Annotated in this window: 61 protein-coding genes and 2 tRNA genes (2 of these 63 running past the window's edge); 35 read left to right on the top strand and 28 right to left on the bottom strand. The window is 69.6% G+C overall.

Features of this window, described 5'->3' with window-relative positions; genetic code table 11:
* Positions 1 to 1074: the 3' portion of a sensor histidine kinase gene (locus ASC61_RS08970; RefSeq protein WP_056211106.1), read on the top strand. Its footprint begins 192 nt before the window's first position; 1074 of the gene's 1266 nt are visible here — the last part of the coding sequence; its start codon lies off the left edge, out of view; it ends in the stop codon at positions 1072 to 1074.
* Positions 1056 to 1712 carry a response regulator transcription factor gene (locus tag ASC61_RS08975; protein ID WP_056211108.1) on the top strand — a complete coding sequence of 219 codons (657 nt, stop codon included), beginning with the start codon at positions 1056 to 1058 and terminating at the stop codon, positions 1710 to 1712. Before ASC61_RS08970 ends, ASC61_RS08975 begins: the two co-directional genes overlap by 19 nt.
* A gap of 75 nt (positions 1713 to 1787) precedes the next feature.
* Here ASC61_RS08975 and ASC61_RS08980 read toward each other — a convergent pair whose 3' ends face one another.
* Positions 1788 to 3068: an MFS transporter gene (locus ASC61_RS08980; RefSeq protein WP_056211109.1), complete on the bottom strand. Its 1281-nt coding sequence runs from the start codon at positions 3066 to 3068 to the stop codon at positions 1788 to 1790.
* 95 nt (positions 3069 to 3163) lie between these two features.
* Here ASC61_RS08980 and ASC61_RS08985 point away from each other — a divergent pair, with 95 nt between their 5' ends.
* Positions 3164 to 3658: a winged helix-turn-helix transcriptional regulator gene (locus tag ASC61_RS08985; RefSeq protein ID WP_056211111.1), complete on the top strand. Its 495-nt coding sequence runs from the start codon at positions 3164 to 3166 to the stop codon at positions 3656 to 3658.
* On the opposite strand, the gene ASC61_RS08990 is transcribed toward ASC61_RS08985, so the two are convergent.
* Complete coding sequence (locus tag ASC61_RS08990; RefSeq protein WP_056211113.1) at positions 3646 to 4107, bottom strand: group II truncated hemoglobin; 462 nt, start codon at positions 4105 to 4107, stop codon at positions 3646 to 3648. The two genes, ASC61_RS08985 and ASC61_RS08990, sit on opposite strands and share 13 nt — an antisense overlap.
* Positions 4108 to 4174: 67 nt before the next feature.
* Between ASC61_RS08990 and ASC61_RS08995 the strand changes: the two genes are divergently transcribed.
* The 8 genes from ASC61_RS08995 (at position 4175) to ASC61_RS09030 (ending at position 10557) form a co-directional block, all read left to right on the top strand.
* Positions 4175 to 4798: a TOPRIM nucleotidyl transferase/hydrolase domain-containing protein gene (locus ASC61_RS08995; protein WP_056211115.1), complete on the top strand. Its 624-nt coding sequence runs from the start codon at positions 4175 to 4177 to the stop codon at positions 4796 to 4798.
* A 12-nt stretch (positions 4799 to 4810) separates the two neighbouring features.
* Positions 4811 to 5029 (top strand): SCO4848 family membrane protein, encoded by a 219-nt coding sequence (locus ASC61_RS09000; protein ID WP_056211117.1) that lies wholly within the window; start codon positions 4811 to 4813, stop codon positions 5027 to 5029.
* Between the two features lie 14 nt (positions 5030 to 5043).
* Positions 5044 to 5322, top strand: coding sequence for a GNAT family N-acetyltransferase (locus ASC61_RS09005; RefSeq protein ID WP_056211119.1), 279 nt, complete (start codon positions 5044 to 5046; stop codon positions 5320 to 5322).
* Between the two features lie 179 nt (positions 5323 to 5501).
* Positions 5502 to 6872: a DEAD/DEAH box helicase gene (locus ASC61_RS09010; protein ID WP_157439434.1), complete on the top strand. Its 1371-nt coding sequence runs from the start codon at positions 5502 to 5504 to the stop codon at positions 6870 to 6872.
* A gap of 209 nt (positions 6873 to 7081) precedes the next feature.
* The gene (locus ASC61_RS09015; RefSeq protein WP_200935415.1) at positions 7082 to 7903 is read left to right on the top strand and encodes a sulfurtransferase; all 822 of its coding nucleotides are present in this window, start codon (positions 7082 to 7084) and stop codon (positions 7901 to 7903) included.
* 79 nt (positions 7904 to 7982) lie between these two features.
* Entirely contained in the window at positions 7983 to 9164 is a 1182-nt protein-coding gene (locus ASC61_RS09020; RefSeq protein WP_442854217.1) for an Nramp family divalent metal transporter, read from the top strand.
* Between the two features lie 46 nt (positions 9165 to 9210).
* Positions 9211 to 9672 (top strand): VOC family protein, encoded by a 462-nt coding sequence (locus tag ASC61_RS09025; RefSeq protein ID WP_056211123.1) that lies wholly within the window; start codon positions 9211 to 9213, stop codon positions 9670 to 9672.
* A 24-nt stretch (positions 9673 to 9696) separates the two neighbouring features.
* A complete protein-coding gene (locus ASC61_RS09030) occupies positions 9697 to 10557 on the top strand; it encodes an Fpg/Nei family DNA glycosylase (protein WP_056211125.1) in 861 nt (286 codons plus the stop codon).
* 128 nt (positions 10558 to 10685) lie between these two features.
* Here the strand turns inward: ASC61_RS09030 and ASC61_RS09035 are convergent, their stop codons facing one another.
* Positions 10686 to 11519: a DMT family transporter gene (locus ASC61_RS09035; protein WP_056211127.1), complete on the bottom strand. Its 834-nt coding sequence runs from the start codon at positions 11517 to 11519 to the stop codon at positions 10686 to 10688.
* A gap of 65 nt (positions 11520 to 11584) precedes the next feature.
* Here ASC61_RS09035 and ASC61_RS09040 point away from each other — a divergent pair, with 65 nt between their 5' ends.
* Both ASC61_RS09040 and ASC61_RS09045 read left to right on the top strand, forming a co-directional pair.
* Positions 11585 to 12211 carry a hypothetical protein gene (locus ASC61_RS09040; protein WP_056211129.1) on the top strand — a complete coding sequence of 209 codons (627 nt, stop codon included), beginning with the start codon at positions 11585 to 11587 and terminating at the stop codon, positions 12209 to 12211.
* Between the two features lie 6 nt (positions 12212 to 12217).
* The gene (locus ASC61_RS09045; protein ID WP_056211131.1) at positions 12218 to 13069 is read left to right on the top strand and encodes a DUF72 domain-containing protein; all 852 of its coding nucleotides are present in this window, start codon (positions 12218 to 12220) and stop codon (positions 13067 to 13069) included.
* Here the strand turns inward: ASC61_RS09045 and ASC61_RS09050 are convergent.
* The 5 genes from ASC61_RS09050 to ASC61_RS09070 all read right to left on the bottom strand — a co-directional run bounded on the left by ASC61_RS09050 (position 13056) and on the right by ASC61_RS09070 (position 18309).
* Positions 13056 to 14738: an Ig-like domain repeat protein gene (locus tag ASC61_RS09050; protein WP_056211133.1), complete on the bottom strand. Its 1683-nt coding sequence runs from the start codon at positions 14736 to 14738 to the stop codon at positions 13056 to 13058. The two genes, ASC61_RS09045 and ASC61_RS09050, sit on opposite strands and share 14 nt — an antisense overlap.
* A 167-nt stretch (positions 14739 to 14905) precedes the next feature.
* The gene (locus ASC61_RS19940; protein ID WP_056211134.1) at positions 14906 to 15505 is read right to left on the bottom strand and encodes a TetR/AcrR family transcriptional regulator; all 600 of its coding nucleotides are present in this window, start codon (positions 15503 to 15505) and stop codon (positions 14906 to 14908) included.
* Complete coding sequence (locus tag ASC61_RS09060) at positions 15502 to 16230, bottom strand: ABC transporter permease (RefSeq protein ID WP_056211137.1); 729 nt, start codon at positions 16228 to 16230, stop codon at positions 15502 to 15504. Before ASC61_RS09060 ends, ASC61_RS19940 begins: the two co-directional genes overlap by 4 nt.
* Positions 16227 to 16943 (bottom strand): ABC transporter ATP-binding protein, encoded by a 717-nt coding sequence (locus tag ASC61_RS09065; RefSeq protein ID WP_056211139.1) that lies wholly within the window; start codon positions 16941 to 16943, stop codon positions 16227 to 16229. The genes ASC61_RS09060 and ASC61_RS09065 overlap by 4 nt, the downstream gene beginning before the upstream one ends.
* Before the next feature lie 49 nt (positions 16944 to 16992).
* On the bottom strand, positions 16993 to 18309 hold the full coding sequence (locus ASC61_RS09070) for a hypothetical protein (protein ID WP_162243660.1): 1317 nt from the start codon (positions 18307 to 18309) through the stop codon (positions 16993 to 16995).
* 119 nt (positions 18310 to 18428) lie between these two features.
* Between ASC61_RS09070 and ASC61_RS09075 the strand changes: the two genes are divergently transcribed.
* The 7 genes from ASC61_RS09075 (at position 18429) to ASC61_RS09100 (ending at position 25057) form a co-directional block, all read left to right on the top strand.
* A complete protein-coding gene (locus tag ASC61_RS09075) occupies positions 18429 to 19145 on the top strand; it encodes a hypothetical protein (protein ID WP_056211144.1) in 717 nt (238 codons plus the stop codon).
* A 61-nt stretch (positions 19146 to 19206) separates the two neighbouring features.
* On the top strand, positions 19207 to 20427 hold the full coding sequence (locus ASC61_RS09080; protein ID WP_056211146.1) for an NAD(P)/FAD-dependent oxidoreductase: 1221 nt from the start codon (positions 19207 to 19209) through the stop codon (positions 20425 to 20427).
* Positions 20424 to 20579 carry a hypothetical protein gene (locus ASC61_RS20070; RefSeq protein WP_200935416.1) on the top strand — a complete coding sequence of 52 codons (156 nt, stop codon included), beginning with the start codon at positions 20424 to 20426 and terminating at the stop codon, positions 20577 to 20579. Before ASC61_RS09080 ends, ASC61_RS20070 begins: the two co-directional genes overlap by 4 nt.
* 34 nt (positions 20580 to 20613) lie before the next feature.
* Entirely contained in the window at positions 20614 to 21690 is a 1077-nt protein-coding gene (locus ASC61_RS09085; RefSeq protein WP_056211148.1) for an NADH:flavin oxidoreductase/NADH oxidase, read from the top strand.
* 183 nt (positions 21691 to 21873) lie between these two features.
* On the top strand, positions 21874 to 24144 hold the full coding sequence (gene purL / locus ASC61_RS09090; protein WP_082530551.1) for a phosphoribosylformylglycinamidine synthase subunit PurL: 2271 nt from the start codon (positions 21874 to 21876) through the stop codon (positions 24142 to 24144).
* Positions 24144 to 24497: a sterol carrier family protein gene (locus ASC61_RS09095; protein WP_056211150.1), complete on the top strand. Its 354-nt coding sequence runs from the start codon at positions 24144 to 24146 to the stop codon at positions 24495 to 24497. The genes purL and ASC61_RS09095 overlap by 1 nt, the downstream gene beginning before the upstream one ends.
* A 101-nt stretch (positions 24498 to 24598) precedes the next feature.
* On the top strand, positions 24599 to 25057 hold the full coding sequence (locus ASC61_RS09100; protein ID WP_056211153.1) for an antitoxin VbhA family protein: 459 nt from the start codon (positions 24599 to 24601) through the stop codon (positions 25055 to 25057).
* Here ASC61_RS09100 and ASC61_RS09105 read toward each other — a convergent pair.
* The 3 genes from ASC61_RS09105 to ASC61_RS09115 form a co-directional block, all read right to left on the bottom strand.
* Complete coding sequence (locus tag ASC61_RS09105) at positions 25054 to 25779, bottom strand: glycerophosphodiester phosphodiesterase (RefSeq protein ID WP_056211154.1); 726 nt, start codon at positions 25777 to 25779, stop codon at positions 25054 to 25056. The two genes, ASC61_RS09100 and ASC61_RS09105, sit on opposite strands and share 4 nt — an antisense overlap.
* An 8-nt stretch (positions 25780 to 25787) precedes the next feature.
* Complete coding sequence (locus tag ASC61_RS09110) at positions 25788 to 27098, bottom strand: glycoside hydrolase domain-containing protein (protein ID WP_162243661.1); 1311 nt, start codon at positions 27096 to 27098, stop codon at positions 25788 to 25790.
* A 190-nt stretch (positions 27099 to 27288) separates the two neighbouring features.
* Positions 27289 to 28854: a long-chain-fatty-acid--CoA ligase gene (locus tag ASC61_RS09115; protein WP_056211158.1), complete on the bottom strand. Its 1566-nt coding sequence runs from the start codon at positions 28852 to 28854 to the stop codon at positions 27289 to 27291.
* 94 nt (positions 28855 to 28948) lie between these two features.
* Here ASC61_RS09115 and purF point away from each other — a divergent pair, with 94 nt between their 5' ends.
* From purF to ASC61_RS09130, 4 genes are all read left to right on the top strand, one after another.
* Positions 28949 to 30439 carry an amidophosphoribosyltransferase gene (purF, locus tag ASC61_RS09120; RefSeq protein WP_056211159.1) on the top strand — a complete coding sequence of 497 codons (1491 nt, stop codon included), beginning with the start codon at positions 28949 to 28951 and terminating at the stop codon, positions 30437 to 30439.
* A complete protein-coding gene (gene purM / locus ASC61_RS09125) occupies positions 30439 to 31503 on the top strand; it encodes a phosphoribosylformylglycinamidine cyclo-ligase (RefSeq protein ID WP_056211161.1) in 1065 nt (354 codons plus the stop codon). The genes purF and purM overlap by 1 nt, the downstream gene beginning before the upstream one ends.
* A 99-nt stretch (positions 31504 to 31602) precedes the next feature.
* Positions 31603 to 31773, top strand: a complete 171-nt coding sequence (locus tag ASC61_RS19375) for a DUF3073 domain-containing protein (protein WP_082530552.1) — start codon at positions 31603 to 31605, stop codon at positions 31771 to 31773.
* A gap of 71 nt (positions 31774 to 31844) precedes the next feature.
* Positions 31845 to 32723 (top strand): hypothetical protein, encoded by an 879-nt coding sequence (locus ASC61_RS09130; RefSeq protein WP_056211163.1) that lies wholly within the window; start codon positions 31845 to 31847, stop codon positions 32721 to 32723.
* Here the strand turns inward: ASC61_RS09130 and ASC61_RS09135 are convergent, their stop codons facing one another.
* From ASC61_RS09135 to ASC61_RS09170, 8 genes are all read right to left on the bottom strand, one after another.
* Positions 32724 to 33815 (bottom strand): Glu/Leu/Phe/Val dehydrogenase dimerization domain-containing protein, encoded by a 1092-nt coding sequence (locus ASC61_RS09135; RefSeq protein ID WP_056211165.1) that lies wholly within the window; start codon positions 33813 to 33815, stop codon positions 32724 to 32726.
* Positions 33816 to 33910: 95 nt separating this feature from the next.
* A complete protein-coding gene (locus ASC61_RS09140) occupies positions 33911 to 34717 on the bottom strand; it encodes an FAD:protein FMN transferase (RefSeq protein ID WP_235503521.1) in 807 nt (268 codons plus the stop codon).
* Positions 34714 to 35157 (bottom strand): FMN-binding protein, encoded by a 444-nt coding sequence (locus ASC61_RS09145; RefSeq protein WP_056211168.1) that lies wholly within the window; start codon positions 35155 to 35157, stop codon positions 34714 to 34716. The genes ASC61_RS09140 and ASC61_RS09145 overlap by 4 nt, the downstream gene beginning before the upstream one ends.
* Positions 35158 to 35161: 4 nt before the next feature.
* A complete protein-coding gene (locus ASC61_RS09150; RefSeq protein WP_056211170.1) occupies positions 35162 to 36568 on the bottom strand; it encodes a ferredoxin reductase family protein in 1407 nt (468 codons plus the stop codon).
* Entirely contained in the window at positions 36565 to 36978 is a 414-nt protein-coding gene (locus ASC61_RS09155; RefSeq protein WP_056211172.1) for a hypothetical protein, read from the bottom strand. The genes ASC61_RS09150 and ASC61_RS09155 overlap by 4 nt, the downstream gene beginning before the upstream one ends.
* 81 nt (positions 36979 to 37059) lie before the next feature.
* A complete protein-coding gene (locus tag ASC61_RS09160) occupies positions 37060 to 37554 on the bottom strand; it encodes a PGPGW domain-containing protein (RefSeq protein WP_056211175.1) in 495 nt (164 codons plus the stop codon).
* Positions 37555 to 37607: 53 nt separating this feature from the next.
* The gene (locus ASC61_RS09165) at positions 37608 to 38408 is read right to left on the bottom strand and encodes an SDR family NAD(P)-dependent oxidoreductase (RefSeq protein WP_056211177.1); all 801 of its coding nucleotides are present in this window, start codon (positions 38406 to 38408) and stop codon (positions 37608 to 37610) included.
* Entirely contained in the window at positions 38405 to 39019 is a 615-nt protein-coding gene (locus ASC61_RS09170; protein WP_056211180.1) for a TetR/AcrR family transcriptional regulator, read from the bottom strand. Before ASC61_RS09170 ends, ASC61_RS09165 begins: the two co-directional genes overlap by 4 nt.
* Positions 39020 to 39089: 70 nt before the next feature.
* On the opposite strand from ASC61_RS09170, the gene ASC61_RS09175 reads away from it, so the two are divergent.
* The gene (locus ASC61_RS09175) at positions 39090 to 39986 is read left to right on the top strand and encodes a sterol desaturase family protein (RefSeq protein WP_056211182.1); all 897 of its coding nucleotides are present in this window, start codon (positions 39090 to 39092) and stop codon (positions 39984 to 39986) included.
* Positions 39983 to 40552 (top strand): DUF2878 family protein, encoded by a 570-nt coding sequence (locus ASC61_RS09180; protein WP_056211184.1) that lies wholly within the window; start codon positions 39983 to 39985, stop codon positions 40550 to 40552. The genes ASC61_RS09175 and ASC61_RS09180 overlap by 4 nt, the downstream gene beginning before the upstream one ends.
* Here the strand turns inward: ASC61_RS09180 and ASC61_RS09185 are convergent.
* The 6 genes from ASC61_RS09185 to ASC61_RS09210 form a co-directional block, all read right to left on the bottom strand.
* Positions 40521 to 40739 carry a hypothetical protein gene (locus ASC61_RS09185; RefSeq protein ID WP_056211185.1) on the bottom strand — a complete coding sequence of 73 codons (219 nt, stop codon included), beginning with the start codon at positions 40737 to 40739 and terminating at the stop codon, positions 40521 to 40523. The two genes, ASC61_RS09180 and ASC61_RS09185, sit on opposite strands and share 32 nt — an antisense overlap.
* The gene (locus ASC61_RS09190) at positions 40736 to 41518 is read right to left on the bottom strand and encodes a COG4280 domain-containing protein (RefSeq protein ID WP_056211187.1); all 783 of its coding nucleotides are present in this window, start codon (positions 41516 to 41518) and stop codon (positions 40736 to 40738) included. Before ASC61_RS09190 ends, ASC61_RS09185 begins: the two co-directional genes overlap by 4 nt.
* A 2-nt stretch (positions 41519 to 41520) precedes the next feature.
* Positions 41521 to 42276 carry an SDR family oxidoreductase gene (locus tag ASC61_RS09195; protein WP_056211189.1) on the bottom strand — a complete coding sequence of 252 codons (756 nt, stop codon included), beginning with the start codon at positions 42274 to 42276 and terminating at the stop codon, positions 41521 to 41523.
* Positions 42277 to 42474: 198 nt separating this feature from the next.
* Positions 42475 to 42548 (bottom strand) — tRNA-Phe (locus ASC61_RS09200).
* 110 nt (positions 42549 to 42658) lie between these two features.
* Positions 42659 to 42735: transfer RNA gene (locus ASC61_RS09205), tRNA-Asp, on the bottom strand.
* A gap of 65 nt (positions 42736 to 42800) precedes the next feature.
* Entirely contained in the window at positions 42801 to 43109 is a 309-nt protein-coding gene (locus ASC61_RS09210) for a hypothetical protein (protein ID WP_056211190.1), read from the bottom strand.
* A 164-nt stretch (positions 43110 to 43273) separates the two neighbouring features.
* On the opposite strand from ASC61_RS09210, the gene ASC61_RS09215 reads away from it, so the two are divergent.
* From ASC61_RS09215 to ASC61_RS09240, 6 genes are all read left to right on the top strand, one after another.
* Positions 43274 to 43786: a cysteine dioxygenase gene (locus ASC61_RS09215; protein WP_056215503.1), complete on the top strand. Its 513-nt coding sequence runs from the start codon at positions 43274 to 43276 to the stop codon at positions 43784 to 43786.
* Positions 43783 to 44208 carry a rhodanese-like domain-containing protein gene (locus ASC61_RS09220; RefSeq protein WP_056211191.1) on the top strand — a complete coding sequence of 142 codons (426 nt, stop codon included), beginning with the start codon at positions 43783 to 43785 and terminating at the stop codon, positions 44206 to 44208. The genes ASC61_RS09215 and ASC61_RS09220 overlap by 4 nt, the downstream gene beginning before the upstream one ends.
* A gap of 105 nt (positions 44209 to 44313) precedes the next feature.
* Positions 44314 to 45126, top strand: coding sequence for an ABC transporter ATP-binding protein (locus tag ASC61_RS09225; protein ID WP_056211192.1), 813 nt, complete (start codon positions 44314 to 44316; stop codon positions 45124 to 45126).
* Positions 45127 to 45151: 25 nt separating this feature from the next.
* On the top strand, positions 45152 to 45847 hold the full coding sequence (locus ASC61_RS09230) for an ABC transporter permease (RefSeq protein WP_056211193.1): 696 nt from the start codon (positions 45152 to 45154) through the stop codon (positions 45845 to 45847).
* Positions 45847 to 46527, top strand: coding sequence for an ABC transporter permease (locus ASC61_RS09235; RefSeq protein WP_056211194.1), 681 nt, complete (start codon positions 45847 to 45849; stop codon positions 46525 to 46527). The genes ASC61_RS09230 and ASC61_RS09235 overlap by 1 nt, the downstream gene beginning before the upstream one ends.
* A gap of 20 nt (positions 46528 to 46547) precedes the next feature.
* Positions 46548 to 47462 carry an ABC transporter substrate-binding protein gene (locus tag ASC61_RS09240; RefSeq protein WP_056211195.1) on the top strand — a complete coding sequence of 305 codons (915 nt, stop codon included), beginning with the start codon at positions 46548 to 46550 and terminating at the stop codon, positions 47460 to 47462.
* A 94-nt stretch (positions 47463 to 47556) separates the two neighbouring features.
* Here the strand turns inward: ASC61_RS09240 and ASC61_RS09245 are convergent, their stop codons facing one another.
* On the bottom strand, positions 47557 to 49716 hold the full coding sequence (locus ASC61_RS09245; protein WP_056211197.1) for an MMPL family transporter: 2160 nt from the start codon (positions 49714 to 49716) through the stop codon (positions 47557 to 47559).
* 166 nt (positions 49717 to 49882) lie between these two features.
* On the opposite strand from ASC61_RS09245, the gene ASC61_RS09250 reads away from it, so the two are divergent.
* Both ASC61_RS09250 and ASC61_RS09255 read left to right on the top strand, forming a co-directional pair.
* The gene (locus ASC61_RS09250; RefSeq protein ID WP_082530555.1) at positions 49883 to 51199 is read left to right on the top strand and encodes a sensor histidine kinase; all 1317 of its coding nucleotides are present in this window, start codon (positions 49883 to 49885) and stop codon (positions 51197 to 51199) included.
* On the top strand, positions 51151 to 51798 hold the full coding sequence (locus ASC61_RS09255) for a LuxR C-terminal-related transcriptional regulator (RefSeq protein WP_056211199.1): 648 nt from the start codon (positions 51151 to 51153) through the stop codon (positions 51796 to 51798). The genes ASC61_RS09250 and ASC61_RS09255 overlap by 49 nt, the downstream gene beginning before the upstream one ends.
* A gap of 188 nt (positions 51799 to 51986) precedes the next feature.
* Here the strand turns inward: ASC61_RS09255 and ASC61_RS09260 are convergent, their stop codons facing one another.
* Complete coding sequence (locus tag ASC61_RS09260) at positions 51987 to 54113, bottom strand: MMPL family transporter (protein ID WP_056211201.1); 2127 nt, start codon at positions 54111 to 54113, stop codon at positions 51987 to 51989.
* Positions 54113 to 54652: a TetR/AcrR family transcriptional regulator gene (locus ASC61_RS09265; protein WP_056211203.1), complete on the bottom strand. Its 540-nt coding sequence runs from the start codon at positions 54650 to 54652 to the stop codon at positions 54113 to 54115. The genes ASC61_RS09260 and ASC61_RS09265 overlap by 1 nt, the downstream gene beginning before the upstream one ends.
* Before the next feature lie 118 nt (positions 54653 to 54770).
* Between ASC61_RS09265 and ASC61_RS09270 the strand changes: the two genes are divergently transcribed.
* Positions 54771 to 54932 carry the 5' portion of a carboxypeptidase-like regulatory domain-containing protein gene (locus ASC61_RS09270; protein ID WP_157439435.1) on the top strand. Its footprint extends 789 nt past the window's final position, so the window shows 162 of its 951 coding nt (coding positions 1-162); the start codon lies at positions 54771 to 54773; its stop codon lies off the right edge, out of view.

A 54932-nucleotide genomic window follows, 5' to 3' on the forward strand; every position in this document is an offset into this window, starting at 1 on the left:
TTGTTCATCCTCGGCGCGCTGCCGAAGCTCGGGGCGATGATCGCCGTGGTGGAGCGCCGCCGGTTGCCCCTGATGCTGGGGGAGCCCGCGGCGCCGGAGCTTTCGGGGACACCGTGGTGGCGGACCCCGCGCGATGCTGCGTCGTGGCGCGCGCTGGGCTACGCCGTGCTCCTCGCACTCGCCCTGTGGATCGTCGACCTGCTCGTCGCGGTGCTGGTCGTCACCGTCGTCGTGGTGTCGCTGCTGTCGCCGTTGCTGGCCCACTTCGACACCGTCGGCATGCTGTGGTGGCAGCTCGACTCGACCCGTGAAGCGGTGCCGTTCGCGATCATCGCGACCCCGGTCGGACTGCTCCTGGGCGCGTACGTGGTGACGGTCCTGGCCGCGGCGCAGTCGTCGCTGGCGCGGATCCTCCTGAGTCCTCGCGAGGAGGAGCTCGAGGCCCGCGTCACGGAGCTGCGCCGATCGCGGATCGAGCTCGTCGACGCGTTCGAGACCGAGCGCAAGCGCATCGAGCGCGACCTGCACGACGGGGTGCAGCAGCGCATGGTCGCGCTGACCATGTTGCTCGGTCGTGCCGAGCTCGACGTGCCCGAGGGCGAAGGACTCGCGCTCGTGCGCCAGGCGCACAGCGAGGCCGAGGCGGCCCTCGCGGACCTGCGCGAGGTCGTCCGCGGCGTGCATCCCCGCGTCCTCACCGACCTCGGGCTCGGCGCCGCGATCCGTGAGGTCGCCGACCGCATGCCCATCCCCGTACGCGTCGACGTCTCCCTCGACGAGCGCCCGCCGGCGCAGGTCGAGGCCGCGGCCTATTTCGTCGTCAGCGAGGGGCTCGCCAACGTCGCCAAGCACGCGCAGGCGCGGAGCGCCGCGATCCATGCCAGACGAGCCGGTGACGCGTTGGTGCTCGTCGTCAGTGACGACGGTCGCGGTGGCGCGGTCGTCGGCGAGGGGTCCGGCCTGTCCGGTCTGGTCACCCGCCTCGACGCGCTGGGTGGCACGCTGAGCGTCACGAGCCCCGACGGGGGACCGACCGATCTGCGGATGGAGAGCCCATGGCACGTCGACCGCTGAGGATCGTCCTCGCCGAGGACTCGGCGCTGCTCCGGGAAGGGCTGGTCGGCATCCTCGAGCGCGCGGGTCACGAGGTCGTGGCGAGTGCGACCGACGCCGACGAGCTGGTCGCCGCCGTCCGGGCTGATCCGCCCGACGTGGTGATCACGGACGTACGCATGCCGCCGGGGCACTCCGACGAGGGGCTCCGTGCCGCCGCTGCGATCCGCGAGGAGCAGCCGGCGCTGCCGATCCTGGTGCTGTCGCAGTACGTCGCCGACGCCTATCTCCCCGCGCTGATGGACTCCGCGGGGACCGCGGGCATCGGCTATCTGCTCAAGGACCGGGTCGGCCGGGTCGCGGACTTCCTGGCGAGCCTCGACCAGGTCGTCGACGGGCAGACCGTCGTCGACCCCGAGGTCGTCCGTCAGCTGCTGGCTCGCCGGAGCGACGACGGGCCGCTCGCCGCGCTGACCGCCCGCGAGCGGGAGGTGCTGGCGTTGATGGCCGAAGGGCGTACCAACGGGTCGATCGCCGAGGCGCTGTTCGTCAGCGACGCGGCCGTGCGCAAGCACGTCGGCAGCATCTTCGCCAAGCTCGAGCTCGGCGACGACCACGATCGCCGCGTCTCCGCCGTCCTCACCTACCTGCGGGGCTGAGCCCCCGCTGGGACTGACGTTTCTGCTGGGCCAGCACGGCGTGTCGCAACAGAGACGTCAGTCCCAGCGAGGACGTCACATGGGAACGGGCGTGAGGGACTCTCGTACGGCGGCGCGCTTGCGGGACGAGCCGAGGATCCACGACAGCACGGCGGCGACGGCACACAGCCCGGCACCGCCGAACCACGCCAGCGAGTAGCTCCCGGTCTGGTCCCGGATGACTCCGGCGACCAGGGCGGCAGCAGCGGCGCCGAACTGGTGCGCCGCGAACACCCAGCCGAACACGATCGTGCCCTGCTCGCCGAAGATCTCCCGGCACAGCGCCACGGTCGGCGGCACCGTCGCGACCCAGTCGAGTCCGTAGATCACGACGAACGCGACGATGCTCGGCCGTACGCTCGACGACAGCAGCGTCGGCAGCAGGACGAGCCCGACCCCGCGGAACGCGTAGTAGCCGACGAGCAGCATCCGGGGGTCGTAGCGGTCGGTGAACCAGCCCGACGCCACCGTGCCGGCGATGTCGAAGATGCCGACGACCGCCAGCAGGCCCGCCGCCGTGGTCTGGTCCATCCCGTGGTCGTGCGCCGACGGGATGAAGTGGATGCCGACCAGGCCGTTGGTCGTCGCACCGCAGATCGCGAACGCGGCGGCGAGGGCCCAGAACGCCGGCACGCGGGCGGCGGCGCGCAGCGCATCGGTCGCCCGCTTGGCCGCTCCACCGGTCTCCCGTACGGGCGGCAGCCAGTCGGCCGGCGCGCCGTACGGTGCGAGGTGGCGGTCCTCCGGGAAGTCACCGATGAACCGGATGACCAGGGGTACGACCAGCAGTGCGGCGCAGGCGATCGTCAGCGACGCCGTGCGCCAACCGACGTTCTCGGCGAGGGCGGCGACGATCGGCAGGAACACCAGCTGGCCCGTCGCTCCGCCGGCCGTGAGGATGCCCATGACGAGGCCGCGCCGCTCGATGAACCAGCGGTTGGCGATCGTCGCGGCGAACACCATCGCCATCGAGCCCGTGCCGAGCCCGATCAGCACGCCCCACGTGATGAGCAGCTGGAACGACTCGGTCATGAACACCGTGAGGCCGCTGCCCAGCGACACCATCAACAGCGCCACCGTGGTGACCTTGCGGATCCCGAACTTGTCCATCAGTGCCGCGGCGAACGGCGCAGTGAGCCCGTAGAGCAGCAGGTTGATGCTGACCGCGAGCGACATGATGCTCGTCGACCAGCCGAACTCGTCGTGCAGCGGCACGAACAGCGCACCCGGTGCGGCGCGGAAGCCGGCGGCACCGACCAGCGCGACGAACGCCGTCACGGCGACGAGCCAGGCCGGGTGGATGCGCGTACGGGTCATGGTTCCTGACTTTCTTGAGGAAAGTTGCCTGGTCGACCATACTGGTGCTGGCTTTCCTCAAGCAAGCCGAAATCCAGCCAAAACCGAGGTGCATCATGCCACTGCGATCCGACTGGTCCGAGGACCTGTGTCCCGTACGCCGGGGACTCGACGTGCTCGGCGATCCGTGGATCATGCTGATCATGCGCGAGGTCCTGCACGGGCGCTGCCGGTTCGACGAGATCCGCGACAGCATCGGCATCTCCGACGCGGTCCTGAGCCGCCGGCTTCGGCTGCTCGTCGACGAGGAGCTGCTGCGCAAGGTCGAGTACCGCGCCGACCGGCGAACGCACTTCGAGTACGTCGCGACCGACGCCGGCGCCGACCTCCTGCCGATCATGCACGCCGTGTCGATCTGGGCTGAGAAGCACACGCGGATGCCCGAAGGCGGCGCACACATGGCGGTCATCCACGAGACGTGCGGCGCCGAGACGACGACAGCCGACGTCTGCAGCGAGTGCGGCGACGTGCTCCGCCCCGGCGACGTCAGCTGGGACAAGCCTTGGAAGGCGACCCGCGAGCGCCTGGTCGGCGCAGCTCAGCCCTCGTAGGGCGGTGCCTCGCCCCAGCCCCACCGCGGCGTGGGCAGCTCGGGCGGGGGTGTCGCGCCTGCAGCCGAGTTGGCCTTGGCGATCCGGGTGCCCCACTCGACGTAGGCGACGAACGCCGAGCGGAACTCAGGGTCGTCGGGCAGGCCGGCCTCGTCGGCGCTCGCCGCGATGAGTCCGGCCCACCGCGCGCGTTGCTCCTCGGTGATGGCCAGCCCGATGTGGTGGCGCAGCATGCTGGGATAGTCGCCCAGCTGGTCGGTGTAGGTCGTCGGCCCGCCGAACACCTCGCCGAGCCACAGCGCGACGTGCTCGCGATGCTGTGCGCCCATGTGGCGGAACACCGGCTCGAGCACCGGATCGGCGAGCACCCGGTCGTAGAACACCTCGGTCAGGCGCAGCAGGCCGTCGTAGCCGCCGCACCAGTCGTACAGCGTCGGGGTCGCGGTCATCGGCTCTCCTTGCTCCAGTGTCGCGATCGTAGCCCGACAGACTGACTCCACCGGGCAGACTGATCCTGTGCCTGACCTGACCCGCCTTCGCGACGCGCTCGTCGCGTGGGCCTCGGGCGGCGACGGGGCTGCCGTGCCGGAGCTCGCCGCGGGGCTGCGCGTGGTCGCGCTCGTCGAGGGCGTGAGCGACCAGGCGGCGGTCGAGCGCCTGGCCGTACGCCGTGGCCGTGACCTCGGGGCCGAGGGGGTGTGCGTCGTGCCGATGGGCGGGGCGACCAACATCCGCCGGTTCGTCGACGTCCTCGGTCCACACGGCCTCGGCACCTCGATCGCGGGGCTGTGCGATCGCGCGGAGCTGGGATTCTTCGAACGGGCCCTCGCCCGGGCCGGACTCGGGCTCGACGGCTTCTTCGTGTGCGAGCCCGACCTCGAGGGTGAGCTCATCCGTGCCCTCGGGGCGGCGGCGGTCGAGCAGGTCATCGCACTCGAGGGCGAGACCCGGGCGTACGACGTCTTCCGTCAGCAGCCCGCACAGCGGGAACGCAGCGACGAGCAGCGCCTGCACCGGTTCATGGGGACGCACAGCGGGCGCAAGGAGCAGTACGGCCGGGCGCTCGTCGATGCGCTGGACCTCGACCGTGTGCCGAGGCCTCTCGACGACCTGCTCGTCAGGCTCACGGAGCGCGGCTGAGACACTGGGCGCATGGATCTTCCCGTCGCCTGGTCGCTCGTGCTCATCGTCACCGCGGTCTGGAACTTCGTCATCTGGCCGCCGTTCCTCAAGCGCGTACGCAAGGACGAGCGGTCGCGCGACGCCGCCGGCAACGCCACGACGTTCCTGCGCGTCCACACGATCCTCATCGGGATCTCACTGGCGCTCGCCGTCGCTGTCGGCGTGCTCGGAATCGTCACGCTGTTCTGAGCGTTGACGCACGTATGAGCAACCAGGTCACCCACAACGCCGACAAGGACCGCTACGAGATCCACGTCGACGGCATCCTCGCCGGCTTCACCCAGGCATTCGAGGACGGCGACGTCGTCACGTTCCCGCACACCGTCGTGTTCGACCAGTTCGAAGGCCAGGGCCTCGCGTCGCAGCTGGTCACCGGTGCCCTCGACGACATCCGCGTGCGCGGCAAGAAGATCATCGCGACCTGCCCGTACGTCGCACGGTTCGTCGAGAAGCACCCGGACTACCAAGACCTGTTGGCGTGACCACGCGCACACCGCGCGATTCGTTGGGCGAGGCAACGAACTGCTAGAATGTGAATACGTGAACGCGCCAGTCCGGTGCTGTTCCGGCCCGACGAAGTAGCGCATCGTGCGTGAAATGGATATCGGGCATTCATCCCGAATCGTCTGTGAGTTCCTTGAATCAGCCTGAAGGCAGCTCTGTGCTGCCCACCTTTTCCTCCCTCGACCTCCCCGCCTCGCTGGTATCCGCGTTGGCTCGCCAGGAGATCGTCAACCCCAGTCCCGTCCAGCAGGCGGTGATCCCCGATGCGCTCGCGGGACGCCACGTGCTGGGCCGCGCGCGCACCGGCTCCGGCAAGACCCTGGCCTTCGGCCTTCCGGTCCTCGTCCGGCTCGCCGGTCGCACGAGCCGCCCCAAGGCCCCCCGTGGCCTGATCCTGCTCCCGACCCGTGAGCTCGCGACCCAGGTGCGTACGGCCATGGAGCCGCTCGCGCAGAAGATGGGCCTCCGCCTGACCACGGTCTACGGCGGCGTGCCGATCAACAAGCAGATCAGCACGCTCCGCAACGGCGTCGACATCGTCATCGCCACTCCCGGCCGTCTGACCGACCTGCTCGACCGTCGCTGCATGACGCTCGACGACATCGAGATCACGGTCCTCGACGAGGCCGACCACCTGTGCGACCTCGGCTTCTACAAGCCGATCGACGCGCTGCTGACCAAGACGCCTGAGTCGAGCCAGCGGCTGCTGCTGTCGGCGACGCTCGACGGCGACGTCAACAAGCTCGTCAAGCGCCACCTGCCCAAGCACGTCCTCCACGAGGTCGACTCGGGCGAGAGCGCGGTCGACACGATGGAGCACCACGTGCTCGTCAGCGCCGCGACCGAGAAGTCCAAGACGGCGTTCGACCTGCTGCGCGCCAACCCGCGCAGCATCGTCTTCACGCGCACGCGTCGCGGGGCCATGCGCCTCGCCCGCCAGCTGACCCAGAACGGCATCGAGGCCGTCGACATGCACGGTGACCTCTCGCAGCGTCACCGTGAGCGCAACCTCGAGGCGTTCAGCAGCGGCCGGGCCAGCGTCATCGTCGCCACGGATGTCGCCGCGCGCGGCATCCACGTCGACCGCATCGGTCTCGTCGTGCACTACGACGCACCGGCCGAGCACAAGGCCTACCAGCACCGCTCGGGCCGCACGGCTCGTGCCGGGGAGTCCGGATCCGTCGTCACCATGACGACGCCCGAGGCCCTGCGCGACGTCATGCAGCTGCAGAACAAGGCCGGCGTCACGGCGCGTCACCACGACGCCCGCACGGCGCCGTCACCGATGACGGCCGAGGCCCTCTCGGGTGCCGGCACCGAGGCCCCGCACATGTCGTCCGTACGCCAGGGTGCTCGCACCTCGGGCAACGGCGGCGGCCAGAACCGCGGCGGAGGGCGTCCCCAGGGCGGCTTCCGTGGCAACGGTGGCGGACGTCCGCAAGGTGGCGGAGGCAACCGTGGCGGTGGCGGCGGACGTCGTCGCAGCGGTGGGTCCGGCGGATCCACGCGCGTCTACTCGTCCTCCTAGACCGCCCGTACGACTGACAGCGGCGTCATCCCCGGTACGCCCGGGGGTGGCGCCGCCAGTCATTTCAGCCCCGCTCAGGCCTCGGCGGTGGATTCTCCACCGAATGACCCTCAAAGGCTTCGGCGGTGGATTCTCCACCGAATGACCCCGCACAAGGTGGCAGATCCACCGCCGCGGGTCGCGCGGGATGAGGTGCCTAGGCTGAAGCCGTGAGCATCCTGATCCAGGCGCCGGAGCTGATGTCCTCGACCGAGCGGGTCGTCCTGCTCGACGTCCGCTGGAAGCTGGGCGGCCCTCCGGGTCATGACGACTACCTCGCCGGCCACCTGCCCGGTGCCGTGTTCGTCGGTCTCGACACCGAGCTGGCGGCACATGGCGAGCCCCAGGACGGCCGGCACCCGCTGCCGTCGGTCGAGTCGCTGCAGGCTGCAGCCCGGCGATGGGGCATCCGCGAGGGCGACACCGTCGTGGCGTACGACGACAACGGCAACCTCGCGGCCGCCCGCGCGTGGTGGCTGCTCCGGTGGGCCGGCTTCGACGACGTACGCCTGCTCGATGGCGGCCTGAGCGCCTGGGTCGCCGCCGGCGGGTCGCTGGAGACCCACGACGTCGTGCCGGAGCCGGGCGACGTGTCCCTCGACGGTGGGCACGCCCAGACGATCGACATCGACGGTGCAGCGTCCTATCCCGGGGTGCTGCTCGACGCGCGAGCCGCCGAGCGATTTGCCGGTGAGACCGAGCCGATCGACCCCAAGGCGGGCCACATCCCGGGCGCCATCAGTGCTCCGACGACCGACAACCTCGACGCCACCGGCCGCTTCCGTCCGGCCGAGGAGCTGCGCCGCCGTTTCGAAGCGCTGGGCGTACGCGATGGGGTCGACGTCGCGGCCTACTGCGGGTCCGGGGTCACCGCGGCCCACGAGGTCGCAGCGCTCGCGATCGCCGGGTTCGACGCTGCGCTCTATCCGGGATCGTGGTCGCAGTGGAGCAACCACGACGACCGCCCGGTCGACACAGGGACGGCGCCCTAGCCGGGAGCGGAGCACCCGCCCGCTGCCGGTAATCTCGGGCCTCATGTTGGTCAAGGGCAGGCTGCCGCGGATCGGCTTGCTGGGCCCTGCGTTCATCGCCGCCGTGGCGTACGTCGATCCGGGCAACGTCGCGACCAACGTGACGGCGGGCTCCAAGTTCGGCTACACCCTGGTCTGGGTCGTCGTGATGGCCAACGTCATGGCGGTGCTCGTGCAGTACCTCTCGGCCAAGCTCGGCATGGTGACGGGGATGTCGCTCGCCGGCCACATGGGTCAGCGGCTGCCGACCGGGCCACGCATCGCCTACTGGCTCCAGGCCGAGGCGATCGCGATCGCGACCGATCTCGCCGAGGTCGTGGGCGGCGCGATCGCCCTCAACCTGCTGTTCGACCTGCCGCTCGAGCTGGGCGCCGTCGTCACCGCCGCGGTCGCCATGGTCGTCCTGCGCATCGGCGACCTGCGCGGCCAGCACACGCTCGAACGGGTCATCGTCGGGTTCCTGGCGTTGATCGCGGTCGGGTTCATGGCGGGCCTGTTCGTCGACCCGCCGGAGGCCGGGCCCCTGGCGACGGGGTTGCTGCCGACGTTCGACGGCACCGACAGCGTCCTGCTCGCGTCGGGCATCATCGGCGCGACCGTCATGCCGCACGTCATCTATCTGCACTCGAGCCTCACGATCACCCGCCTCGACCGCCGGGGCGAAGGGCTCAGCGTGCGCGAGCTCCTGTCGGCGACCCGCACCGATGTCGTGCTCGCGTTGATCCTCGCCGGCATCCTCAACCTGTCGCTGCTCGTCGTCGCCGCCTCGAGCCTCGACGGGCTGCCCGGCACCGACACCCTGCAGGGAGTCCACGCGGTGGTGACGTCGGAGCTCGGCGCCGGCGTCGCCCTGCTGTTCGCGGTCGCCTTGCTCGGGTCCGGGCTGGCCTCGACCTCGGTCGGCAGCGCGGCCGGCGCGGAGGTCATGAAGGGTCTGCTGGGCGTACGGCTGCCGATCCTCGTCCGCCGCGTCGTCACCCTGATCCCGGCGCTCGTCGTGCTCGCCCTCGGCGCCGAGCCCAGCAGGGCGCTCGTGATCTCCCAGGTCGTGCTCTCGATCGGCATCCCGTTCGCGCTGGTCCCGCTCGTGGTGCTGACCGCACGCACCGACGTGATGGGCGAGTACGTCAACGCACGTCGCACCACGGCCGCGGCGTGCGTGGTGGCCGCGATCGTCATCGCCCTCAACGTCTCGTTGCTCTGGCTGACGTTCACCGGCTGACCCGCGTCGACGTGCGACGGCCGATCGCCGGTGGCACGCTGACGCCATGAGTCCCGGCCCGCTCACCGTCCGATCCATCGTGCTCGACAGCACCGACATCCGCCCGCTGGCCGAGTTCTATCGCCAGCTCCTCGGCCTGGTCTATCGCGCCGGCGACGAGCCACCACAGCCCGGCGGCCAGGATCCACAGGGCACCGACTGGCTCGTCCTGAGGGGCGGCGATGGTGGCGTGCAGCTCGCGTTCCAGCAGGTCGAGTCGCTGCCCGAGGCGACCTGGCCCGAGGGCCCCGTGCCGCAGCAGCTGCACCTCGACCTCACGGTCGCCACGATCGCGGACCTCGACGCCCACCACGCACGTGCCCTCGCGCTCGGCGCCCGGCTGCTCCTCGACCGCCATGACGATCCCGACGAACCCTTGTACGTCTACGCCGACCCCGCCGGCCACCCGTTCTGCATCTTCGTGGCCGATCCGCTCACGGCCTTGACCCCTCCGGCGCTGGAGAACTGACCCGCCAACCCCGATCATGGACTCATGCCTGAGCTTCCCGAGGTCAATGCGCTGGTCGAGTTCCTCGACAAGGAGACCGCCGGCGCCGTCGTGGCCGGCATCGAGCTGGCGTCGTTCGCGGTGCTGAAGACGTTCGACCCACCGGTCTCCGCGCTGTCGGGGCTCGCGGTCACGGGTGCCAGCCGGCACGGCAAGTTCATCGACATCGACGTCGACGGCATCCACATCATCGTGCACCTGGCCAAGGCGGGCTGGCTGCGCTGGTCCGAGCAGCTGCCGGACACCAAGCTCAAGCTCGGTGCCAGCAACATCGCCGCCCGCGTACGCCTCGACCGTGGCGACGGCCCGCACATCGGCTTCGACGTCACCGAGGCCGGCACCCGCAAGGGCCTGGCGATGTACGTCGTCCGCGACCCCTCCGAGGTGCCCGGTATCGCCGCCCTCGGTCCTGAGCCGCTCGAGCCGGGCTTCGAGCTGCGCCCCCTGTTGGCCCGACGCATGCAGGTCAAGCGGCTGCTGCGCGACCAGAAGATCATCGCCGGTGTCGGCAACGCCTACAGCGACGAGATCCTGCATGCGGCGAAGCTGTCGCCGTTCGCGATCGCCGAGAACCTCAAGGAGGACGAGATCGTACGTCTGGAGGCCGCCGTGCAGGACATCCTCCGCGAGGCCGTCGAGGAGGCGCGCGGCAAGCCGGCCGAGGAGCTCAAGGACGACAAGCGCACGCGGATGCGGGTCCATGGCCGCGCGGGTGAGAAGTGCCCCGTGTGCGGCGACACCGTGCTCGAGGTGACCTACTCGCAGTCGGCGCTGCAGTACTGCCCGACGTGCCAGACCGGCGGCAAGCCCTTGAAGGACCGGACGACGAGCAAGTTCCTCAAGTGAGGGCGACGCCCGCCGGGTTTTGAAGCGTTGCGCAGGTTGAGGTCGCGTTTTTCCTGCGCAAGGCTTCAAAAGTTGGCGGTTAGCCCTGCGGGTAGCCCTGGCGGGCAGCCCGGCGGTCAGCCCGGCGGTCAGCCTGCGGCGACCAGTCCCACGGCCAGGGCGGCGAAGACCAGGCCCACGGCCTGCCAGCGCAGGATCCTCTCGCGCAGCAGCACCGATGCCAGCAGCACCGTGCTCGCCGGGTAGAGCGACGAGATGACCGACACGATCGACAGCAGGCCGTGGTGCGTCGCATAGAGGAACGCCCCTTGGGCGGTCGCGCCGAGCGGTCCCATGACCACCGCGCCCCAGACGCGTCGACCCCGTGGCACCCACGCATGTCCGAGGACCGTGGCGGTGACGACGACCCCGAGCACCGACGTGAGCTGGGAGAGCGCGAGGGGGTAGAGCCCGGCGTCGTCGCCGACCTGGCCGAGGAACGTGAACAGCAGGCCGAACCCGACGCCGGCGAGGATGCCGTCGACCACGCCCCCGCGATGAGCCTCGTCACCGCCACCGTCGTCGACCCGCGAGATGAGCGCGATCGCCGGGAACGCGAACACCACGCCCAGCATCGCGGTCCAGGACGGTCGGTCGCCCGTCGCGAGCCCGACGGCGACGGGGATCAACGCCGTGCCGATCGCGGACAGCGGGGCGACGACCCCCATTCGTGCCGTCGCCAGCCCGCGGTAGAGGAACGCGACACCGAACCCACCGCCGAGGCCGGCCAGCGCGCCGTACGTCAGGTCGGTGCTGCTCGGCGACCCGGCGATGATGACCGCGGCGAGCAGGCTGAGCACGCCGGACGAGGTCTGGCCCACGATCGCGACCTGCCACGGCGACGACCGCTTGGCGAAGATCCCACCGAGGAAGTCCGAGACGCCATAGGACAGCGCCGACAGGAGGGACAGAGCGATGGCCACCTGCGCAGCCTAAGCGCGGTCGCCGACAACGGGCGACCGCTGGCATCGCTACGTACGATTGAGGCATGAGGTTCGCCAAGTCGTTCGGGTCGCAGGCCAACACCGCCGTCGGCGGGTTCGCCTCGCGCGTCGACGACCGGACCGGCGAGGTGGCGCACCGTGTCGCCGGGGTCATCGCCGTCGCAGTACGCGTGCTACGACTGCCCACTGCGGTCCTGCAGGTCGTCCCCGTGCCGTTCATCGCCGCCACGCTGGCGCTCGGCCTGGTCGCCGACGGTGGCGTACGCGTCGTCGTGCTCGTGGCGGGGGTGCTGATGGCTGTCGTCAGCGGCGCGTTCTGGGGCCGCCGCCGGGCGATCCTGCGGGCCGTGGAGGAGCCGGACAAGCTGGCCACCGAGCTCGGCATCGCGATCAGCCTCAGCGACAAGGTCGACGAGACCCGAGGGGCGCTGGAGCGGGTCGCCGGCGGTGGTGGCTGGCGGCTCTTCGACCGGCTCAAGGGTGCCTGGGGCGGCATGTCGATGACCGGCCGGTGGATCGACGGCGTCGGCGACCTGCCCCGCGCGCGCTACTTCGTGCCGCCGAGGATCGGCACGACCGTCACGATCACGATCGCCGCACTCTGGCTGGTGCCGATCTCGATCGTCGTGGCGTTGTTCGCCCTGATCGGGACCATCGCCGGATCCCTCTGACCCGTCGTGTCCGGCACCATCAGGATCGGGATCTCGGGGTGGACCTACGCGCCATGGCGCAAGGTGTTCTATCCCGAAGGCCTGCGGCAGAAGGACGAGCTCGAGTACGCCGCGAGCAAGATGACGAGCATCGAGATCAACGGCTCGTTCTACTCGCTGCAACGACCCGAGAGCTATCAGGCCTGGCGGGAACGTACGCCCGAGGGTTTCGTGTTCGCCGTCAAGGGCGGCCGGTTCATCACCCACATGAAGAAGCTCGCCGACGTCGACGCACCGCTGGCCAACTTCTTCGCCTCCGGCCCCCTGGCCCTCGCCGACAAGCTCGGTCCGGTGCTCTGGCAGCTGCCGCCGACGCTGGGCTTCGACGCCGAACGACTCGTGAGCTTCTTCGAGCGACTGCCCCGCACGACGACCGCGGCAGCGGCGCTCGGTGCGCGGCATGACGAGCGCGTGGCGGGCCGCTCCTACCTCGACACCCCTGTGGAGCAGCCGATCCGCCACGCCGTCGAGGTCCGGCACGACTCGTTCCTCGCCCCGGAGTTCCTCGACCTGCTCCGCGAGCACGACATCGGGCTGGTCGTCGCCGACACCGCCGGCAAGTGGCCGTTGATCCGCGAGGTGACGGCCGACTTCGCGTACGTACGCCTGCACGGCGACACCGAGCTCTACGCGAGCGGCTATTCCGACGCGGCGCTCGACGAGTGGGCGGCGCTGATGCGCGGCTGGGCCGAGGCCGGCGCCGACGTGTACGCCTACTTCGACAACGACATGAAGGTGCGCGCGCCCTTCGACGCCATGAGCCTGATCGAGCGGCTCGCCGATCTCGGCCCATGGCGCCCGGGGACTAGCGGACCTTGATCGTCAACGAGGTCGAGTACGACGTACGGGCCCGGACGCTGCCGAGGTAGTACGCCCGCACATGGTGACTGCCCTTGCCCAGCTTCTTGGTGATGCGGACGCTGGCGTTGCCGCTGGACAAGGTCCCGGTCCCGACGATCGTCGATCCCTGCTTGAGGACGACCTTGCCGGTGGGGGTGGTCCCCGTCGCACGAACCTTGATCGCGACCCGGATGCGGTGGCCGCTGTCCGCCGATCGCGAGTACGAGGAGCTCGGGTAGCCCTTGGTCGTCGACGCCCTGGTCGTGTACGCCCACAGCTCGCGGCCGGCCGCCGCGTCCGCGCCGGCCAGGAAGAGCGTGTTCGCGACGCGGCCGAGGATCGTCGGGCTCCACGGCACGCCACCGGTGCTCGACATGCTGACGCGGGAGACGCCGCCGATCAGGCCGTTGGCACGCCACAGGCTCGCACCGTGCGTGGCATCGGCTGCCGTGAACCAGAGCTTGCCGGCCACTACGCGCAGGTCGCGCGGTGAGCTGTTGCTCGTGCCGGTGTTGATGCTCTTGACGAGGGTCACGTCTCCCGCGACTCCGCGGGTGCGATAGAGCTCCGAACCGAGCGCGGCGGTCGATCCGCTGAAGTAGACCCAGCCGCCGTAGACCGTCCAGCCGATCGGGTTGGCGTCCGAGCCGCCGCCCTGGACGTTGCCCAGGACGGTCGTGCCCGCGTCGGACCCGTCGGTGCTCCACAGCTGCGGACCGGACGTCGACGTGGCGCCGAACAGCACCTTGCCGTTGTACGCGAAGAGGTTGCGCGGGACGCTCGAGGTGGAGCCGGGGTAGATGTTCTTCACGAGGCCCGCGTTGTCCGGCGTGCCGTTCGACTTCCACAGCTCGAGGCCGTACGTCGGGTTGGTGGCGGTGAACAGGATGTTGCTGCCGAGCACCGTGAACTGGTCAGGGCTCGAGCTGCCGCTCCCCGAGTACAGGTCGCCCAGCGAGAACGTCGTCGGCCCGGTGCCGCTGCTGATCCAGGGCTCGAACCCGTCCCCGTTGGCACTGCTGCCGAACGCGACCTTGGTGCCCACTGCCGTGAGGTTGTCGATGCCTGTCGAGCCGCTGAAGTTCGACACCTGCGCCGGGGGCGCCGCAGGTCCGATGGCAGGCTTGGCCGCCAGCTTCCAGAGCTGGTCGGTGCTGCCGGTCGGGTTGGCGACGAAGTACAGCTTCGATCCGGCGACGGCCATCTCGAGGGGCTCGGTGTTGAAGTTCGGCTTGATGTCCATGATCCGGGTGGTGCCGGCCGCGGTGCCGTTCGTCGCCCAGAGGCTGATGCCGTGCACGCCGTCGTTGGCCTGGAAGTACACCTTGCCGTCGAAGGCCGTGAACCCGCTCGGGTCGGACGAGGTGTTGAGGTCGGGGCTGATGTCCTTGAGCAGCTTGGTGCCGGCCGTGCTGCCGTCGCTGATCCACGGCTCGGCTCCGATCGCGTCGGTGCTGTACGCCCCGAAGACGAACCGTGATCCGAGCGCCGCACCTTCGGTGATGTCGGCCTTGGCGGTGCCGGGCGCGATGTTCCGCACCCGGTGGACTGCGCCGTCGTAGTTGGCCGCCGGAGCGGGCGCGGCGAGGAAGCCGACGGTGAGTGCTCCGATGGCGGTCGCTGCGAGAAGGGGCACGGTGCGGCGCATGGATGAGCCTTTGATCGATGGGGGTCGGCCGACGCTCAGAGGTGCACCAAGCAAAGGTCTAGATGATTGGCAACGCTAGCAGGCGGGCAGCCTGCGCGGACGACATTGCGACAATCTGTGGCGAACCGGTACGGATGTACCGGTTCGACCGGGCTGCGCCGCGGCTCCTACGGGCGTGCCCCGGAGCCGATGAGCACCTGCATCGCGGGAGCGTGGAGGCGTACGACCTCCTCGATCGGCGCCTCCGTGAGGGGCGGCATCTGCACGACGTAGCGCAGTGTCGCCATGCCGATCAGCTGGCTCGCGATGAGTGCCGCACGCAGCTCGCGGTCGTCGCCCTCGAGCACCTTGAGGAGCGACGCGATGAGCACCTCGCGGGCCAGCTGCAGCATCGGCGCCTGGGAGTCCTGCGTGCTCAGTGTCGTGCGGTACATCGAGCTGAAGACGTCGCGGTGGGGATCCCAGGCGGTGAGGAACGTGCGCAGGAGGCGTTCTGCCATGCCGTCGGGGCCGTCCTCGATAACCGAGGCGATCTTCTCGACCGGGTTGACGGGCAGCTCCATCGTCGCGACGAGGAGGCCCGCCTTGTCGCCGAAGTAGTGGCTGATCAGGCTCACGTCGACGCCGGCGTCGCGGGCGATCGCGCGCATCGAGGTGCCGCTGAATCCTTGCGCAGCGAAGTTGGCCCGGGCGGCGTCGAGGATCGCGGTGCGTCGGTCCGCCGCGTCCCCGGCCGGCGGGCGCCCGCGCGTACGTCTGGCCGTCACGGCGTACGACGCCGAAGTGTCAGCGAGGCGCCCGTCAGGGCCAGCGCGCAGCAGCCGACAAGGATCACGAGGTCCGTGACCAGGGTCGAGGTGAAGTCGCTCGTCGACCCCAGCTCGCTGAACGCATCGGCTGCATAGCTCATCGGCAGTGCGTCGGACAGCCGGTGCAGGACGTCGGGCATCGAGTCGCGGGGGGCGAGGAGCCCGCAGAGCAGCAGCTGCGGCACGACGACGAGCGGCATGAACTGGACGGCCTGGAACTCGGTGACCGCGAACGCCGACATCAGCAGGCCGAGGGCCGTGCCCAGCACCGCGTCGACGACCGCGAACAGCACGACGGCCCACGGTGTGTTGACCTCCATGTCGAGAAGCCAGATCGCGACCGCAGAGGTGACGAGCGCCTGGCCGAGCGCCGCTGCGCCGAACGCGACGCCGTAGCCGCCGATCAGCTCACCACGCCGCAACGGCGTCGTCAGCAGCCGCTCGAGCGTGCCGGACGTCCGTTCACGCACCATGGTCACCGACGTCACGAGGAACATCACGACGAACGGGAAGATGCCGAGCATCTGCGGGCCGACGCGGTTGAAGATCGCCGGGTTGCCGTCGTAGACGTACTTGAACAGGAGCAGCAGCACCGACGGCAGGACGACGATCATGCCGATGCTGCGCGGGTCGTGGCCGAGCTGCTGCAGCACCCGACGTGCCGTGGCGAACGTCCTCGTCATGCTGCCGCCTCGGCGAGGGTCAGGAAGGCCTGTTCGAGGTCGTCCTGGCCGGTGTCCGCGCGCAGCTCGTCGGGTGTCGAGTCGGCGATGATGCGGCCCTCGCGCATCAGGAGCACGCGGTCGCAGCGGCCGGCCTCGTCCATGACGTGACTCGAGACGAGCAGCGTCCTGCCCTGGTCGGCGAGGCGCTTGAAGAGCTGCCACAGGTCGCGGCGCAGCACGGGGTCGAGGCCCACGGTCGGCTCGTCGAGGAGGTAGAGCTCCGGGTCGGCCAGGAGCGCTGCGGCCAGCGAGACCCTCGTGCGCTGCCCGCCGGACAGGTCGGCCACGAGGGCGTCGGCCTTGTCGGCGAGGCCGACGTTGTCGACGGCTTCGCGTGCCGCCGCCTCGTCGCTGCCGATGAGGGCGGCGAAGTAGAGGAGGTTCTGCATGACGGTCAGGTCGGGATAGACCGAGCTGGCCTGGGTGACGTAGCCGACGCGTCGCCTGGCATCGGGGCGGCCGGCCGGCCCGTCGAGCACCGTGACGGTGCCGGCCTTGACGACCTGGATGCCGGCGATGGCGCGGATCAGCGTCGACTTGCCGCAGCCGCTGGGACCGAGCAGTCCCGTGACGGAGCCGCGCGGGACCGACACGGTGAGGTCGGGCAGCACGGTGGTCCTGCCGCGGATGACCGTGAGTCCCTCGATCTGGACTGCTGGACTATTCAACATACGTTGAATATAAGATCTGGCCCAGGCTCGGTCAAGCCGGGGCCCGGCCCTACTTCTTGACGGTGAACGTCTTGCTGACCGACGAAGAGGCGCCGATCCTGTTGAAGGCGTACACGTAGACCCGGTTGGTGCCGGCCTTGAGCTTGCTGCGGAGCAGCGTGTACGACCGGGTGGTGACGACCTTGTTGTAGAGCGTCGTCGTGCCCTTCTTGACCACGACCTTGTACTTCGTGATCGGTGTTCCACCGTTGTTGATCGGGGAGTTCCAAGTGACCCGGCGGCTCGACGACGTCGACGAACCGGAGATCTTGATGTTGCGCGCCGCCGTCGGCTTCGTGAGCGGGATCAGGGGAGCGAACGTGAAGACTGACGGCGCGTTCGCGACGTCGGTCGAGTACTCGTTGACGACGTGGACGTTGCGGTTCGTGTCGACTGCGACACCGGTGGGGTACGAGATCCCAGCCCCGCTGAGTCGCTTGATCGGGAAGGCGTCGCCTTGGGTGCCCGGAGCGAAGACCGTGACGGAGCCGTTGCTGCCGTCGGTCGCATTGGTCACGTAGAGGTTGTCGGAGGAGTCGAGCGCCAGCGAGGAGGCGCCGTGCAGGTGCGTGTTGGGGCCGGTGATGGTGCGAATCGGCGGCGTGGCTGACTCGGTGTTGGCGGCGTAGATCGCGATGTTCTCGTTGCCGTTCCCGCCGTTGAGGTTGGCGACGTAGATCAGGCCCTTGCTGTCGATCACGATGCTCGTCGGGTTGTTGATCCCGTCGGTGATCGTCCTGATGGGCTCGATGTCGCCGCCACGGCCTGCGCCGTAGACGCGGATCGTGCTCGTGCTGTTGATGTTGGCGACGTAGACGTCGCCGTTGGCGGCCACGGCCACGTCGCTGGGTGACGAGAGGCCGGTGTTCTTCATGCCGCCGATCGTCGTGTACGGCGAGCTGCTCGAGGTGTCCTTGGGGAACACGCTGACGGTTGCCGTCGAGGAGTCGGCGACCCAGATCCGCCCCTTCGCGTCGTAGCTGACGCCCTGCGGTCCTGACAGGCCCGACCGGCTGGTGTCGAGGATCGAGCCGTCGGCGAGGCCGTATCCGGTCGAGTTGAACTCATTGTCCTTGAGGACCTTGACCCGCGAGAACGTGTTGTTGGACTCCGCGATCGCGAACTTCGACGGGTCATCCGCCGCCGTGGGGTTCGGATCGACGGCGATGTCGGTGGGGTGGGTGAGACCGGCGCCGTTGAACGTCGTGGATCGCGTCGGCGCGTACGAGACGTCGTAGGTGTCGGCGTGGGCCGGGGTCATGGTCAGGCACGAGACGGCCAGGCCGGCGGCGGTCAGGGCCGCGAAGTTGCGCATGGGAGTGGGCATGACGAAGGAACCTAGCGGGATCGCAGGGTGCTGGTGAGGGTTTTCGACGAGATGTCTTGAAGTGTTCACGCGGCCGGCACTACGTGACATCGCCGATGTCATGGTCCTACTGTTCACGCATGGACATCCGAGGACTGGCCCTGCTCCCCGTACGCGTGACGGTCGCCGCGACGCAGGCGACGCTCGGCCTCGGCCAGCTCGCGTCGCCCCAGGGGCCGATCCTGCGTGAGGGGGGCTACGGCACCCGGCTGGCGCAGATCTTCGGCGAGGGTGGCCTGCTCGAGCAGCTCAACCGGATCCTTGCCGACGAGCGCGGGCCCATCGGGCTCGCCAACACCCTCGCCGACCTGACCGCCGACGACAGGCCGGTCGGCAAGGCGCTGGCTCGTGACGGCCTGCTCGACCGGATGGCCGATGAGGAAGGCCCGTTCGTACGCCTGTTGGAGGCCGGGGGGCCTCTGGACCGGGCGCTGGGCGAGGACGGCCCGCTCTATCGCCTGCTCGCTCCCGGTGGCCCGCTCGACCGGCTGCTCGCCGAGGAGGGCGCGATCGACCGCATCCTCGCGGAGGGCGGCCTGATCGACCAGCTGCTCGCCGAGCAGGGAATCCTCGAGAAGCTGCTGGCGCCCGGCGGCACGCTCGACCAGCTCATCGAGCTGGGCGCCACGTTCGACGCGATCGTCCCGCGGCTCGAGGCCTTGGGCAACGCGATCCCCAACCTCAACTCCGCCGTCAACATCCTGAGCGGCGCCGTCGAGCCCTTGGGCGCGCTCGCGGGCCGGTTGCCCGGCGGTCGCCGGCGGCCGGCGGTGCTCGACCCCGCCGTCAGCGACTAGAGGCGCCCACCTTGAGTCCCGGAGGATGATCGATGGCAGGACCACTCCGGAGGAGGCTCACATGAGCAGCACGCCAGGGATCGTCGTCGTCGGAGCCGGGTTGGCCGCGGCCAAGGCCGTCGAGTCCATGCGAGAGGCCGGGCACACCGGCGCCATCACGTTGATCGGCGAGGAGCCGGATCGCCCGTACGAGCGACCGGCGCTGTCCAAGGACTATCTGCAGGGCAGCGGGTCCCGGGACGACCTGTTCGTCCACCGGGAGGAGTGGTACGCCGAGCACGACGTCGCGACTCGGTTCGGTGAGGCCGTGGCATCGATCGACCGCGAGGCGCGCACGGTGGCACTCGCCTCGGGTGACAGCGTGCCGTACGAGCGCCTGCTGATCGCCACGGGTTCACGGCCGCGCACGCTCGAGGTCCCGGGCGCGGACCTCGACGGCGTGGTGTCGTTGCGACGCATCGGCGACAGCGACCGCATCCGTGAGGCATACCAACGTGCCTCGAGCGTCGTGATCATCGGCGCCGGATGGATCGGCCTCGAGACGGCCGCCGCCGCACGTGCCGCCGGCCTGCAGGTCACGGTCCTGGAGTACGCCCCGCTGCCGCTCGGCCGGGTGCTGGGTGAGGAGCTGGCGACCTACTTCGCCGACCTCCACCGGCGCAACGGCGTCGACCTCCGCACGTCGGTCGAGGTCACCGCGATCACTGGCACCGACGGACGGGTCACTGGCGTCCAGGCGGGCGGCGAGGAGCTCGCGGCAGACCTCGTGATCGTCGGCGTCGGCATCAGCCCCAACGCCGAGCTCGCCGCCGAGGCCGGGCTCGAGGTCGACAACGGCATCGTCGTCGACGAGCACCTGCGCACGTCCGACCCGGCGATCTACGCCGCCGGCGACGTGGCCAACGCCTACAACTCCACCGTCGGCGACCGGTTGCGGGTCGAGCACTGGGACAACGCGATCCGCCAGGGGCAGCTCGCCGGGCGCACCGTGCTGGGCCGCGACGACGCATACGACTGGCAGCCCTACTTCTACACCGACCAGTTCGACCTCGGGATGGAGTACGTCGGCCGTGGCAGCGCGAGCGACGACGTCGTGATCCGGGGAGACAAGGCCAGCGGTGAGTTCATCGCGTTCTGGCTCGACGGCGACCGCGTCACCGCCGGCATGAACGTCAACGTCTGGGACGTCAACGACGACCTGCGGGCCCTCGTCGGGAGTAGCGTGGATCGCGCGAGGCTCGCCGATCCCGACGTGCCGCTCACCGAGGTGGTGCCGAGATGACGCCCGACCAGGACCGTTTCAAGCACCTGCCCAAGCGCGTACGCCTCGAAGACACCATCACGACAGCCGAGACCGAACCGGTGCCCGACCCTGACGGTGATCGTGACCCCGACCGTGACTTCCTGATCCGCTACGGGCTCGGTGGCGTCTGACTGACGGTGGGAGTGGCTCCCTACTGTTGTCGGTGTGCCTGAACTCTTCGAGCCCCTGACGCTGCGCGGCGTCACCGCCCGCAACCGCATCTGGCTCGCGCCGATGTGCCAGTACTCGTGCTTCGATCGCGACGGGATGCCCAACGACTGGCACCTCGTCAACCTCGGCCAGCACGCGACCGGAGGCTTCGGACTCGTGATGACCGAGGCGACCGCCGTGGTGCCCGAAGGGCGGATCAGCCCCGAGGACACCGGCATCTGGTCCGACGCGCACATCGAGCCGTGGCGTCGGATCGCCGAGTTCGTACGTGGTCAGGGTGCGGTCGCGGGGATCCAGCTGGCGCACGCTGGCCGCAAGGGCTCGACGTGGGCACCGTTCGCCGAAGGTGACGGCACGGTGCCGGAGGCCGACGGGGGCTGGACCGCGGTGGGCCCGTCGGCGCTGGCGTTCGAGGGCTATGAGGTGCCGCGGGCCATGACGACCGAGGAGGTCGCCGGGCTGCCGCAGGCGTTCGCGGACGCTGCGGTGCGAGCCGACCGGGCGGGGTTCGACGTCGTCGAGGTCCACGGTGCTCACGGCTATCTCCTCCATGAGTTCCTCTCGCCGCTCGCCAACCAGCGCACGGACCGCTACGGCGGTACGTTCGACAACCGCACGCGGCTGGTCGTCGAGATCGTCGACGCCGTCCGTCAGGTCTGGGACAAGCCGTTGTTCGTACGCCTCTCGGCGTCGGACTGGGCTGACGGCGGGTGGAACGTCGAGGAGACCGCGCGGCTCGGTGCCGTGCTCAAGCAGCACGACGTCGACCTGCTCGACGTGTCGTCCGGCGGCGCCGTGGCGCACCAGAAGATCGACATCGGCCCGGGCTACCAGGTGCCGTTCGCCCGTGAGGTGCGCGAGGTCAGCGGCCTCCCGGTCTCGGCCGTGGGTCTGATCACCGAACCGCTGCAGGCGGAGCAGGTGCTCCACGACGGCTCGGCCGACGTCGTCATGCTCGGCCGGGTCGCAATCCGCGAACCCGCCTGGCCGCTGCGGGCCGCCCACGAGCTCGGCGTCGCACCCAAGGACGCGCCCTATCCGCCCCAGCACGCCCGCGGCGCCTGGCGGTGACCTAGGTCGTACGCGCGGCCTCGCGGTTCGACCCAGCTCACCGCCGCCACGGTCGCGGTTCGACCAGGCTCACCGCCGCCACGGTCGCGGTGACCCAGGTCGTACGCGCGGCCTCGCGGTTCGAGCTGTTCCACCGCTCAACGGGCGGTACGGCGGCGCCGGTACGACCGATAGGATCGGGGTGTGAGCGAAGCCCCCCGCCTGGACACCGTCGCCGTCGCCGAAGCCACCCCGGACAAGCCGCAGCCGTGGTCCGAGCTGGGCCTCCGTGAGGAGGAGTACGACAGCATCCGCGAGATCCTCGGCCGCCGCCCGACCGGGGCCGAGCTGGCGATGTACTCGGTGATGTGGAGCGAGCACTGCTCCTACAAGTCGTCCAAGGTGCACCTCAAGAAGTTCGGCGACCTGCCGCAGGAGACACCCCTCGGCAAGACCCTCGCCGGCATCGGCGAGAACGCCGGCGTCATCGACATCGGCCAGGGCTACGCCGTAACGTTCAAGGTCGAGTCGCACAACCACCCGTCCTACGTCGAGCCCTACCAGGGTGCGGCGACCGGCGTCGGCGGCATCGTCCGCGACATCCTCGCGATGGGCGCGCGTCCGGTCGCGGTCATGGACCCGCTGCGCTTCGGCCCGCTCGACGCGCTCGACACCCGCCGCGTCATGCCCGGCATCGTCGCCGGCGTCGGCGGTTACGGCAACTGCCTCGGCCTGCCCAACATCGGCGGCGAGGTCGTGTTCGACGACACCTACGTCGGCAACCCGTTGGTCAACGCGTTGTGCGTCGGCGTGCTCCGCCACGAGGACCTGCACCTCGCCTTCGCCAGTGGCGTCGGCAACAAGGTCGTCCTCTATGGCGCCCGCACCGGCGGCGACGGCATCGGCGGCGTCTCGGTCCTCGCGTCCGAGACGTTCGACGCCGACGGACCGGCCAAGCGACCCAGCGTCCAGGTCGGCGACCCGTTCATGGAGAAGCTCCTGATCGAGTGCACCCTCGAGCTGTTCCGCGCCCAGGTCGTCAACGGCATCCAGGACCTCGGCGGCGCCGGTCTCTCCTGCGCGACCAGCGAGCTGGCCTCGGCCGGCGACGGCGGCATGCATGTCGAGCTCGACACTGTCCCGTTGCGCGACTCGACGCTCTCGCCCGAGGAGATCCTCATGAGCGAGTCGCAGGAACGCATGATGGCCGTCGTCGAGCCGCACCACCTCGACGCGTTCATGGCGATCTGCGAGAAGTGGGACGTCGAGGCGGTCGTCGTCGGCGAGGTCACCGACGGCGACAACCTCGTCATCGACTGGCACGGCCAGACCGTCGTCGACGTGCCGCCCCGCTCGGTCGCGCACGACGGCCCGACCTACCACCGCCCCTATGCACGCCCCGAGTGGCAGGACGCCCTGCAGGTCGACGGTGCCGAGCAGCTCGCCCGCCCGGCCACGGGTGACGAGCTCCGGGACCAGGTCGTCGCGGTGATCACCTCGCCCAACCTGGCCGACAAGTCCTGGGTCACCGACCAGTACGACCGCTACGTCCAGGGCAACACGGTCCTGGCCCAGCCCGAGGACGCCGGCGTCATCCGCATCGACGACGAGACCCACCTCGGCGTCGCGGTGTCGACCGACTGCAACGGCCGCTTCGCCAAGCTCGATCCCTACGTCGGCGCGCAGCTGGCGCTCGCGGAGTCCTACCGCAACGTCGGCGTGACGGGTGCCCTGCCCCTCGCCGTCACCGACTGCCTCAACTTCGGCTCACCCGAGAACCCCGACGTCATGTGGCAGTTCGAGCAGGCGACGCACGGCCTCAAGGACGCCTGCGAGGTGCTCGGCATCCCGGTCACCGGCGGCAACGTGTCGTTCTACAACCAGACCGGTGAGACGCCGATCCTGCCCACGCCGGTCGTCGGCATCCTGGGCGTCATCGACGACGTACGCACGCGCATCACGCAGGGCTTCGTCGCCGCGGGCAGCCACGTGCTGGTGCTCGGCGAGACGCGCGACGAGCTCTCCGGGTCTTCGTGGGCCGACGTGGTCCACGGCCACCTCGGCGGCCGGCCTCCGGTCGTGGACCTCGAGGCCGAGCGCGCCCTGGCCAACCTCATGGTCGAGGCGGCCAAGACCGGCGTGGTCGAGGCGGCACACGATCTCTCCGACGGCGGCCTGGCGGTCGCCCTCGCCGAGGCGTCGTTCCGCAACGGCGTCGGCGTCACGGTCGAGCTCGACGACCCGTTCCTCGATCTCTTCAGCGAGTCGGCCGCCCGCGCGATGGTCGTCGTCGCCGAGGACCGGCACGACGAGTTCGTGTCGCTGGCCGAGCAGCACGGCGTCGAGCTGGCCTCGGTCGGACGTACGGGCGGCGACGTCATCGAGGTCGCCGGCCAGTTCAGCGTGCCGGTCGCCGAGCTCAAGGCGGCCTGGCAGGCGACGATCCCCGCGGTCCTGGGCGCGCACGTCGCCTGATGGCTCGCAGGCCGACGCCGCTGTCGCACGAGGAGTTCGCGGCGATCTGCCGCCGGCTCGACGAGGGCGAGCCGACGCGGGCTGACCTCAAGGCGGCGACGATGCACCTCGTCGCGCTGCTCGTGGCCCGGGCGCCGGGCGCCAGCGTCGAGGTCCGCATCCCGCCGTTCGCGGCGGTCCAGTGCATCGCAGGCGCCCGGCACACGCGCGGCACTCCGCCCGCGGTGGTCGAGATGGACGCCCCGACCTGGATCGCCCTGGGCCGCGGCCGCCTGCAGTGGGCCGATGCCACGGTGCGCGCCTCGGGTGAGCGATCCGACCTCTCGCCGCTGCTGCCGCTCGATGAAGCCTGAGATTTCACCCAGTTCCGGCAAAACCGTCACAAGAAGACAAACCGTCCCGTTATGCTTCTCCGGTCAGGGAGGGAAACCGACATTCACCATCAGGCGCACTCATGACGACTGGCAACACCGATCCTGCCGAGCAGTGGTCCGACCTGCTCTCGAGCCTCACGGGACCCCGACGGGAAGCCGTCGTCGCGGCGCTGCGGTCCTCTGCTCAGCAGGGCTGGCCGGCAGACCGCGAGGCCGTACGCCTCCTGGTCGCCTACGCCAACGGTGAGATCGACGCGCAGGACTACGCCGTCGGGATCGTGGTGTCGCTCGGCGGTCACGAGAACGTCGTGCAGCCGCAGAGCCCGCCGATCGACCGCCCTTGGGCGCAGCAGCTCGCCGAGCAGGCGTGGGCCGCGCCGCAACAGGCCGCGCCATCACCGGCCCCGCCTGCGCCGGCGCCGGTGGCCTCGTTGACGCCCGAGTCCCGCATGACCCGCGAAGAGGCCGTCGCCGCCTACGTCTCGGGACGCATCCCCGTCGAGGAGTTCCTCCGCGTCACCCGCGGCGTCTCCGCCTAGCGCCGGGCAGCCATCGCGCGAGCCGGGTAGTTCGTCGTCACCATCCAGACGTCCGGGTCGTTCATCCAACGTTCGAGCTCGTCCTGACGGTCGACCGTCCACACCAGCAGTGGCAGGCCCCGCTTGCGGGCGTACGTCTTGAGGGTCAGCCGCGCCACGACCTTGTGCGACACCACGAGATTGGCCCCGCTCAGCAGGACCCGAAGCCGCGGGAACGCCGACTCGATCTTCACGAGCTTCCTGACGAACCAGTTGCTCGTGCCCGCCCTGGCGCTCGACGACAGGCCGACCAACAGGTCGGGCGCATGCACCTTCGACCACCGGCGTATGCGCCTGACGGACGAGTCCTCGGCGGTCGTGATGATCGCCTGGTCCGTGCCGAGAGCATCGATGATCTGCTCGACCAGCGCGATCTCGTCGCCGCGCACCTTGAGGTCGACATGCGCCCTGATCCGGCCGCGGATCAGGGCGAGCACCGCGTCGAGGTCGACGAGCCGCGACGCCGAGAACTCGTCGTGCCGGTGCCTGGCGATCGAGCGGCGCACCGAGTCGTCGTCGATCTCGTCGTCGTGGAAGATGACCGGCCGGCCGTCGGCGGTCAGGCGTACGTCGAACTCCACGAAGTCGCAGCCGAGGGCGATCGCGGCCTCGAACGCCGCCAGGGTGTTCTGCGCCGTGCGGTCGTCTGCGGCACCCCCGCGGTGCGCCGACACGAGAGCCATGCGGAGGGCTAGCCGAGCTTGCCGCGCTGGAGCAGCGACCACACGGACTTCTCGGCCGTCGAGTACTGCGTCAGCCCGTTGGCCTTGCGATACGCCTTGACCGCCGTGATCGTGCTGGAGTCGAAGATGCCGGTCAGCCGCGGGTGCAGGCCGGCGGCGATCAGCGCCCTCTGGAGGCGCCACACCGACAGCCCGACGGTGCCCTGCTTGAGCACGTGGGGGATCGGTCCGGCCGAGAGCAGCGCGGTCCACGTCGGCCGTGTGGTGTGGCCGACCGGCGCCCAGCCCTTGGTCTTGCGGAACGCGTCGATCGCCTTGGCCGTCGCGGAGCCGAACGTCTCGTTGACCGTGGTCAGGAAGCCCTGCTCATGCAGCAGGCACTCGAGGGCGGCGACCTCGGGGCCCTTGCTGCCGACCGAGAGCTGCGGATAGGACGTGAACGACATGGCCACGCCGCACGGCCTGGCGTCCTTGACCGCGACCGAGCCCCTGCCGACGTCGAGGAAGTCCTTGTCGATGTTGATCGACTTGCCGCCGTACGTCATGGTCACGCCGTTGTGGTACTGGTGGATGCGCTGGTGGTCGGCCCAGCCGTCGTCGGCGAGATAGGGCCCGCCGTCGGTGTCGGCGACCTTGTTGGTCCACGCGATCCAGAGCTGGTCAGGCTTGGTGAAGCTCGGGCGCTCGGACGTGCGGGCCGCATCGATCGCTGCGATCGCCGCCGAGCCGCTGGAATAGACCCCGGACTTGTAGCCATGGTCGTGCAGGTACTCGGTCCACGCGTCGACGAACTCCAGCACGACGTTGTCGCACTTGGCTGTCCGGGCGTACCACTCGAGGTCGAGGTAGGAGTAGCTCCCGGCCCCGAAGCCGTACTTGACCAAGGCCGCGATGGTCTCGGCGGCGTCCTCGCGGGCCTGGGAGCGCGCCAGTGAGACGGTGTAGGACATCCGCTTCTTCTGGACCCGGCTGTCGGGGTTGTTGACGAAGCACGGCGCCTGCCGGCCCACGTGGATCGGCATGAAGCGCCAGCCGTTGGCGGCGTTCGTGGCGACCCACGCCTTGCTGAGGTTGGGCTGGTAGGCGTCGCCGCAGTAGCGAGAGCTGCCCGAGACGTAGATGCCGATCGCGGTGAACGGCGAGCGGAGGTTCCAGGCGTCCATCGTCGACTGGTTGGGGGCGACGCACGCGTCGAAGCCGTGGCCGGTGAAGTCACCGGGGGCTCGGGGCGCCGCAGAGGCGGGCGAGGACAGCAGGAAGGTCGCGGCCAGGCCGGTCAGGATGCCGGTGATCGTGAGCCGCGAGGTGGGGGAAGGCACCAGGCGCATCCTTAGAGGGTACGGCCAAGGGCCCGCCACGTCAGGGATATCCGGCTCAGGGGTTGCGGTCGTGCGCGCGACCGGGGATAGGCTTGGGCCGGGCGTGGTCCCGGTCCCTCCCCTGGATGATCGGGGCCACGTTCACCGTCGCCGGTTGAGCTGTCCTTTCGCCGGTTGAGCCTGTCGAAGCTCACACCTGCCGCGCGCGATCGCCCCAGTACGGCTTGCGCAGGTCCCGTTTGAGGATCTTGCCCGACGGATTCCTCGGGAGCGCGTCGACGATGTCGATCGAGCTCGGGGTCTTGTAGCCGGCGAGCCGCTCGCGGGCGAACGCGATGAGCTCCTCGGCCGGCACGGCCCGGTCGGGCTTGAACGCCACGACCGCCTTGACGGTCTCGCCCCACCTGTCGTCCGGGACACCGATGACCGCAAGCTCCTGGATCGCCGGGTGCTCGGCGAGGACCCGCTCGACCTCGGGGGAGTACACGTTCTCCCCTCCCGTGATGATCATGTCCTTGATGCGGTCCTCGATGAACAGGAAGCCGTCCTCGTCGGTCCGGCCGAGGTCGCCCGTGCGGACCCAGCCGTCGGGCGTGATGAGCTCGGCGGTGGCCTCGGGCTTGCCGAGGTAGCCGATGGTGGCCTGCGGCGTACGGAACCAGACCTCTCCGGACTCGCCCTGCGGCACGTCCTCGAGCGAGACGGGGTCGACGATCCGCATCTCGGTGTGCGGCACCGGTCGCCCGGCCGACACCAGTCGCTCGGGGTGGGCGGCATCGCGGTGCGCGGCGTCGTTGAGCACCGTGACGACACCGCCGAACTCGGTCATGCCGTACACCTGCTGGAACTCGGTGTCGGGCCAGGCCTCCATGGCTGCGCGGAGCACCGGCAGTGGCATCGGCGCGGCGCCGTAGCCGAGTGACTTCAGCCTGCTGAACAGGCCCATCACCTGCGGACCGGCGGCGATCAGGGCGGTCACGACGGCGGGCACGAGGAAGGCATGGGTGCAGCCGGCCATGACGCCGGCGGCCAGCAGTGCGCCGTCGACCTCCGGCACGATGTAGGCCGTCGCGCCGATGACGGGGGCCTGCAAGGCGTACGAGGTGCCGCCGACGTGGAACATCGGCATCGCGACCAGCAGCATGTCGCCCTCGCCGTACGACGCGTCGCCCAGCCCGTTGACGCTGTGCTCGACCATGGCGTGCTGGCTGAGCTGGACGCCCTTGGGCCGGCCGGTCGTGCCGGAGCTGTACATCACGACGCAGACGTCGTCGGGCTGGACCGCCGGATCCCGGTCGTTCGGGGTCGCCGCCGACTGCCAGGCCTCGAGCTCGTCATGGTCACCGCCGATCACGATGACCTTCCTGACGTGCTCGAGGCGGTCGCGCACGACGTCGAACTGCTCCAGCAGCTGGTGCCCGACGAACACCACCTCGGCCGCGCAGTCGTTCAGCACGTAGTCGAGCTCGTCCCCGGCCAGCCGCCAGTTGACGACCGTCGTCGCGGCGCCCAGCTGGCAACCGCCCAGGATGACCTGGAGGACGGCGGGATCGTTCTTGGCGAGGATCGCGACCCGGTCGCCGCGGCCCACGCCATCGGCCCGGAGCGCTCCGGCGGTCCGGCGTACGGACTCCCACGCCTCGGCCCACGTCCAGGTGTGTTCGCCGAAGATCCAGCACGGCTTGTCGGGCCGCTCGTCGGCACGATGCGCGAGGAAGTCCGGCAGGTAGGTGGCGGGCGGGATGGCGATCGACATGGCGCTCCTCGACGACGTGACGTGGATCACGACAGCGTAGGGGACACCGCAAACGCATTGGGTCCGAAAGGGTTGCGGCCCCTACACTTGGAGCGTGCCCCGCGGAGATGGACGCCTGACCCACGACCTCGATCCCCAGGACGCCGGACCCCAGGACGCGTGTGGCGTCTTCGGAGTCTGGGCGCCCGGCGAAGAGGTCGCCAAGCTGACCTACTTCGGCCTCTACGCGCTGCAGCACCGTGGGCAGGAATCTGCCGGCATCGCGGTCAGCAATGGCCGACAGATCCTCGTCTACAAGGACATGGGGCTCGTCTCCCAGGTGTTCGACGAGGCCACGCTCGAGTCGCTCAAGGGCGAGATCGCGATCGGGCACGCCCGCTACTCCACGACCGGTTCCAGCGTGTGGCACAACGCCCAGCCGACGTTCCGCCCCACGGCGGCCGGCTCGGTCGCCCTCGGCCACAACGGCAACCTGACCAACACCGCCGAGCTCATCGAGCTGCTGCGCGAGCGCGACCTCGAGCTGGGCCGGGCAGCCGGCAAGGGCGAGACGGCCACGTCCGACACCTCGGTCATGGCCACCCTGTTGTCGTCCTACCCCGACCGCTCGGTCGAGGAGGCCGCCCTCGAGGTGCTGCCCAAGCTGCGCGGCGCGTTCTCGCTGGTCTTCATGGACGAGAACACGCTCTACGCCGCGCGTGATGCGCAAGGCATCCGCCCCCTCGTGCTCGGCCGGCTCGAGCGCGGCTGGGTCGTCGCGAGCGAGACCGCAGCCCTCGACATCGTCGGCGCCTCGTTCATCCGCGAGGTGCAGCCCGGCGAGTTCATCGCGATCGACGAGAAGGGCCTGCGCACCGAGCACTTCGCCAAGCCCGAGCCCAAGGGCTGTGTGTTCGAGTACGTCTACCTCGCCCGTCCCGACACCACGATCTCCGACCAGCGGGTCTTCTCCGTGCGTGCCGAGATCGGCCGTCGCCTGGCGCGCGAGTTCCCGGTCGACGCCGACCTCGTCATCCCGGTGCCGGAGTCCGGCACCCCCGCGGCGATCGGCTACGCCGAGGAGAGCGGCATCCCGTTCGGTCACGGGCTGGTCAAGAACTCCTACGTCGGCCGCACCTTCATCCAGCCCTCGCAGACGCTGCGCCAGCTGGGCATCCGGCTCAAGCTCAACCCGCTCCGCGACGTCATCGCCGGCAAGCGGCTCGTGGTCGTCGACGACTCCATCGTCCGCGGCAACACGCAGCGGGCCCTCGTCCGCATGCTGCGCGAGTTCGGGGCCGCCGAGGTGCATGTCCGCATCTCGTCGCCGCCGGTCAAGTGGCCCTGCTTCTACGGCATCGACTTCGCCTCGCGTGCCGAGCTGATCGCCAACGGCATCTCGGTCGACGAGATCTGCCGGTCGATCGGCGCCGACTCCCTGGCCTACGTCACGCTCGACCAGCTCGTCGAGGCGACCAACGTGCCCAAGGACAACCTCTGCCGGGCCTGCTTCGACGGCATCTATCCCGTGGCGCTGCCCGAGGACGACCTCATCGGCAAGCATCTGCTCGAGGTCCAGGACACCCTGCCCCTCGAGGTCCTCTGATGGGCGAGCCCACGTCCTACGCCAGCGCGGGGGTCTCGATCGAGGAGGGCGACCGCGCGGTCGAGCTCATGAAGGAGTGGGTCGAGAAGGCCCGTCGTCCTGAGGTCGTCGGTGGCATCGGTGGCTTCGCCGGACTGTTCGACGCGACAGCCCTCAAGTCGTACACGCGCCCCCTGCTCGCCACCTCCGCGGACGGGGTCGGCACCAAGGTGCAGATCGCGCAGCGCATGGACAAGCACGACACGATCGGCTTCGACCTCGTCGGCATGCTGGTCGACGACCTGGTGGTGTGCGGCGCGGAGCCGCTGTTCATGACCGACTACATCGCCTGCGGCAAGGTCGTCCCCGAGCGCATCGCCGACATCGTCAAGGGCGTCGCCCAGGCGTGCGCCGAGAGCGGCACCGCCCTGCTCGGCGGCGAGACCGCTGAGCACCCGGGCCTGCTGGCGCCCGACGAGTACGACATCGCCGGTTCTACGACTGGCGTCGTCGAGGCCGACAAGCTGCTGGGTGCCGAGCTCGTACGCCCTGGGGACGTCGTCATCGCGATGGCCTCGAGCGGCCTGCACTCCAACGGCTACTCCTTGGTGCGTCACGTGTTCTTCGAGCGAGCCGGCTGGGAGCTTGACCGCCATGTCCCCGACTTCGGCCGTACGCTCGGCGAGGAGCTGCTGACGCCGACGCGCCTCTACACGCTGCCGTGCCTCGCCCTTGCGGACGCTGTCGAGGTGCACGCGATGTCGCACATCACCGGCGGCGGACTTGCCGCCAACCTCGCGCGCGTGGTCCCCGACACCGTCTCCGTGCGCGTCGACCGTTCGACCTGGTCGCCGCAGCCCGTGTTCGGCCTCGTCGGCTCGCTCGGTGGCGTCGCGCAGGCCGACCTCGACCAGGCGCTCAACATGGGGGTCGGCATGGTCGCCCTCGTCGCCCCCGACGCGGCTGATGCCGCCATCCGCCTGCTCGCCGAGCGCGGCATCGACGCCTGGATCGCCGGTGACATCGCCGCTGCGGGTGTGCACGGTGAGGGTGGCAGCGTCACCCTGAGCGGGACGCACGACTGAGACACGCCGTCTCTGGGGGGTCGATGACGGATTTGTTGTCACCTTTGGGTACGCTTGTCGCACGACATACTGACTACTTTTCTGCGAGGGGGTCGACCCATGGGGCGCGGCCGTGCGAAAGCCAAACAGACCAAAGTCGCTCGCGACTTGAAGTACCGGACACCTGACACGGACTTCAACACTCTGCAGCGTGAGCTCCACGGTGAGTCGGGCGAACCGATTCCCCCTCAGTATCGCGACCTGGACCGAGAAGACCCGGCCGCCTCCTAGGCGCCCGGACCCTCATTCTCGCTTCGTCCGGCCCACAGGCCGGTGATCCGACAGGCGGATAGCCTGTCTGGATGTTTCGTCGGTCCCGCACGCGCTTCGAGCTGCGTCACCGCGGCTCGCTGACCCCACCGGTCGCCGGCGAGAGGTTGGACGCGTTCAGCGTCGACCACCTCGGGCGGCCCGTGATGCTGTGGGGCGGAGACGGGATCGCGGCGGTCCAGGTGGCAGATCGCGATGCCGTCGTGCTGCAGGAGTGGCCGCCGAGTGACTGGACGCTCCAGCCCCTGCCCGACGGACGGTTCGTCGTCGTGGGCTCGCGTGCCGAGTGGCGGGACGGGTTGGCTGAGGACAACGCGTACGTCTACGCCTCTGACGGCTCGTTGGAATTGGCGGGCTGCCTCGGCGACGGGATCGAGCACGTGCAGACGTCGGCTGACGGCGGCATCTGGGTCGGCTACTTCGACGAGGGCATCTTCGGCAACGACGGTTGGGGCAGCCCGGGCCCGGAGCCCATCGGCTCGGCAGGGATCGTCCGGTTCTCGTCGGACCTCCAGGTGAGGTGGGAGTATCCGGCTCAGCAGCAGGAGTCCATCGACGACTGCTATGCCCTCAACGTCACGGGCGGCGACGTCTGGGCTTGCCCCTACTCCAGCTTCGATGTCGTGCGCATTCGTGACGGAGCAGTGCGAAGGTGGGTCAACGACGTGACGGGCGCGACGGCGATCGTCGTGAGCGGCGACTCCGTGGCGCTCTTCGGCGGCTACCAGGACCGCGATCGGCTCGTCGTCGGGTCGCTCGGCGACGACGAGCTCGACGTGCAGGCGACCGGGCGGCTGACCATGCCGGACGGCCGACGACTCCCGGAGGACACGTTCGTCGTCGGCCGCGGCGCGGAGCTCCATGCCTTGGTGGGCTCCGACTGGTTCAGCTGGTCGTTGGACCAGGCCTGATCAGCTGGTCGGCAGCCAGACCGAGCGGAGCCGGCCGACCTCGCGCATGCGCTGCTCGGCCATGCGGTCGGCGGCGATCGACGGCGGCACGCCTTCGGACTTGGCGCGCTCGAGCACACCCAGCGTCGTGTCGAAGATCGTCGTGGCGCGCATCTTGGCCCGATCGAAGACGAAGCCCTCGAGCTCGTCGGCGACCTGGATGACACCGCCGGAGTTGACGCAGTAGTCGGGCGCATACGTGATGCCGCGCTCGTCGAGGCGCTTCTCGATGCCCTCGTGGGCCAGCTGGTTGTTGGCCGCGCCACACACGATCGTCGCGGTCAATGCCTCGATCGACTCGTCGTTGAGGGCGCCGCCGAGGGCGCAGGGAGCGTAGATGTCGAGCGGTTCGCGGATCAGCGCGTCCGTGTCGACGACCGACGTGATCGAGGGGTAGGTCTGCTTGAGGGCGGCGACCGCATCGGCGTTGACGTCGGTGACGACGACCTGGGCGTCCTCCTCGACCAGACGACCGACGAGGTGCTTGCCGACCTTGCCGACGCCGGCCACGCCGACGCGCTTGCCAGCCAGGGAGGTGTCGCCCCAGAGGTGCTGCGCCGAGGCGCGCATGCCCTGGTAGACACCGAAGGCGGTGAGCACCGAGGAGTCGCCGGCGCCGCCGTGCTCGACCGTGCGGCCGGTCACGAAGTCGGACTCACGGGCGATGATGTCCATGTCGGGGCTGAACGTGCCGACGTCGCACGCCGTGTAGTAGCGACCGCCGAGGGTCTGCACGAAGCGGCCGTACGCACGCAGCAGCGCCTCGGTCTTGATCTTCGTCGGGTCGCCGATGATGACGGCCTTGCCGCCGCCGAGGTCGAGACCCGCGAGCGCGTTCTTGTAGGCCATGCCCTGTGACAGGTTGAGGACGTCGGTCAGCGCGTCCTGCTCGGAGGCGTACGGGTAGAAGCGGGTGCCGCCCAGGGCAGGGCCGAGGGCGGTGGAGTAGATCGCGATGATGGCCTTGAGGCCCGAGGCCTCGTCGTGGCAGAAGACGACTTGTTCATGTCGGCTGCCGAAGGCGGAGGGCGCGCTGCTGCTGGAGTCGGTCACGGTAGTGCTCTCTGTCGTGGATGGCGGAGGTGCGTTGGTGGGCACTTCCATCGGCGAAGCCGCGGGGTGGTGCGGCTTGGCAGAGACTCTACCGCTCAGCGAGGCCTCGGGAGGACGTACTTCGGCGGCCGTGCGGCACGGTCCTCCGGCGGAGTGCGCACCGCCGTGGTCGTCCCGTCCTGCCACACGACGAGCGCGGTGCGGTCCGGGCGACCCTCGAGCCACGACCCGGCGCCCATGCCGTGCGCGTATGCCGCGGTCGCATCGATGTCGGCCCAGGTGAGGGACGACGTGACGACCGTGACCGAGGCGATGCCGGATGGAGGCCGGCCGGTGCGCGCGTCGACGAGGTGTTGACCGCGATGCAGCGTGCCCGACGTGGCCACGGCACCGTCCGCAATCGGCACGAGGCCGAGCAGCTGCGTCGAGTCGTGGGGGTTCTCGAGGCCGATGCGCCACGGGCCCGCGCCGGGCACGACGGTGCGACAGACCATGTCGCCGCCCGCCGAGAGGCAGAAGTCCGTGTCGTCGAGCTCGCGCAGCCTCGTGGCGGCGCGATCGACCGCCCAGCCCTTCACGACGCCGCTGGGGTCGAGCGAGGTGACGCCCTCGGCATCGATCCGCCAGACGTCGAACGCCCCGCCCGATGCCACGGCAGCCTCGGCGCCCAGGGCCAGCACCTCGCGGACGACCGGCGATGCGTCATCGAGCGAGAGCGTCCCGCGGTTGATGCGGGAGACGTCGGAGTCGTCCCGGTAGGTGCTGAAGATGCGGTCCGCCTGGCGCAGCGAGTCGACGACGGTCACCCACGCCTGGTCCGCCACGGCATCAGTCGTGTGACGACCGCGCAGAGCGAGCGTCACCGGCATTCCCATGACGTGCTCGACCCGTCGCGTCGTCACAGCCCGGCCTTGTCGAGCGCTCCCTGAAGGGAGGTGGCATAGCCCTGGCTCGTCACGGTCGCGCCGCTGATCATGTCGACCGTGCCGTCCTGGGACTCCAGCGTGGCCTTCGTGAGGATCGGGAGGGCGTACGCATTGATCTCGGCGTCGCGTCCGTTGCCGTTCGGGTAGACCGGCACCGTCACGTCGGTGATCTTGCCGTTCGTCACGGTGATGGCGACCTGGACCGGTCCCCACTGCGTGTCGGTCGACGGCCCCGTGTACGTCGTGCCGCTCGTGGTGGAGCCGGTGTCGGAGCTGGTGCTCGAGCTGGACGAGGACCCGGCAACCGGGGGAGCGAGGACGCTCGTCGCAGCCGGTCCGGCGGTGGACGTGTGATAGCCGAACAGCAGCACGACGGTGGTCACGGTGCTGAGCAACCAGAGGACGATGCGCTTCATGCGGTCACCAGCTGAACGTCTCGAGGTGGATCTGCTCCGGCGGGACGCCGGCCGCAGTGAGGGTGCGCACGACCTCGTCGGTCCACGCGGTCGGACCGCAGACGTACACGTCGCGCTCGTCGATGTCGGGCACCCAGAACGTCAGCGACGTACGGTCGTCAGCGTCGCCGGCGTGCGCTCCGAGCCATGAGTCGCTGGAGCGGCGGTGTCCCGGCAGCCACAGCAGCTCCAGGCCGCGGGTGCGGGCCAGGTCCTGCAGCTCGGCCGACATGAGCGGCTCGTCGCGGTAGCGCTGCAGCAGGACCGCCTCGCCCGGCTGGTAGTCGAGCGCTTCGCCGAGGGCGCGCAACGGTGTGATGCCGACGCCCGCTCCGATGAACGCGAGCTTGTCGCGGGTGCGGGCGCGGTCGCCGAGGCGTCCGTACGGCCCCTCGAACATCACGCGAGTGCCCGGCGCAAGGGTCCGCAGCCGGCGACTCTCGTCACCGAGGTCCTTCACCGTGATGCGGAGGGTGTCGTCGGTCGGGGCGGCGGAGAGCGAGTACGGATTGCCGCGCGTACGTCCGGCGCCGTCGAGGAACCGCCAGACGAAGAACTGGCCGGCCTCGGCGTGCAGCCTGTCGAGGCCGCGGCCGGTCAGGTGGACCGACACGACGTCAGGGCTCTCGGCCACGACGGACGACACGCGCACGCGATGGGCGAGTGAGCGCTGGACCGGCAGTGCCACCCGGAACACGACGATCGCCAGCGCAGCCGTCGCCCACGCGCTCCACCAGAACACCGTGGACGCTTTCGAGGCGAGGAGCTCCTGCCCGGTCCAGAGCTGATGGGGCAGCGCGAGACCCACGCCGAGGTACGCGTACAGGTGCAGCAGGTGCCACGACTCGTAACGAAGGCGCGCCCGCGCTGCGCGGATGCTGGTCACCGCGACCATGACGAGGCACCAGGCCCCGGCGACGGCCAGCAGCATCCCCGGGTCATCGATCGTCATCCGCCACGTCTCGGCTGGCACCCGCGGAATCGTGCCTCCGGCGTACCCCCAGATGATCAGCACGACGTGCGTGAGCATCAGGGTGAACGACGTGAAGCCCACCAGCCGGTGGAGGTGGGCCAGTCGGTCCTGGCCGAACGCGTGCTCAAGGACCGGGAGGCGAGCCATCAGCAGCACTTGAGCGAGAAGCAGCACGGACGCCATCAACCCGGTGAGGCGCCCGGTCGACAGGAGCGCGGAGTCCCAGCTGCCGAGGTCCCGGATGCCGCCGCCGGCCACCCACCAGTAGGCCACCAGCAGCAGGCCGAGCCACAGCGTCGCCATGGCAGCGAGCCGGGCGGCGGCGTCACGACGTGCCCGCCGGCCCCGCGCGGCGTAGGTCGAGGCGTTCCGACGAGCGCCCGCAGTCAGGGTCGTCATGCCGGGTCGTTGTCGCCGTTCGGCTGGTCGCCCGACCGGTTGTCGGGCTGGTTGCCGGATGCGGGGCCCTGGCCCGGTCCGCCACCGCGCTGGCCGTACTCGTGGTTCCGGTCGCGGAAGTCCGGCCGGCCGTCGCCCGGGGCGAACCGGCTCATCCGGTCGTCGCGGCCGTCGTCGCCGCCCGCGGTCGCGTGCCCGATGCCGAAGCCGAGGACGCCGCCGGCCAGCGCCAGTCCGGCGCCACTGGTCAACAGGATGTTGCGCGTACGCGGGCTGGAGAACACCGGGGTCTTGGTGTCCTGCCTCGTGCTGGCCTCGGGAGCCGCAGCGGGTGCGGGGGTCGGCTGCTCGACCGTTGCCTGCTCGGTGGTGGACTGCTCGTCCTCAGGGGTCTTCTGCTCGTCGTTCATGGGTGCTCCTCCGTGCCTTGGGAGTGCCCAGCATGTGCAGCGGACCTGAGGTGCGCCGCAGGACGACCTGTGAGCGGGCTGTCAGTCGTCGTCGCGGGCCGCTCGCTCGGCGGCCGCCTCGGGATCCGGGACTCCGCGGAACGTACGGAAGCTGTAGACGATGAACGCGAGGGCGATGAGCGCCGACAGGATCAGCGTGGCGCCTGTGCCCCAGCCACCGATGAGCCACCAGCTCTCACGCAGCGGCCACCAGCCCGGGGCGTCGGGGCGGATCCCCCAGTAGATGCCGACCGCCGCGATCGCGAGAGCTCCGGAGCAGCTGGCGATGATGCGCGGCCAGGTCTGCACACCGTCGGCGGCGGCCTTGTAGGCCACGACCTTGACCGGCTCGAGCCGTCGCTCGGCCCATTCGTACTGCTCGGACAGGATCGCCAGCCCGCCCACGACCATCAGCAGCCCGGGTCCCGGGAGCACCAGTGCGGCGATGCCGCCGACCACCAGGATCCACCCGACGATCTCGAGGACCAGTCGGCGGACGGCCTTGGCGGGCTTGCGGCTCGCAGGCTTGTCGGTCACAGGGCGTCGATCTGCGTGATGGCCATGCTCCATCCTTGCAGCCGCGTGGTGGGCTAGTCCCTGACCCGTTTGGCCAGCGACTTGTCCATGCGGCGAAACAGCGGCTGCGAGACCTTGGTGACCACGCCGGGCAGCGCGGCCATGCCGAGCTCACCCATCGCCCCCGGCAGGCTCGTAACTCGTGTCGGTTTGTCGACAATTGCCTTGACGAGCCAGTTGGCCGCCTTGTCGGCACTGAGCATCGGCATCGCCTGGTAGATCGGCGTTGCGCCCGACATCTCGGTGCGGACCATGGGGAAGTAGACGGTCGTCGACGTGATGCCGTCGTGCCCGAGCTCGGCCGTGAGCGACCGGGTGAACGACTCGAGCGCCGCCTTGCTGGCGAGATAGGCCGAGAACAGCGGGATCGGCACCTGGGTCGACATGCTCGACGAGACCACGACGTGCCCGTGGCCCTGCTCGAGGAATCGCGGGACCAGCGCCAGCGTCAGGCGTACGGCGCCGAAGTAGTTGATGGCCATCGTGCGCTCGTAGTCGTGGACCCGGTCAAGCGACTCCTTGACGGGCCTGCGGATGGATCGTCCGGCGTTGTTGACCAGGACGTCGATCCGCGCGTGCTCGGCCAGCAGCTGCGCCGCGACCGCGTCGGTCGCCGCGGCGTCGGAGAGGTCGACGGCATAGGCGTACGCGCTCCCGCCCGCGGTCTCGATGCAGGCGCGGACGTCCTCGAGCTCGTCTGCGCGCCGGGCCAGCAGGCACACGGTGGCCCCGAGGCGAGCGACCTTGCGGGCGGCCTCGGCGCCGATGCCGCTGGAGGCGCCCGTGATGACGACGGTCTGGCCGCTGAGCTTCACTCCGAGTCGCCGCCGAACAGCGCGGTGAGCAGGCGCATGCAGCGTTGCATCATCTGCTCGGCGCTCTCCTCGGGGTGCTCCATCCACCAGTTCATCAGCGAGTCGACGATCCCGAGCCAGACCGCGGTCATGGCGGAGATGTCGAGCGGGTCGTCGTTGCCGGCGAGCCGCATGAGCTCGGTGACACCTTCGTCGGCGAGCTTGCCGATGCGCTCGGCGTAGCCGTTGATCGAGTCGGCGATCGCGCCGGTCGAGGGCGCGGTGGGATCGAAGAAGAGGCGCCAGAGGTAGGGCTGGGGCTCAAGCAGAGTGAACATCCCGGCCAGCGTCGCCATGCCCCGCTCGATGCCGACGGCCTCGCCGCGGGCGATGCGTTCGATCTCGTCGGCGAGCAACGCGCCCCCGCGGTCGAGGCAGGCTTCGTAGAGCCCTTCCTTGGAGCCGAAGTAGTTGTAGATCAGCGGCTTGGAGATGCCGGCCTTGTCGGCGACCGTCGCGACCGATGTCGCGGCGAACCCGTGCGTGCCGAACTGCTCCGACGCGATGTCGAGGATCTGCGTCTCCCGGTCCAGGCGGGGGACGCCCTTGGTGCCTGCGTTGGGTCTGACCACGGCAGCAGTCTAGCGGCGCGATGTGATCTCATGGTAACTTACCCAAAGGTCATATCAGTCTGGAGGAGCCATGCAGGAGTTTTTCGACCCGCTGAAGAACCCGACCCTCGTTGCGGCACCGTTCTTCGTCCTGTCGTTGCTGATCGAGCTCGCCGCGTTCAGGTTCCTCGAGACCGACGAGGAGATGCGCGGCTACGAGCGCAAGGACGCACGCACCAGCCTGATCATGGGGATCGGCTCGATCGTGTCGAGTGCGGTCTTCAAGCTCGGCACGCTCGTGGCGTTCGTCGCGATCAGCGTGCACCTCGCGCCGTGGCACCTGCCGGATGACGCCTGGTGGTCGTGGACGGCCCTGATCCTGGGACTCGACCTGGCGTTCTACCTCCAGCACCGGTTCGTGCACCGGGTCCGCATCGGCTGGGCCGCGCACCAGGCGCACCACTCGAGCGAGTACTTCAACTACTCCACGGCGCTGCGCCAGAAGTGGAACCCGTGGGCCGAGGCGCTGTTCTGGCTGCCGTTCCCCTTCCTGGGCTTCGAGCCGTGGACGCTCTACGTCGCGTTCTCGATCAACCTGATCTACCAGTTCTTCGTGCACACCGAGCGGATCGGCACGATGTGGCGGCCCATCGAGCTCGTCTTCAACACCCCGTCGCACCACCGGGTGCACCACGGCAGCGATCCGGAGTACCTCGACAAGAACTACGCCGGGATGCTGATCATCTGGGACCGCATGTTCGGCACGTTCCAGAAGGAGCTGTTCCGTCCGACGTACGGGCTGACGGTGCCGGTCGACACCTACAACGTGCTGCGGCTGCAGTGCGGCGCCTTCGCCGAGCTGTTCCGCGACGTCCACAACGCGAAGAACTGGCGGGAGAAGCTCGGCTACGTCTTCATGCCGCCGGGCTGGCACCCGGGCGAGAAGCGGGCCGAGGCGGAGCAGCCGCGCGAGACGCAGTCGGTGTGACCGACCGGCAGCTGGTCGTCGTTGCCGCGGTGTTCGCCGGCTTCCTCACGGCGTGCGACCAGCTGATCCACGTCCGGACCGGCACGCTGGTCTATCACTGGGGGCCGCAGGTGTGGGACCAGACGATCATCGTCCCGATGACGTTCTTCCTCGCCGGCGTCGCGATGCTCCTGGTGAGCCGGCGGGTCCAGCAGCACGAGCTGCGCCGGCGCCGGGCCGCGCTCAGTCTCGGCCTGGTGATCGCGGCGTACCTCGTGTCAGGGCTGCTGGACCCCGACCTCGCCTGGCCGTATGCGGTGGTGCTGCTGGTGGTGTGGGTCGTACGGCTCGTGCTGCGGCGCGAGCGTGGCATCGCGGTCGCAGCCTGCGGGGCCATCGCCATCGGTGGCGTCCTTGGCGAGTCGGTGCTGTCGGCACTCGGTGAGTTCGACTACGCGGCACCGGACGTCGTCGGTGTGCCGTGGTGGCTGTTCCCGCTCTACCTCCACGGAGCGCTGGCCGCAGCCGATGTCGTCGCGCTCGTACGTTCGAGGGCTAGCGCTGTGCCCGCCGGGCGTCGTACCTGACGCCGAGCGCGAAGAACGCCATCGTCACGGCGGTGCCGACGATGACGGTCGCCCCGTCGCTGAGCACGTCGTTGACCGCCAGGACGGCGACGAGCGCGAGCGTCACCACGACGTACGCTGCGATCTTCCAGTCGTCGCCGATGACGAAGTCGTACCAGAACAGGCCGAAGGCCTTGAGGAATCTCATGCGGCTGCCTCCGTCGGAGCGGACGTGCGGGAGCGGCCGAGGCCGGCGATCACGAGTCGGGTCACCGCGAACCACCCGGCCACCAGGACGATGAGGGCGACCTTGCCGCCCGGCCAGTGCAGGCTCTCCTCGCCGTCGCGGAAGTAGCCGACGCCTTCGAGGGCCCAATAGGTGCCGAACGACGCGAGCATGACGCCGACGCCGTACTTCAAGGTGTTCTCGGGGATGCGCGACAGCGGTTTGCGCAGCGCGACGCCGAGCGCGATCACGATGACGCCGGCGACCACGGCACCGGCGACGGCCATGCCGAGCGCGTCGGCGGAGAGGCCGAAGGTGACGACGATGAAGACCACCTCGACGCCCTCGAGGAACACGCCCTTGAACGACACCATGAAGCCGAAGAGGTCGATGCCGGCGTACGTCGTGCGGTCCGCCTCGCGGGCGGCCTCGGTCTGCTCGGCGAACTCCGCGTCCTCGTCGTGCAGCGCCTTGAGGCCCGAGGCGCGCAGGCACGCCTTGCGCAGCCACTGCAGCCCGAAGATCAGCAGGAGGGTGCCGATCGTGAGCTGCAGCAGGGACTCCGACAGCCAGGTGCTGATCGCGACACCGAGGACCGCGGTGAACGCCGTCAGGGCGATGAGGGCCGCCACGGTGCCGGTGATCGCGGACCGCCAGCCGCGCGTCACGCCCATCGCGAGGACGATCGTGAACGCCTCCACGAACTCCACGAAGGAGGCGAAGAAGACCGCGCTGACGAGCGCCGCGGTCGTCCCGTCCATGGCTAGATGCTCCTCGTCATGCCACCGTCGACCGGAAGCATGACGCCGGTCAGGAAGCCGGCTGCGGGTGACAGCAGGAACGCCGCGGTGCGACCGAACTCCTCGGGCCTGCCGTAGCGACGCAGCGGGATCGTCTGCTCGGTCGCCGCACGGGCCGCCGCAGGATCGTCCGCCATGGAATCGAGGTGGCGTACGCGCTCGGTGTCGACCCGGCCGGGCAGCAGCCCGTTGACGCGGATGCCGCGCGGCCCGAGCTCGTCGGCGAGGTTCTTGGCAGCCATGGCGAGACCGGGACGCAGTCCGTTGGAGATGCCGAGGTTGGGGATCGGCGCCTTGGCCGACGTCGAGAGGACGAAGGCGATCGAGCCACCCTCACCGAGCTCCTCCGAGATCGCGACGGCGAGGCGGATCGCGCCGAGGAAGACGGTCTCGAACGACGAGCGCCACTCGTCCTCCGTACGATCGAGGATCGCGCCGGCAGGCGGTCCGCCGACGCTGATCAGGGCCCCGTCGAGCCGTCCGAACGCGTCGCGGGCAGCCCGGATGAGCTGGTCGGGTGCGGTCGGGTCGGCGTTGTCGACCGCGACGCCGATCGCCAGCTCACCCAGCTCGCCGACCGCGCGATCGACCGACTCCCGTGAGCGGGACGAGATCACCACGCGGGCACCGTCGTCGACCAGGGCGTGTGCGGTGGCAAGTCCGAGGCCACTGGCGGCACCGGTGAGGAGATAGACGCGATCGCGAAGCCCGAGGTCCATGCCTTCAGCCTAGGCCGGTCCCAGTCAGCAAGCGGCCGGACGTCGTGTCTCGGGTTCCTTCGCAGGGCGGTGGGCTGGATCGAACGCCGAGGCGCCGGGTACGACCTAGGTCACCGCCAACCGCAGGCGCCGTCTCTCGTGCCAACCGCGGGCCACAAAAAACGGGCCCCGCTCGTACCTCGCGGAACCCGTGTCTTGTGGCCAGGGCCGGGGTCGAACCGGCGACCCTCCGCTTTTCAGGCGGATGCTCGTACCAACTGAGCTACCTGGCCGTGCCCGCGAACGAGCGACGATCACCTTATCGCACCGCCCCGGTGCGGTTGAAATCGGCAGCAACGAAAAACCCACGCACCTGGACTCAGGTGCGTGGGTCTCGTTCAGCTGGCGACCCCGACCGGACTCGAACCGGCGACCTCCGCCGTGACAGGGCGGCGCGCTAACCAACTGCGCCACGGGGCCTTGCTGTTCGCGGGTGAACCGCGCACGCAACTGTAACGTACGGGCACCCCCGCGAACAAAACGGGTCAGGCGTTCGGACGGGTCTCCGAGGGCGGCAGATCCTCACCCGGTCCGGGCTCGGTCGGTCCGGCCTCCTCGGTCGCCCAGGTGGCAGTCGACGCTGGCTCGATGGGCGGACCGCCGGTCGCTCCGCCGGCGACAGCCTGGCCGCCCGGAGGCAACGGGTTGTCCGCGTCACCGGTCGGCGCGACGGAGTCGTCGAGACGGTGCGGCTGCCGCGAGTCGACGGTGTCCGGGCCCTGCCTGACGGTGCGCAGCCACAGGATGCCCACCGCCACGATGAGCAGGATGACGATGATGACGAGCCACTTCATGAGGTGTCCTCCCTGTCGGGCGCCGGGCGGCACGCGACGTGCCCCCGAGGCACTCTCACCAGCCTAGCCGCGGCGTGGCGTAGCGCATGTCCGAGCGATCGTAGGCCCGTGTCCACGCTGTGAACACGGCGTTCCCGGGTGCCGAACCGCGCTTGTATGGCGTCATGACTGCTCGCCCCACGACCGACGCACCCCTGTCGCTGGCCGAGCTCGCCGCCCTGACGAGCACTGTCGCCGAGGACGTTCGCGCTGGCCTCTACGAGGTCCACGCCGACCAGGAGAGCCGGTGGCACGTGAGGCTGCGATGCGATGACCAGGTCGACGTGTGGCTCATCAGCTGGACCACCGACCAGGGCACGCAGCTGCACGATCACGGCGGCTCGTCGGGCTCGTTCACGGTCGTCAGCGGTGAGCTCAGCGAGGCCGTCTGGACGCCGGGCGCCGAGGTGCTCGCCGAGACCGTACGCGGCGAGGGCGACTCGGTGATCTTCGGCGAGCACTACGTGCACGACGTGCGCAACGTACGGACCGAGACCGCCGTCAGCGTCCACGCGTACTCGCCGCCGCTGTCGCTCATGAACTACTACGACGTCGACGGCCACCAGCTCACCAAGCTCGCGTCGATGTGGACCGACGACCCCGAGGCTCCGGCCCCGTCGCTGAGGCAGGCGTCGTGACGACGTACGCCTCGGTCGACGACCTGTTGGCGTCCGCCAGGGGGTCCCTCGAACGACTCGAACCCCTCGAGGCGTACGCCCGCGTGACCACGGGCGCGCTGATCGTCGACATCCGTCCTGCGTGGCAACGGGAATCAGATGGCGAGATTCCCGGTTCTGTCATAGTCGAGCGCAATCATCTGGAGTGGCGTCTGCATCCGGCCTCGGGTGCGAGCCTGCCCCAGGCGCGAGACGGACAGGAGTGGATCGTGGTCTGCACCGAGGGTTACACCTCATCGCTCGCGGCTTCCGCGCTCGTCTCGCTCGGCCTGCCGGCGAGCGACATCGTGGGTGGCATCCACGCGTGGCGCGCTGCCGGCCTGCCCGTTGCGACGGGTCCCACGCCGGTCGAGACGGTGGTCGGTGTCACCACCTCGTCATGAGATGACGTTCCGTTCGCATTGCCGCGCGGGGTGGATACACGCCAGACTGTCCGAAGCCCGTTTGCCCAGTTCAATGCCTACCTATCGCGAAACGCGGAGGACCGCATGATCGAGTACCGCTCCATCGGCAAGACGTTCGCAGACGGCACCGAGGCGGTCGGGGACTTCAGCCTCCAGCTCCCGTCGCGTACGACCACGGTGTTCGTCGGCTCGTCCGGCTGCGGCAAGACGACGCTGCTGCGCATGGTCAACCGGATGGTCGATCCGTCGCACGGCCAGGTGCTGATCGACGACGTCGACGTCGCGACTCGCAACAAGGTCGAGCTGCGGCGCAGCATCGGCTACGTCATGCAGGAGGCCGGCCTGCTCCCGCACCGCAAGGTCATCGACAACGTCGCGCTGATGATGCGGCTCAAGGGCGCGAGCAAGAAGGAAGCCCGCGACCGCGCCCACGAGGTGCTCGAGACGGTCGGGCTCGACTCCTCACTGGCCAACCGTTATCCGGCCCAGCTCTCGGGCGGCCAGCAGCAACGTGTGGGCGTGGCCCGCGGGCTCGTGACCGATCCCAACATCCTGCTGATGGACGAGCCGTTCGGCGCGGTCGACCCCATCGTGCGCGACGAGCTCCAGCAGGAGCTGCTCCGCCTGCAGCGTGAGCTCGACAAGACCATCGTGTTCGTCACCCACGACATCGACGAGGCGTTCCTGCTCGGCGACCAGGTCGTGATCCTCAAGAAGGGTGGCGAGATCGCCCAGGTCGGCTCACCCGCCGACATCCTGGCCAAGCCGGCCAACGACTTCGTCAGCAGCTTCATCGGGCTCGACAAGGGGCGCCGCACGCTGCACGTCGAGGAGCGCAACGGCACCCGCATCGTCGTCGACGAGTCGGGCAAGGCCACAGGAGTCCTGGCCGAATGACCGAGCGCCAGCGAAGGAATCAGGCATGACCTGGTTCAACGCCAACACCGACAAGGTGTGGGACCTCCTGCTGAGCCACCTGTGGCTCAGCGGGCTGCCGATCCTGCTCGGATTCGTGATCGCGGTCCCGATCGGCTGGTTCGCCAACCGGCACCGCAGGCTCAGGGGCACGATCCTGAGCCTCGGCGGCATCCTCTACACGATTCCGTCCCTGGCGTTCTTCCTCGTCCTGCCCAGCATCATCGGCACCGGTTTCCTCGATCCGGTCAACGTCGTGGTGGCGCTGACCGTCTATGCCGTGGCGATCATGGTTCGCTCCGCCGCGGATGCTTTCGAATCGGTCTCGCCGGCGGTGCTCGACGCTGCGACGGCGACCGGTTTCGCGCCGGCCGGGCGGGCCTTCCTGGTCGAGCTGCCGCTCGCCGGTCCGGTGCTGCTCGCCGGCCTGCGGGTCGTGGCGGTCAGCACCGTGAGCCTCGTGAGCGTCGGCGCCCTGATCGGGGTCAGCAACCTCGGCTCGCTGTTCACCGAGGGCTACCGCACCGACAACGACGCCGAGATCCTGATCGGGGTCATCGGCATCGTGGGCCTCGCCCTGCTGTTCGACCTCGTCCTGGTGATCGCGGGTCGGCTGCTGATGCCGTGGGCGTACACCGGCGGGCAACGCACGCCGATCAAGCCCATCGTCTCGTTCGCCCAGCACTTGGGGGGTGTTGGTTGATGAGCGTGCTCAACGACACCGTCGACTGGCTCGGCGACTCGGCCAACTGGTCGGGCGACGACGGCATCCCGCACCGGCTGGCCCAGCACCTCGACTACACCGCCTTGACCGTCGTGATCGCCGCCGCGATTGCGATCCCGATCGGGTTGTGGGTCGGGCACACCGGACGGCTGCGTGGGCTCGCTGTGATCAGCACCGGTGCGTTGCGGGCGCTCCCCACGCTCGGCGTGCTCGCGTACGCCTCGCTGTTCTCCGGCATCGGCATCAAGCCGGCGATCTTCACGCTCGTGCTGCTCGCCATCCCGCCGTTGCTGGCCGGCGCCTATGCCGGCCTCGAGTCGGTCAACCGCCAGACGATCGACGCCGCACGGGCGATCGGCATGACCGAGTGGCAGATCCTCCGCAAGGTCGAGGTGCCGCTCGCGCTCCCCTTGATCATCGGCGGATTCCGCTCGGCGACGCTGCAGGTCGTGGCGACCGCCACGGTCGCCGCCTACATCCCCGGACCGGGCGGCCTCGGCCGCTACCTGATCGACGGCCTCGCCGTCAGCGACTACGCCCGCATCGTCGGCGGCTCCGTCGTCGTGATCGCCCTCGCTCTCGTCCTCGACGGACTCTTCGTCATCCTCCAGCGAGTCGCCCTCGGCTCGCGTCCCTCCCGCACGCCCACCGTGGCGTGAGCAACCCCTCAAGGAGAAACATGTCCATCACCAAGCTCACCGCCGGCATCGCCGCCGTCGCCGCCCTGGGTCTGTCCCTGTCGGCGTGCGGCAGCGACCCGACCGACTCGAGTGGCAAGAAGTCCGCCGGTGACACGATCACCGTCGGCTCGGCCGCCTTCCCCGAGAACGAGATCATCGCCGAGATCTACGCCCAGGCACTGGAGGCCAAGGGCGTCAAGGTCAAGAAGAAGCTCAACATCGGCGCTCGTGAGGTCTACATCCCCGCGCTCAAGAAGGGCGAGATCGACCTGCTGCCGGAGTACTCGGGCAACCTGCTGTCCTACCTCGACCCGAAGGCGACGGCCACCTCCGAGGCCGACATCGAGGCGGCACTCGACGACGCCCTTCCCGACAACCTTGACGTGCTGGACGCCGCCAAGGCCGAGGACAAGGACTCGCTCAACGTCACGCCGGAGTTCGCCGCCAAGAACAACGTCAAGACCATCGAGGACCTCAAGAGCGTCAAGGACCTGACCCTCGGCGCCAACCCCGAGTTCAAGGAGCGTGCCTACGGCATCCCGGGGCTCGAGAAGGTCTACGGCATCAGCGGCATCAAGTTCGTCCCGATCGGCGACGGCGGTGGGCCCAAGACCCTCAAGTCGCTGCTCGACGGTGACATCGACGTCGCGGACATCTACTCCACGACGCCGTCGATCCTGGCCAACAAGCTCGTGACGCTGGAGGACCCCAAGAACCTCATCGCCGCGCAGCAGGTCATCCCGCTGATCAACGACGACAAGGCGTCCGACAAGGTCGAGAAGGTCCTCGACGACATCTCGGCGCAGCTGACGACGGCCGACCTGCTCGACCTCAACAGCAAGAACCAGGGCGCCGACAAGACCGCCCCGGCGGTGCTGGCCAAGCAGTGGCTGACCGACAAGGGCCTCATCTAGTCCCTCAGCAACAACGAACGGCCCGGCCACCGCGAGGTGACCGGGCCGTTCTCTCTTCTCCTTGCGACAAGCTCAAGGAGCTTGCCGGTCCCGCCTAGACGAGCGCGGGCTTCGGGGCGTACGCGTCCTCGGCGCTCTTGACCTCACCGAGGCGCTCGAGCCGGCCGCGCAGCTTGAGCAGCAGTGCCGGCATCAGCACGAGGCGGACGAGCGTCGCGTCGATCAAGATGGCGACCGAGAGGCCGATGCCCATCTGCTTCATCTCGAGCATGCTCAGCGTCGCGAAGACCGCGAACACCGAGACCATCACGACCGCCGCACTGGTGACGACGCTGGCCGTGTCGCGGATGCCGAACTCGACAGCCCGCTCGTACGGCAGGCCGTTGCGAAGGCCTTCACGGACCCGGCTCAGGACGAACACGTGGTAGTCCATCGACAGGCCGACCAGGACCACGAAGCAGAACAGCGGGATCCAGTCGACGACGAATCCGGAGGACTCGTAGTTGAGCAGGCCGTTGAACCAGTCGTGCTGGAACACGAGCGTCAGGACACCGAACGCGGCACCGACCGACAGCAGGTTGAGCACCGTCGTCAGCATCGCGATCGTGACGCTGCGGAACGTCCAACCCATCATGACGAGCGTCAGGACCAGCACGAACGCGATGACCCAGGGAAGGGTCGACGGCTGGTTCTCGTAGTCGAAGTTCTCCGCGACCGTGCCACCGACTGCCGTCGTCGTGGCCTGGAGCGAGTCCGTCGCCCGCGGGACGATCGCGTCACGCAGCTGCGTGAGGGCGGCGTCGTTGCGGACATCGCCCTCAGGATGTGCCGCGTACATCGACAGCTCGACGGTGCGGCCGTCCTTCGACACCGTGATGGCGTCGTCGGGGGCTGTCGCGATTCCGGCGTCAACGGCGTCGGCCTGGACGGCCTCGAGCGCCGACCGCGCGGCGTCCGTGCTGCCCTTGCCGGTGTGCACCAGCACGTCGATGCTGGGCCGCTCCGACGGGAAGCTCTGCTGCAGCCGCTGGTACGCCTGCACCGCCGGGATGTCCTGCGGCAGGGTGTCGATCGTGCCCTGATGCATCTTCATGCCGAACGCGGGGACCGCGAGAGCCAGCAGGACGCCGCCGGAGATCACGGCTGCCGCCACAGGCTTGCGGATGACCGGACGGATCAGGCGACCGCTGATGCCGCCCGCGCCGATACGTCGGTTGAGGCGCCACAGCAGGGGGATGCGGGGACGGTCGACCCAGCGGCCGAGCTTGGCCAGCAGGGCCGGCAGCACGGTCAACGAGCCGATCACGGCGACCACGACCACGAGGATCGAGCCGACGGCGAGCGCGCTGAAGACCGGCTCGCGGGTGATGAAGAGGCCCGACATCGAGACGACGACGGCGAAGCCGGAGACCACGACCGCGCGGCCCGAGGTCGCCGCAGCGATCTCGATCGCGTCCACGGTGGACCGCCCGCGCATCCGTTCCTCCCGCTCGCGCTTGAGGTAGAACAGCGAGTAGTCGACCCCGACCGCCATGCCGATCAGCAGCACGACGTTGGCGACGGTGCCCGAGTCGGGCACGAGGTACGACACCGGGGCGTACAGGCCGAGGCCCGTGAAGACCGACGTGATCGCCAGCAGCACGGGGATGCCGGCCGCGATGAACGCACCGAACGCGACGAGCAGGATCAGGAACGTGATCGGCAGGCTCATCGACTCGGCGGAGGCCAGGTCCTCGGAGACCTTGTCGTTGATGCCCGCGTCGAGCGACGCGTCGCCGGCCTGCTCGACGTCGAGCCCCGGGTTGGCCTTCTGGACCTTCGCGGTGGCGTCGATCAGCGCCCCGACATGGTCCGCTGCGGCGTCCTCGTCGCCTGACATCGTGATCGGCACGAGCAGGGCGTCGTGCTTCTCCGACCAGATGGGTGGCCCGACGTCGGAGACGCCCGTGACGTCGGTTGCCGCCTTGGACACCTGGGTCGCGGCGGCCTCCGCCTTGGCCGTGTCGAGCGAGCCCTTGGGGGCGGTAATGAGGACGGACTCGGTCGGGCTCCCGGCCAGGCCGGCGTCGTCGATCATGGCGGCGGCGCGACCTGACTCGCCGACGCGGAAGTCCTCGTCGGCGACCTGCTTGGTCTGCACGGTCATCATGAGGGCGATCGCCGACGCGACGAACGCGACCCAGAGGCCGATCGCTCGCCACGGGTGCGTCGCGCTCCAGCGGGCGACTCGTACGGTGGGGGAGTTCGAAGACATGATGTGTCCTTCTCTCGTGGTTGACGTTGGCCTCCAGCCTCGTGAATCGCGAGCCGCGTCGACATGGTGCTGGAACCCCGATCGGAAGTAGGCCTGAGCCCACTGTCAGACGGATGCCGATGCGCGAGGATTGGGTGATTCACCCCCACGATTCGGAGTCCCTGTCATGAGCACCACCGTCCCCGCCACCTCGCCGTTCGAGGGGGAGTCGTTCTTCGCCGGCCTGTCGCGCCGGCTCAAGCTGAGCGTCTTGTCGGTCGCGTACGTCCTGTTGGCCGTGCCCGCGCTCGTGCTCCTCTGCGTCCTCACCACAGCCCTCGGCGTCGCGATCGTCGGCGTCGGCATGGCACTCCTCCTGATCTTCGTGCCGCTCAACCAGCAGCTGGCCAACGTGCACCGCCGGCTCGCCGGGCGCATCCTCGGCATCCACATCGAACGGCCGTACCTGCCCACGAAGTCGGTGTCGGGTTTCGGCCTGCTCAAGCGCTGGGTCGCCGACCCGGCCCGCTGGCGCGACTTCGCCTGGACCTACATGTCGGTCACGGTCGGCTGGGCCCTCGCGTGGATCTCGTTCGGCCTCGGCCTCGGCGTGCTCTGGTACCTCGTCTTCCCGTTCGTCTACTGGGTCACGCCCAACGGCGTGTTCGACATGAACTACGGGTTCTTCCGGCTCGACACCCAGGCGGAGTCGTTCTTCGAGTGGATCTGGCTCCTCGTCGCGTTCAGTCTCTGGTGGTGGCTGCTTCCCGTCCTGATGCGCTGGCGCGCCGAGCTCGACCGGGCGATGCTGTCGCCCACGCGGGAGTTCCTGGAGCGTCGCGTGGCCGAGGTGTCGCAGTCACGTGCCGAGACGATCGACCACTCAGCCGCCGAGCTGCGCCGCATCGAGCGCGACCTCCACGACGGTGCCCAGGCCCGGCTCGTCGCGCTCGGCATGAACCTCGGCATGGCCGAGGAGATGCTGGCCAAGAACCCCGAAGGCGCCGCCGCGATGCTGGCGGAGGCGCGAGCCGTGACGACCTCCGCGCTCGGCGACCTGCGCTCGGTCGTACGCGGGATCCACCCTCCAGTGCTCGCCGATCGCGGTCTGGCCGGTGCGATCCAGGCCCTGGCGCTCGACATGTCGCTGCCGGTGTCGGTCATGATCAACCTCGCGGGCCGGCCGGCAGCGCCGGTCGAGTCGGCGCTCTACTTCGCCACGAGCGAGCTGCTCGCCAACATCGGCAAGCACTCCGGTGCGACGCGGGCGGTCATCGAGGTCACGCACGACGGAGAGGCGCTCAAGGTCGTCGTCGAGGACGACGGCGCGGGCGGCGCTTCGATCAACGCCGGCACGGGTCTTGCGGGGGTCGCGCGACGGCTGGCGGCATTTGACGGCACGATGGACGTGGTCAGTCCCGTCGGGGGGCCGACGGTCGTCACCCTGGAGGTTCCGTGCGCGTTGTCATCGCCGAAGATCTCGCCCTCCTCCGGGACGGCCTGACCCGGCTCCTGGAGGCGTACGACTTCGAGGTCGTGGCGGCGGTCGAGGACGCGGAGAAGCTCGGCGAGGTGCTCCGGACCCACGATGCCGACATCGCGGTGGTCGACGTACGCATGCCGCCGACGTTCACCGACGAGGGCCTGCGGGCGGCGATCGCCGCCCGCGCGGAGCGCCCCGGATTCCCCGTGCTGGTCCTGTCGCAGTACGTCGAGCAACTCTATGCACGTGAGCTGCTCGGCAGCGGTGACGGCGCGGTCGGCTACCTGCTCAAGGACCGCGTCGCCGACGTCACGACGTTCGTCGACGCCGTGCGTACGGTCGCCGGTGGCGGCACGGTGCTCGACCCCGAGGTCGTCTCGACGCTGATCGCCCGCGCGCAGCCCGACAGCCCGATCGCCCGCCTGACCGATCGCGAGCGAGAGGTGCTCGGCCTGATGGCGGAGGGCCGCTCCAACGCCGCGATCGCCGCCGCCCTCTTCGTGACCGAGAAGGCCATCAGCAAGCACACCAGCAACATCTTCATGAAGCTCGACCTCGACGCCGACGACGACAGCAACAACCGCCGCGTCCTCGCCGTGATCGCCTACCTGCAGGGCTGAGCGGTGACCTGGGTCGAACCTGGTCCCGCAGGCGGTGTCCTGGGTCGAACCTGGTCCCGCTGGCGGTGTCCTGGGTCGAACCGGAGTCGCCGGCGTTCGACCCAGCTCACCGCCGCACGCACGACGACGAAGAGGGCGGGCCCCGCTCTCCGGAGGGTGGAGAGCGAGACCCGCCGGTCCCTGACGCCTCAGGCGTCGACGCGTTCGAGGTCGGCCGGACGGCCTTCGCTGATGCCGATCCGGTCGTGCAGCCGGCGCAGGAACGGCGGCGCCCACCAGTTGCGCCGCCCGAGCAGCGCCATCAGCGATGGCACCAGCATGGCCCGGACGATCGTCGCGTCGATCAGCACCGCCAGCGCCGTGCCGATGCCCAGCTCCTTGATGAAGATGATCTGCGACGTCGCGAACGCGCCGAGGGCGATCGCGAACAGCAGGGCGGCGGCCGTGACGATGCGGCCCGTACGTTGCAGTCCCAGGGCGACCGACTCCCGCTCGCCGGCGCCGGCGTCACGCGCCTCCTTGATCCGGGTCAGCAGGAACACCGCGTAGTCCGTCGACAACCCGAACACGACCGCGAACAGGAACACCGGCTGTGACGACTCGAGCGCGCCCTGGCTCGAGTAGTCGAGGAACCCCTCGAACCGGCCGTCCTGGAAGATCAGCACCAGCACGCCGAACGTCGCACTGATCGTCAGCACGTTCATCAGCAGCGCCTTGATCGGCAGGATGACGGAGCCGGTCATCAGGAACAACGTGATGAACGTCAGCAGGGCGAGGATGGCGAGCGCCAGCGGGATGTTGGCGGCGATCGACGCGACCTGGTCGACCTGCTCGGCGCTGGCACCGCCCACGAGCACCTTGCCCGGTGCGTCGGTGTCGCGGATCTCGCCGACCAGGTCGAGCGTCTTGTCGTCGAGCGTCGTGCCGGTGGGGACGACGTCGAGCTGCCAGGTGTCGTCGCCCAGGAACCGGGGCGGCGCGACCTGTGCGACGCCGTCGAGCGCCCCGAGCGTCGACGCGTACGCCTCGAGCTCGGACTGGTCCGACTCCGGCGCGGTGACCGCCACGATGACGGGGGAGGACTCGGCGCCGACGAAGTCCTGGCGCAGCACCGTGTCGACGGTCTTGGCCGGGCTGCCGTCGGGCAGCACCGTGGCGTCGACGCCGGTGAACTTCACGCCGAGGAACGGGGTGCCGAGCGCCAGCAGGATCGCGGCGCCGGCGATCGCGGTGCCGACCGGGAAGCGCATGACGAACTTCGAGACGCGGTACCAGAAGCCCTGCACTTCGGCGCGGGACTCGGCGATCTGGGCCTCGCGCCAGCGGCGAGGCGCGAGGGCGTTGACCCGGTGCTGCAGCACCGCGAACAGGGCTGGCAGCACGATCAGCGACACCGCTGCGGCGGCGAGGGCGACGACCGACACGCCGATGCCCATCGAGTAGAGGAAGCGCAGCGGGAAGACCAGCAGCGCGAGCCCGGCGCCCGCGACGGTCACCGCCGAGAAGGCGACGGTACGCCCGGCCGTGGCGACAGTTCGGCGGACGGCCTCGGCGCCCGGGCCCACCCGCTCGAGCTCCTCGCGATAGCGCGAGACGAGGAACAAGGAGTAGTCGATCGCGAGGCCCAGGCCAAGGCCCGTGATGAGGTTGAGCGCGAAGATCGAGATGTCGACGAACTCGTTGATGCCACGCACGACCAGCAGCGAGGTGACGATCGTCAGTCCACCGACGAGCAGCGGCAGGAGGGCGGCGACCGCGGACCGGAACACCCACAGCGACACCAGGAACAGCAACGGGAACGCGATGAGCTCCGCCGTCACGAGGTCGCTCTCGACGTGCTCGTTGACCTCCTGGTACGCCGGGCCGAAACCGCCGACGCGTACGCCGTCGACCCGCCCGAGCTCATCGCGCAGGTGCTCGGTGGTCTTGTCGGAGTCGACGCCGGAGCGGTAGATCGCGGCGAAGTAGGTCTGGGTGCCGTCCTTGGAGACGAACTGCTCGCCCATCTCCGGTCCGCCCACGACCTGCTTGACCGACGGGTCGGACAGGATCTCCTGCGTCTTGGCGATCGCCGCCTTGTCGTCGACGTCGACGAGCGCGATCAGGCTGGGCGAGGCGTCCTGGCCCGCTGCCTTCTCGATCTGGTCGATCGCCTTCGCGCTGCTCGCGCCGGTGTCGGAGAACGAGTCGTTGTCGCTGTTGAGCAGCCCTGCGACGGGCCCGCCGAGCACGCCGGCGAGGACGAAGAACAGGACCGTCACGCCGAGCACGCGACGCGGGTGGGTGTTGGCCAGGCGGCCGAGTGCGTTGAACATCAGAACTCCTTTGCGACGGCGAGCGGGTCGCCGTACAGCTCGGTGAGGTCGAGGGCTGCCACCACGGTGAGCAACATCCCCTGGGCCATGAAGTCGCGGACCTCGTCCGCTGTCGCGCCGCTCAGGGCGGCGATGTCCTGCCAGATCTCGCGGTAGGTCCGCTGGGCGACGTCCTTGATCGCGGGGTCGGAGCCGGCTGCCCAGGTGTGCAGCTGGCACCGCATCGAGTTGACGTCGTCGTTCATGAAGCCGATGTAGGCCATCGCCATCGCCTCGAGCGGTGACGTGCCGGGATCGCGGTTCTCCGCGGCCTCGCGGAAGGTCTTGCGGAGGTTGAGTGTGTGGTGCTCGATCGCCGCGGCGATGAGTCCGGCCTTGGTGCCGAACAGGCGGAACAGGTAGGGCTGGGACACCCCGGCGCGCTCGGCGATGACCTCCGTGGAGGTCGCATGCATGCCGGATCGGCCGTACTCCTCGATCGCTGCCTCGAGGATCAGGACCTTGCGATCCTCGGCCTTCATACGCGTTGCGGGTGCCATGCGGATCAAGTTAGTGACGACTCACAAACTTGTCAATCACCGGTTTGGTGAAACCGTGGGCCCGCCGACGGTTCCGCCGATACGCTGACGCACTGTCGCAATCCATCGGAGGAACCGCATGTCACGTCATCTTCGCCTGCTCGCCGCTTTGGTGGCGGCGTTCGCACTGGCCGCCGCCGGGCTCGTCACCACGTCGGCCCAGGCCGCCACCACCGTGTCGGTGTCGGGCCGGGTCGTCGACGCCAACGGCGTCGGCATCCGCGGACTGAGCATCAGTGCA

Source organism: Aeromicrobium sp. Root344 (assembly GCF_001425755.1).
In the GTDB taxonomy this organism is placed as follows: Bacteria; Actinomycetota; Actinomycetes; order Propionibacteriales; family Nocardioidaceae; genus Aeromicrobium.

Coding starts and splice junctions, on each gene's coding strand:
- ASC61_RS09215 (WP_056215503.1), top strand. CDS start 43,274: ATGACTGCTCGCCCCACGACCGACGCACCCCTGTCGCTGGCCGAGCTC.
- ASC61_RS09025 (WP_056211123.1), top strand. CDS start 9,211: ATGAGTCCCGGCCCGCTCACCGTCCGATCCATCGTGCTCGACAGCACC.
- ASC61_RS09040 (WP_056211129.1), top strand. CDS start 11,585: ATGAGGTTCGCCAAGTCGTTCGGGTCGCAGGCCAACACCGCCGTCGGC.
- ASC61_RS09070 (WP_162243660.1), bottom strand. CDS start 18,309: ATGCCCACTCCCATGCGCAACTTCGCGGCCCTGACCGCCGCCGGCCTG.
- ASC61_RS09030 (WP_056211125.1), top strand. CDS start 9,697: ATGCCTGAGCTTCCCGAGGTCAATGCGCTGGTCGAGTTCCTCGACAAG.
- ASC61_RS09260 (WP_056211201.1), bottom strand. CDS start 54,113: ATGTTCAACGCACTCGGCCGCCTGGCCAACACCCACCCGCGTCGCGTG.
- ASC61_RS09105 (WP_056211154.1), bottom strand. CDS start 25,779: ATGGCTCTCGTGTCGGCGCACCGCGGGGGTGCCGCAGACGACCGCACG.
- ASC61_RS08985 (WP_056211111.1), top strand. CDS start 3,164: ATGCCACTGCGATCCGACTGGTCCGAGGACCTGTGTCCCGTACGCCGG.
- ASC61_RS09080 (WP_056211146.1), top strand. CDS start 19,207: ATGAGCAGCACGCCAGGGATCGTCGTCGTCGGAGCCGGGTTGGCCGCG.
- ASC61_RS09060 (WP_056211137.1), bottom strand. CDS start 16,230: ATGACGAGGACGTTCGCCACGGCACGTCGGGTGCTGCAGCAGCTCGGC.
- ASC61_RS09150 (WP_056211170.1), bottom strand. CDS start 36,568: ATGACGACCCTGACTGCGGGCGCTCGTCGGAACGCCTCGACCTACGCC.
- ASC61_RS09185 (WP_056211185.1), bottom strand. CDS start 40,739: ATGAGATTCCTCAAGGCCTTCGGCCTGTTCTGGTACGACTTCGTCATC.
- ASC61_RS09240 (WP_056211195.1), top strand. CDS start 46,548: ATGTCCATCACCAAGCTCACCGCCGGCATCGCCGCCGTCGCCGCCCTG.
- ASC61_RS09075 (WP_056211144.1), top strand. CDS start 18,429: ATGGACATCCGAGGACTGGCCCTGCTCCCCGTACGCGTGACGGTCGCC.
- ASC61_RS09115 (WP_056211158.1), bottom strand. CDS start 28,854: ATGTCGATCGCCATCCCGCCCGCCACCTACCTGCCGGACTTCCTCGCG.
- ASC61_RS09195 (WP_056211189.1), bottom strand. CDS start 42,276: ATGGACCTCGGGCTTCGCGATCGCGTCTATCTCCTCACCGGTGCCGCC.
- ASC61_RS09245 (WP_056211197.1), bottom strand. CDS start 49,716: ATGTCTTCGAACTCCCCCACCGTACGAGTCGCCCGCTGGAGCGCGACG.
- ASC61_RS09175 (WP_056211182.1), top strand. CDS start 39,090: ATGCAGGAGTTTTTCGACCCGCTGAAGAACCCGACCCTCGTTGCGGCA.
- ASC61_RS09230 (WP_056211193.1), top strand. CDS start 45,152: ATGACCTGGTTCAACGCCAACACCGACAAGGTGTGGGACCTCCTGCTG.
- ASC61_RS09190 (WP_056211187.1), bottom strand. CDS start 41,518: ATGGACGGGACGACCGCGGCGCTCGTCAGCGCGGTCTTCTTCGCCTCC.
- ASC61_RS09145 (WP_056211168.1), bottom strand. CDS start 35,157: ATGAAGCGCATCGTCCTCTGGTTGCTCAGCACCGTGACCACCGTCGTG.
- ASC61_RS09155 (WP_056211172.1), bottom strand. CDS start 36,978: ATGAACGACGAGCAGAAGACCCCTGAGGACGAGCAGTCCACCACCGAG.
- ASC61_RS09235 (WP_056211194.1), top strand. CDS start 45,847: ATGAGCGTGCTCAACGACACCGTCGACTGGCTCGGCGACTCGGCCAAC.
- ASC61_RS09050 (WP_056211133.1), bottom strand. CDS start 14,738: ATGCGCCGCACCGTGCCCCTTCTCGCAGCGACCGCCATCGGAGCACTC.
- ASC61_RS09095 (WP_056211150.1), top strand. CDS start 24,144: ATGGCTCGCAGGCCGACGCCGCTGTCGCACGAGGAGTTCGCGGCGATC.
- ASC61_RS09005 (WP_056211119.1), top strand. CDS start 5,044: ATGAGCAACCAGGTCACCCACAACGCCGACAAGGACCGCTACGAGATC.
- ASC61_RS09065 (WP_056211139.1), bottom strand. CDS start 16,943: ATGTTGAATAGTCCAGCAGTCCAGATCGAGGGACTCACGGTCATCCGC.
- ASC61_RS09000 (WP_056211117.1), top strand. CDS start 4,811: ATGGATCTTCCCGTCGCCTGGTCGCTCGTGCTCATCGTCACCGCGGTC.
- ASC61_RS09225 (WP_056211192.1), top strand. CDS start 44,314: ATGATCGAGTACCGCTCCATCGGCAAGACGTTCGCAGACGGCACCGAG.
- ASC61_RS19375 (WP_082530552.1), top strand. CDS start 31,603: ATGGGGCGCGGCCGTGCGAAAGCCAAACAGACCAAAGTCGCTCGCGAC.
- purM (WP_056211161.1), top strand. CDS start 30,439: ATGGGCGAGCCCACGTCCTACGCCAGCGCGGGGGTCTCGATCGAGGAG.
- ASC61_RS09250 (WP_082530555.1), top strand. CDS start 49,883: ATGAGCACCACCGTCCCCGCCACCTCGCCGTTCGAGGGGGAGTCGTTC.
- ASC61_RS09265 (WP_056211203.1), bottom strand. CDS start 54,652: ATGGCACCCGCAACGCGTATGAAGGCCGAGGATCGCAAGGTCCTGATC.
- ASC61_RS08980 (WP_056211109.1), bottom strand. CDS start 3,068: ATGACCCGTACGCGCATCCACCCGGCCTGGCTCGTCGCCGTGACGGCG.
- ASC61_RS09100 (WP_056211153.1), top strand. CDS start 24,599: ATGACGACTGGCAACACCGATCCTGCCGAGCAGTGGTCCGACCTGCTC.
- ASC61_RS09130 (WP_056211163.1), top strand. CDS start 31,845: ATGTTTCGTCGGTCCCGCACGCGCTTCGAGCTGCGTCACCGCGGCTCG.
- ASC61_RS08990 (WP_056211113.1), bottom strand. CDS start 4,107: ATGACCGCGACCCCGACGCTGTACGACTGGTGCGGCGGCTACGACGGC.
- ASC61_RS20070 (WP_200935416.1), top strand. CDS start 20,424: ATGACGCCCGACCAGGACCGTTTCAAGCACCTGCCCAAGCGCGTACGC.
- ASC61_RS08975 (WP_056211108.1), top strand. CDS start 1,056: ATGGCACGTCGACCGCTGAGGATCGTCCTCGCCGAGGACTCGGCGCTG.
- ASC61_RS09210 (WP_056211190.1), bottom strand. CDS start 43,109: ATGAAGTGGCTCGTCATCATCGTCATCCTGCTCATCGTGGCGGTGGGC.